Annotated in this window: 60 protein-coding genes (2 of these 60 running past the window's edge); 12 read left to right on the top strand and 48 right to left on the bottom strand. The window is 64.6% G+C overall.

Going from position 1 to position 56,792, the window contains the following annotated elements; genetic code table 11:
- Positions 1-185, bottom strand: partial view of a hypothetical protein gene (locus OHB26_RS16640; protein ID WP_330185065.1) — the start only. The gene continues 217 nt to the left of window position 1, outside the view; 185 of the gene's 402 nt are visible here — the first part of the coding sequence; the start codon lies at positions 183-185; its stop codon lies off the left edge, out of view.
- A 73-nt stretch (positions 186-258) separates the two neighbouring features.
- Here OHB26_RS16640 and OHB26_RS16635 point away from each other — a divergent pair, with 73 nt between their 5' ends.
- Positions 259-828, top strand: coding sequence for an ArsR/SmtB family transcription factor (locus tag OHB26_RS16635; RefSeq protein ID WP_330185064.1), 570 nt, complete (start codon positions 259-261; stop codon positions 826-828).
- Between the two features lie 24 nt (positions 829-852).
- Here the strand turns inward: OHB26_RS16635 and OHB26_RS16630 are convergent, their stop codons facing one another.
- The 4 genes from OHB26_RS16630 to OHB26_RS16615 form a co-directional block, all read right to left on the bottom strand.
- Positions 853-1,977, bottom strand: coding sequence for a BTAD domain-containing putative transcriptional regulator (locus OHB26_RS16630; protein ID WP_330185063.1), 1,125 nt, complete (start codon positions 1,975-1,977; stop codon positions 853-855).
- A gap of 77 nt (positions 1,978-2,054) precedes the next feature.
- Positions 2,055-2,405, bottom strand: a complete 351-nt coding sequence (locus tag OHB26_RS16625) for a hypothetical protein (RefSeq protein ID WP_330185062.1) — start codon at positions 2,403-2,405, stop codon at positions 2,055-2,057.
- Positions 2,402-3,013: a hypothetical protein gene (locus tag OHB26_RS16620; RefSeq protein WP_330185061.1), complete on the bottom strand. Its 612-nt coding sequence runs from the start codon at positions 3,011-3,013 to the stop codon at positions 2,402-2,404. Before OHB26_RS16620 ends, OHB26_RS16625 begins: the two co-directional genes overlap by 4 nt.
- A 173-nt stretch (positions 3,014-3,186) precedes the next feature.
- Positions 3,187-3,897, bottom strand: a complete 711-nt coding sequence (locus OHB26_RS16615; RefSeq protein WP_330185060.1) for a hypothetical protein — start codon at positions 3,895-3,897, stop codon at positions 3,187-3,189.
- Positions 3,898-3,915: 18 nt separating this feature from the next.
- Between OHB26_RS16615 and OHB26_RS16610 the strand changes: the two genes are divergently transcribed.
- On the top strand, positions 3,916-4,215 hold the full coding sequence (locus tag OHB26_RS16610) for a hypothetical protein (RefSeq protein WP_330185059.1): 300 nt from the start codon (positions 3,916-3,918) through the stop codon (positions 4,213-4,215).
- Between the two features lie 109 nt (positions 4,216-4,324).
- On the top strand, positions 4,325-4,774 hold the full coding sequence (locus OHB26_RS16605; protein WP_330185058.1) for an SgcJ/EcaC family oxidoreductase: 450 nt from the start codon (positions 4,325-4,327) through the stop codon (positions 4,772-4,774).
- Positions 4,775-4,835: 61 nt separating this feature from the next.
- Here OHB26_RS16605 and OHB26_RS16600 read toward each other — a convergent pair whose 3' ends face one another.
- The 4 genes from OHB26_RS16600 to OHB26_RS16585 form a co-directional block, all read right to left on the bottom strand.
- The gene (locus OHB26_RS16600; protein ID WP_330185057.1) at positions 4,836-7,604 is read right to left on the bottom strand and encodes an ATP-dependent RNA helicase; all 2,769 of its coding nucleotides are present in this window, start codon (positions 7,602-7,604) and stop codon (positions 4,836-4,838) included.
- Positions 7,605-7,649: 45 nt separating this feature from the next.
- Positions 7,650-8,273: a hypothetical protein gene (locus OHB26_RS16595; protein ID WP_330185056.1), complete on the bottom strand. Its 624-nt coding sequence runs from the start codon at positions 8,271-8,273 to the stop codon at positions 7,650-7,652.
- Positions 8,274-8,362: 89 nt separating this feature from the next.
- Positions 8,363-9,184 (bottom strand): helix-turn-helix domain-containing protein, encoded by an 822-nt coding sequence (locus OHB26_RS16590; protein WP_330185055.1) that lies wholly within the window; start codon positions 9,182-9,184, stop codon positions 8,363-8,365.
- Positions 9,185-9,215: 31 nt separating this feature from the next.
- The gene (locus tag OHB26_RS16585; RefSeq protein WP_330185054.1) at positions 9,216-9,839 is read right to left on the bottom strand and encodes a hypothetical protein; all 624 of its coding nucleotides are present in this window, start codon (positions 9,837-9,839) and stop codon (positions 9,216-9,218) included.
- A 435-nt stretch (positions 9,840-10,274) separates the two neighbouring features.
- Here OHB26_RS16585 and OHB26_RS16580 point away from each other — a divergent pair, with 435 nt between their 5' ends.
- Both OHB26_RS16580 and OHB26_RS16575 read left to right on the top strand, forming a co-directional pair.
- Positions 10,275-11,762: an MDR family MFS transporter gene (locus OHB26_RS16580; RefSeq protein WP_330185053.1), complete on the top strand. Its 1,488-nt coding sequence runs from the start codon at positions 10,275-10,277 to the stop codon at positions 11,760-11,762.
- 126 nt (positions 11,763-11,888) lie between these two features.
- Positions 11,889-13,502, top strand: a complete 1,614-nt coding sequence (locus OHB26_RS16575) for a DUF6301 family protein (protein ID WP_330185052.1) — start codon at positions 11,889-11,891, stop codon at positions 13,500-13,502.
- 348 nt (positions 13,503-13,850) lie between these two features.
- Here the strand turns inward: OHB26_RS16575 and OHB26_RS16570 are convergent, their stop codons facing one another.
- The 3 genes from OHB26_RS16570 to OHB26_RS16560 form a co-directional block, all read right to left on the bottom strand.
- On the bottom strand, positions 13,851-15,344 hold the full coding sequence (locus tag OHB26_RS16570; protein WP_330185051.1) for an HNH endonuclease signature motif containing protein: 1,494 nt from the start codon (positions 15,342-15,344) through the stop codon (positions 13,851-13,853).
- Positions 15,345-15,550: 206 nt separating this feature from the next.
- On the bottom strand, positions 15,551-16,366 hold the full coding sequence (locus OHB26_RS16565) for a tryptophan 2,3-dioxygenase (protein WP_330185050.1): 816 nt from the start codon (positions 16,364-16,366) through the stop codon (positions 15,551-15,553).
- Positions 16,367-16,413: 47 nt separating this feature from the next.
- Positions 16,414-16,635, bottom strand: a complete 222-nt coding sequence (locus OHB26_RS16560; RefSeq protein ID WP_330185049.1) for a hypothetical protein — start codon at positions 16,633-16,635, stop codon at positions 16,414-16,416.
- A gap of 59 nt (positions 16,636-16,694) precedes the next feature.
- Between OHB26_RS16560 and OHB26_RS16555 the strand changes: the two genes are divergently transcribed.
- Positions 16,695-17,087, top strand: coding sequence for a hypothetical protein (locus OHB26_RS16555; protein WP_330185048.1), 393 nt, complete (start codon positions 16,695-16,697; stop codon positions 17,085-17,087).
- Between the two features lie 7 nt (positions 17,088-17,094).
- On the opposite strand, the gene OHB26_RS16550 is transcribed toward OHB26_RS16555, so the two are convergent.
- The 4 genes from OHB26_RS16550 to OHB26_RS16535 are packed head-to-tail and all read right to left on the bottom strand — an operon-like array spanning position 17,095 to position 21,871.
- Positions 17,095-18,336, bottom strand: a complete 1,242-nt coding sequence (locus OHB26_RS16550) for a glycosyltransferase (RefSeq protein WP_330185047.1) — start codon at positions 18,334-18,336, stop codon at positions 17,095-17,097.
- 2 nt (positions 18,337-18,338) lie between these two features.
- A complete protein-coding gene (locus OHB26_RS16545; RefSeq protein ID WP_330185046.1) occupies positions 18,339-19,607 on the bottom strand; it encodes a condensation domain-containing protein in 1,269 nt (422 codons plus the stop codon).
- A 12-nt stretch (positions 19,608-19,619) separates the two neighbouring features.
- Positions 19,620-20,828, bottom strand: coding sequence for a GNAT family N-acetyltransferase (locus OHB26_RS16540; RefSeq protein ID WP_330185045.1), 1,209 nt, complete (start codon positions 20,826-20,828; stop codon positions 19,620-19,622).
- A 38-nt stretch (positions 20,829-20,866) separates the two neighbouring features.
- A complete protein-coding gene (locus OHB26_RS16535) occupies positions 20,867-21,871 on the bottom strand; it encodes an LLM class flavin-dependent oxidoreductase (protein ID WP_330185671.1) in 1,005 nt (334 codons plus the stop codon).
- A gap of 255 nt (positions 21,872-22,126) precedes the next feature.
- On the opposite strand from OHB26_RS16535, the gene OHB26_RS16530 reads away from it, so the two are divergent.
- The 4 genes from OHB26_RS16530 to OHB26_RS16515 all read left to right on the top strand — a co-directional run bounded on the left by OHB26_RS16530 (position 22,127) and on the right by OHB26_RS16515 (position 25,768).
- A complete protein-coding gene (locus OHB26_RS16530; protein ID WP_330185044.1) occupies positions 22,127-22,612 on the top strand; it encodes an FKBP-type peptidyl-prolyl cis-trans isomerase in 486 nt (161 codons plus the stop codon).
- Positions 22,613-22,841: 229 nt separating this feature from the next.
- Positions 22,842-24,308, top strand: a complete 1,467-nt coding sequence (gene mftF / locus OHB26_RS16525; RefSeq protein WP_330185043.1) for a mycofactocin biosynthesis glycosyltransferase MftF — start codon at positions 22,842-22,844, stop codon at positions 24,306-24,308.
- Positions 24,308-24,466, top strand: a complete 159-nt coding sequence (locus OHB26_RS16520; protein ID WP_442942960.1) for an SDR family oxidoreductase — start codon at positions 24,308-24,310, stop codon at positions 24,464-24,466. The genes mftF and OHB26_RS16520 overlap by 1 nt, the downstream gene beginning before the upstream one ends.
- Positions 24,467-24,547: 81 nt before the next feature.
- Entirely contained in the window at positions 24,548-25,768 is a 1,221-nt protein-coding gene (locus OHB26_RS16515; protein ID WP_330185042.1) for an acyl-CoA dehydrogenase family protein, read from the top strand.
- A 14-nt stretch (positions 25,769-25,782) separates the two neighbouring features.
- Here OHB26_RS16515 and OHB26_RS16510 read toward each other — a convergent pair whose 3' ends face one another.
- The 4 genes from OHB26_RS16510 to OHB26_RS16495 all read right to left on the bottom strand — a co-directional run bounded on the left by OHB26_RS16510 (position 25,783) and on the right by OHB26_RS16495 (position 28,938).
- Positions 25,783-26,526 (bottom strand): helix-turn-helix domain-containing protein, encoded by a 744-nt coding sequence (locus OHB26_RS16510; protein ID WP_330185041.1) that lies wholly within the window; start codon positions 26,524-26,526, stop codon positions 25,783-25,785.
- 204 nt (positions 26,527-26,730) lie between these two features.
- Positions 26,731-27,411 (bottom strand): hypothetical protein, encoded by a 681-nt coding sequence (locus OHB26_RS16505; RefSeq protein ID WP_330185040.1) that lies wholly within the window; start codon positions 27,409-27,411, stop codon positions 26,731-26,733.
- 8 nt (positions 27,412-27,419) lie between these two features.
- Positions 27,420-28,241: an SGNH/GDSL hydrolase family protein gene (locus tag OHB26_RS16500; protein WP_330185039.1), complete on the bottom strand. Its 822-nt coding sequence runs from the start codon at positions 28,239-28,241 to the stop codon at positions 27,420-27,422.
- Positions 28,242-28,257: 16 nt separating this feature from the next.
- Positions 28,258-28,938, bottom strand: coding sequence for a hypothetical protein (locus OHB26_RS16495; RefSeq protein WP_330185038.1), 681 nt, complete (start codon positions 28,936-28,938; stop codon positions 28,258-28,260).
- Positions 28,939-29,005: 67 nt separating this feature from the next.
- Between OHB26_RS16495 and OHB26_RS16490 the strand changes: the two genes are divergently transcribed.
- Positions 29,006-29,530, top strand: coding sequence for a MarR family winged helix-turn-helix transcriptional regulator (locus OHB26_RS16490; protein ID WP_330185037.1), 525 nt, complete (start codon positions 29,006-29,008; stop codon positions 29,528-29,530).
- Between the two features lie 18 nt (positions 29,531-29,548).
- On the opposite strand, the gene OHB26_RS16485 is transcribed toward OHB26_RS16490, so the two are convergent.
- The gene (locus tag OHB26_RS16485; RefSeq protein WP_330185036.1) at positions 29,549-30,073 is read right to left on the bottom strand and encodes a hypothetical protein; all 525 of its coding nucleotides are present in this window, start codon (positions 30,071-30,073) and stop codon (positions 29,549-29,551) included.
- A gap of 96 nt (positions 30,074-30,169) precedes the next feature.
- A complete protein-coding gene (locus tag OHB26_RS16480) occupies positions 30,170-31,219 on the bottom strand; it encodes a sigma-70 family RNA polymerase sigma factor (RefSeq protein WP_330185035.1) in 1,050 nt (349 codons plus the stop codon).
- Between the two features lie 183 nt (positions 31,220-31,402).
- On the opposite strand from OHB26_RS16480, the gene OHB26_RS16475 reads away from it, so the two are divergent.
- On the top strand, positions 31,403-32,890 hold the full coding sequence (locus OHB26_RS16475) for an MFS transporter (RefSeq protein ID WP_330185034.1): 1,488 nt from the start codon (positions 31,403-31,405) through the stop codon (positions 32,888-32,890).
- Between the two features lie 72 nt (positions 32,891-32,962).
- On the opposite strand, the gene OHB26_RS16470 is transcribed toward OHB26_RS16475, so the two are convergent.
- The 26 genes from OHB26_RS16470 to OHB26_RS16345 all read right to left on the bottom strand — a co-directional run.
- Positions 32,963-33,340, bottom strand: a complete 378-nt coding sequence (locus tag OHB26_RS16470) for a hypothetical protein (RefSeq protein ID WP_330185033.1) — start codon at positions 33,338-33,340, stop codon at positions 32,963-32,965.
- 30 nt (positions 33,341-33,370) lie between these two features.
- Positions 33,371-34,381 carry a hypothetical protein gene (locus tag OHB26_RS16465; protein ID WP_330185032.1) on the bottom strand — a complete coding sequence of 337 codons (1,011 nt, stop codon included), beginning with the start codon at positions 34,379-34,381 and terminating at the stop codon, positions 33,371-33,373.
- A 118-nt stretch (positions 34,382-34,499) separates the two neighbouring features.
- A complete protein-coding gene (locus tag OHB26_RS16460) occupies positions 34,500-34,856 on the bottom strand; it encodes a phage tail fiber protein (protein WP_330185031.1) in 357 nt (118 codons plus the stop codon).
- Positions 34,857-34,901: 45 nt separating this feature from the next.
- On the bottom strand, positions 34,902-35,237 hold the full coding sequence (locus OHB26_RS16455) for an LtfC-like domain-containing protein (RefSeq protein WP_330185030.1): 336 nt from the start codon (positions 35,235-35,237) through the stop codon (positions 34,902-34,904).
- Positions 35,234-35,638 (bottom strand): hypothetical protein, encoded by a 405-nt coding sequence (locus OHB26_RS16450; RefSeq protein WP_330185029.1) that lies wholly within the window; start codon positions 35,636-35,638, stop codon positions 35,234-35,236. The genes OHB26_RS16455 and OHB26_RS16450 overlap by 4 nt, the downstream gene beginning before the upstream one ends.
- Positions 35,638-35,934 (bottom strand): hypothetical protein, encoded by a 297-nt coding sequence (locus OHB26_RS16445; RefSeq protein ID WP_330185028.1) that lies wholly within the window; start codon positions 35,932-35,934, stop codon positions 35,638-35,640. Before OHB26_RS16445 ends, OHB26_RS16450 begins: the two co-directional genes overlap by 1 nt.
- Positions 35,935-36,121: 187 nt before the next feature.
- Positions 36,122-36,982 carry a glycoside hydrolase family 25 protein gene (locus OHB26_RS16440; protein WP_330185027.1) on the bottom strand — a complete coding sequence of 287 codons (861 nt, stop codon included), beginning with the start codon at positions 36,980-36,982 and terminating at the stop codon, positions 36,122-36,124.
- Positions 36,983-37,119: 137 nt separating this feature from the next.
- Complete coding sequence (locus OHB26_RS16435) at positions 37,120-37,872, bottom strand: hypothetical protein (protein ID WP_330185026.1); 753 nt, start codon at positions 37,870-37,872, stop codon at positions 37,120-37,122.
- 163 nt (positions 37,873-38,035) lie between these two features.
- Positions 38,036-38,440 carry a DUF6301 family protein gene (locus OHB26_RS16430; RefSeq protein ID WP_330185025.1) on the bottom strand — a complete coding sequence of 135 codons (405 nt, stop codon included), beginning with the start codon at positions 38,438-38,440 and terminating at the stop codon, positions 38,036-38,038.
- Positions 38,441-38,457: 17 nt separating this feature from the next.
- On the bottom strand, positions 38,458-38,931 hold the full coding sequence (locus OHB26_RS16425) for a TY-Chap domain-containing protein (RefSeq protein WP_330185024.1): 474 nt from the start codon (positions 38,929-38,931) through the stop codon (positions 38,458-38,460).
- Positions 38,928-39,419 (bottom strand): DUF6301 family protein, encoded by a 492-nt coding sequence (locus tag OHB26_RS16420; RefSeq protein ID WP_330185023.1) that lies wholly within the window; start codon positions 39,417-39,419, stop codon positions 38,928-38,930. The genes OHB26_RS16425 and OHB26_RS16420 overlap by 4 nt, the downstream gene beginning before the upstream one ends.
- 15 nt (positions 39,420-39,434) lie before the next feature.
- Positions 39,435-39,902, bottom strand: coding sequence for a DUF6301 family protein (locus OHB26_RS16415; protein ID WP_330185022.1), 468 nt, complete (start codon positions 39,900-39,902; stop codon positions 39,435-39,437).
- Positions 39,903-39,968: 66 nt separating this feature from the next.
- The gene (locus OHB26_RS16410; protein ID WP_330185021.1) at positions 39,969-40,715 is read right to left on the bottom strand and encodes a hypothetical protein; all 747 of its coding nucleotides are present in this window, start codon (positions 40,713-40,715) and stop codon (positions 39,969-39,971) included.
- 66 nt (positions 40,716-40,781) lie between these two features.
- Positions 40,782-41,516 carry a hypothetical protein gene (locus tag OHB26_RS16405; RefSeq protein WP_330185020.1) on the bottom strand — a complete coding sequence of 245 codons (735 nt, stop codon included), beginning with the start codon at positions 41,514-41,516 and terminating at the stop codon, positions 40,782-40,784.
- Positions 41,517-41,549: 33 nt separating this feature from the next.
- Entirely contained in the window at positions 41,550-44,192 is a 2,643-nt protein-coding gene (locus OHB26_RS16400) for a hypothetical protein (RefSeq protein ID WP_330185019.1), read from the bottom strand.
- A gap of 92 nt (positions 44,193-44,284) precedes the next feature.
- A complete protein-coding gene (locus OHB26_RS16395; protein ID WP_330185018.1) occupies positions 44,285-45,640 on the bottom strand; it encodes a DUF7257 domain-containing protein in 1,356 nt (451 codons plus the stop codon).
- A 15-nt stretch (positions 45,641-45,655) separates the two neighbouring features.
- Entirely contained in the window at positions 45,656-47,029 is a 1,374-nt protein-coding gene (locus OHB26_RS16390; RefSeq protein WP_330185017.1) for a hypothetical protein, read from the bottom strand.
- Positions 47,030-47,045: 16 nt separating this feature from the next.
- Entirely contained in the window at positions 47,046-48,404 is a 1,359-nt protein-coding gene (locus tag OHB26_RS16385) for a DUF7257 domain-containing protein (protein ID WP_330185016.1), read from the bottom strand.
- Positions 48,388-48,834 (bottom strand): phage gene 29 protein family protein, encoded by a 447-nt coding sequence (locus tag OHB26_RS16380; protein ID WP_330185015.1) that lies wholly within the window; start codon positions 48,832-48,834, stop codon positions 48,388-48,390. Before OHB26_RS16380 ends, OHB26_RS16385 begins: the two co-directional genes overlap by 17 nt.
- Before the next feature lie 35 nt (positions 48,835-48,869).
- Entirely contained in the window at positions 48,870-49,253 is a 384-nt protein-coding gene (locus tag OHB26_RS16375; RefSeq protein ID WP_330185014.1) for a phage gene 29 protein family protein, read from the bottom strand.
- 207 nt (positions 49,254-49,460) lie between these two features.
- On the bottom strand, positions 49,461-49,982 hold the full coding sequence (locus OHB26_RS16370) for a hypothetical protein (protein WP_330185013.1): 522 nt from the start codon (positions 49,980-49,982) through the stop codon (positions 49,461-49,463).
- A 9-nt stretch (positions 49,983-49,991) separates the two neighbouring features.
- Positions 49,992-50,762 (bottom strand): hypothetical protein, encoded by a 771-nt coding sequence (locus OHB26_RS16365; protein ID WP_330185012.1) that lies wholly within the window; start codon positions 50,760-50,762, stop codon positions 49,992-49,994.
- 107 nt (positions 50,763-50,869) lie between these two features.
- Complete coding sequence (locus OHB26_RS16360) at positions 50,870-53,311, bottom strand: hypothetical protein (protein ID WP_330185011.1); 2,442 nt, start codon at positions 53,309-53,311, stop codon at positions 50,870-50,872.
- 123 nt (positions 53,312-53,434) lie between these two features.
- Positions 53,435-54,577, bottom strand: coding sequence for a hypothetical protein (locus OHB26_RS16355; RefSeq protein WP_330185010.1), 1,143 nt, complete (start codon positions 54,575-54,577; stop codon positions 53,435-53,437).
- Between the two features lie 102 nt (positions 54,578-54,679).
- Positions 54,680-55,168: a DUF6301 family protein gene (locus OHB26_RS16350; RefSeq protein ID WP_330185009.1), complete on the bottom strand. Its 489-nt coding sequence runs from the start codon at positions 55,166-55,168 to the stop codon at positions 54,680-54,682.
- 78 nt (positions 55,169-55,246) lie between these two features.
- Positions 55,247-56,792, bottom strand: partial view of a Gp37-like protein gene (locus tag OHB26_RS16345; protein ID WP_330185008.1) — the 3' portion only. It continues 164 nt past the right edge of the window; 1,546 of the gene's 1,710 nt are visible here — the last part of the coding sequence; its start codon lies beyond the right edge, outside the window — the gene reads right to left on this strand; its stop codon occupies positions 55,247-55,249.

The raw sequence follows: 56,792 nt of genomic DNA, 5'->3' as shown, positions 1-56,792 counted from the left end.
CCGGTCAACAGCAGGTCGAGTCCGATCCAGGCCAGTGCCCAGTTCTGCACGTGGGTTTCATTCGGCAGGGTTGCCGCCAGGAGCACGGTCCACGGCACGAGGACTACCGCAGCCCCGCCGAGGATCCACGTAACCCACTGCCGCAGTGAGGTATTCGGCGCACGTTCCAGGAGATTCGTTCGCATGTCGCCACAGTACGATTGCAAAGAGATTTCTGCAAACACTTCTTTGCAAAGAGATCTCTGCTAAATTCGGGCCATGACCGAACGGGCCGCCGACAATATGACCAGCGGTGAGCGCACCGCCCTCTACCGAACGCTGGCCCACCCGCTGCGCTCCCGCATCCTGCAGCAGCTCGGCGTGCACGGCGAGGTGAACTCGACGACCCTGGCCGAGCTGCTCGGCGAGAGCACCGGCACCACCAGCTATCACCTGCGCAAACTCGCCGATCTGAAACTGATCGAGGAGATCCCGGAGAAGTCCCGCGGCCGGGAACGCTGGTGGCGCGCACTACCTTTCAGCCACACCACGCCGGATCCGGCGACCATGGAACCCGCCGAGCGCGCCGCGGCCGAACACCTTGCCCAGCTGAAGGTCGGACGCGATATCGACCTTTACATCAGCGCCAACAAACAATGGCGCGGCCCGCAGGGCTGGGCACAGGTGCAGCGGCACGGCTGCTATATGACCGCCGATCAGGTGCGGACGTTCATGACGGAGTACATGAAACTGGTCGCCGAGCACAGCTACGCGCGCGGCGCGGATGCCCCCGCTGATGCGCGCCACATGGCCGTGCGCTTCTTCGCCATACCGGAGGAGAACGAATAGGCGCTGTGCACAGCGTGTTTCGCGCTACCGGCCGTGCACCAGCACGAAGGTGAACTCGGTATCGCCGATTCGCACTCGGACACCGTCGGCGAGGATCGCGCTGTCCACCACGCGGACGCCGTCGACGAAGACGCCATTGGACGAGTGCAGATCCTTGAGCACATAGGCCATGCCGTTGTCGACTATGAGCGCGTGATGGCGGCTCACCCGGCCGTCCGCCAGCGCGATGTCATTGTCGGAGAGCCTGCCGATGCGGGTGACGGTGCCGCCGATGGGGTACGCATTGCCGTCCCGATCACGCAGAATCGCCTGCGGCTCATGCCAACTGCGGTCCACGATGGTGGTGGCACGGGTGGCGGAGGCGGCCGCGACCACACCGACCGTCAGTGGATCCTGACGCAGAATGCGCGCCTCCAGATCGCGAATCCGATATCCGGGATCGATACCGAGCTCCTCGGCGAGCGTGCCGCGCAGTCGCCGCGCGGCATCGAGGGCGTCGGATTGGCGTCCGGCCGGATAGAGCGCGGTGATCAGCTGTTCCCAGAGGGATTCGCGCAGCGGATGGTCGCGCACCAGCAGCGCGAGTTCGGCGGTGACGGATTCGGCGCGGCCCTGTGCGATATCGGCCTCGGCGCGGGCCTCGATCACACCGAGACGTTCATCGTCGAGGGCGACGGCGTAGGCGTCGGCGAATCCGAGTCCGCGCAGGTCGGACAGGACCGGACCACGCCACTGGGCGAGCGCCTCGGAGAGCGCCGCGGTCGCCGCGGCGAAGCGACCGGCGGCCACGGCGCGCAGGCCGACCTCGCGGCGGGTGCGGAAGCGGAACACATCGCAGGCGGCGTCATCGACCACGATCCGGTAGCCGGTGCCCATGTGCTGAAGCATGGTGCGCGCGTCGATTCCACCGTCGCGCAGCGGTTTTCGCAGGTTGGAGACGATGGCGTGCAGGCTGACCCGCACATCCGGCGGGGCGTTCTCCTCCCAGACCGCCGCGGCCAGCGCGTCCACCGAGACCGGTCTGTTCGCGTTGATCGCGAGATAAGCCAGCACCGCGCGCTGTTTCGGGCCGCCGAGCTGCTGCGGAACACCGTCGATGGTGAGCCGCACCGGGCCCAGCAGACCCAGCTGTGCGCGCACCTCGGCCATCGCCGAACTCCTCACGACCGCACCCCCGTGGCTTCCGACCGCAACTCTAAGCTTTTTCGCGGCACGGGGGGTCGCTGTCAGCCGTCGAGGTGGTAGATCTCCATATTGCCCAGCAAGGTCATCGGATAGTTGACTCGGACCCAGGCGGTGATCTGCGCGGAGGTCGACTGCGCCGAGTCATCTCGGCCGCCCTGACCCGGGCCGTTCTGGTTGTTCGCGCCCTTACCGTTCCCGTCGTTCTGCGCGGGATCGTTCTGCACCGGACCATCCCGGCCGTTGCGGTTCCGGCGCTGACGCACCAGGTCGTGGCCGACCTGATGAACGGCGACATAGGTCTGGAACCGCTCCAGGGTCGGAGACTCATCCCGGCCGCTGAAGCCGCCGATGGCCAGTAGTGGTGCGCCGGTGCGCAATTCGATCGCGCTCACATCGGAGGCACCACCGCGGCTGCGGCCCAACGGGTGTCGGCCGAGGTGATGAGGTCGTCGATCGTCGAATCATCGGTGGTGCCACCGCGATTCCGACCACCGTGTGAAGGGCGGGCCGGACCTGCGATCGGGCTGCCACCCGAATGCGGCTGCACGGCAGTCTCCATCGCGTACACGGTGGGTCCGACCAGCGCGGAAACCAATGCGACAGCACCGATTACGAGGCTGTAGCGGCGTAGGCGCGGCATTCCCAGCACCAGTACGGCGGAGACTATCGAGAGGGCGAGAATGCTCCAGCGCAGCCATTGCAGCCAGTTGGAGGTGCGGTCGAGCAGCGCGAACGTCCATGCCCCGGTGACCGGGATCATGACCGAAAGTGTTGCGCGGGCAGCCATCTGATCGCGCCGCTGCCACAGTTGGGTCGCGCCGATGCCGATGAGCGCGGCGATCGGCGGGGCCAGCATGACCGAGTAGTACGAGTGGAAGGATCGGCTCATATAGCTGAGCACCGCCGCGGTGACGAGCAGCCAACCGCCCCACAGCACCAGCCCCGCGCGCACCCGATCGGTGCGGGCGACTCGGCGGGTGAGCCAGACACCGGCGATCAACCGCCGTCATGCCGGACACCCTCCCGTAAAAACCGCTCTTCACCTGCTCGGACTCGCGGAGCCTAAGCGGCCCCGATGTGCCCGCGCTTCAGCTCGCCTGGGAGTTGGCTGTGAACGCGCTGCGCCCCAACCGCATCGGTGCGGCTGGGGCGCGGGCAGGTCCGGCGCGGTAGTCAGCGGGTGGTGAGGGTGAACGGCGCGGTGCGCACGGTGTCGCCGTGCTTGAAATCGAGGAAGAGCCGGTAGGTGCCGGGACCGGGGACAACGGTGTGGAAGGTGATCTCGGGACCGGCGGCGGTGACGCCATCGCCGGGCTCGCCATTGGGGTGCACGTGGACGTAGGCCAGATCACCGGCGCGCAGGATCACCAGGTGCCCGTAGGCGGCGAGGTAGGGCTGCAGATCCGCGACCGGGTTGCCGTCCTTGCGCACGGTGAGGGTGAGCAGGCGGCCTTCGCCGGAGACCAGATCGCCGTCGAGGGTGACCTCGTAACCGTCGACCGCGGCGGTGCGCGCGGGTTCCGGGGTGGGCTGCGGCGCGTAATCGCCCGCGATGGCGAAGTCGGCTCCGAGGGTGATGGTCTTGCCCAGCGCGGTCGGCGCGATATCGGTGAAGGCCCGATATGCCCCCGCCGCAGGAAGATTCAGGCGCACGGCCCAGGTGCCGTCCGCGGCCAGCTCGGGGTGTACATGCCAGAACCCGGTCAGCTCCCGCTGCACCACGATGAGGTGCAGGTCGCGGTCGTGCAGTGACGTGTACTCGGTGACCGGTTCGCCCTCGGGGCCGAGAATCCGGAAGCGGAACTCGAATTCGCCTGCGGTCAGGATGGTTTCGGCCAGCTCGAGGGTGTAACCGTCCTGGCTGATCTGCAGGCCGCCCGGCAATCCGCCACCGTGTCCGGCGTGAGCGTCATGACCGGCGTGAGCGTCGTGGCCCGCATGCGTGCCGCGCCCGGCGGCATGGCCCGCGTGAGCGTCATGCCCCGCGTGCGGATCCTGGGTCGCGACCGCACCATGAGCTGTGTGGTCAGCGTGCGCGGCATGGTCGCCATGCGCGGCATGATCCGCATGCTCCGGTTGCGCGTGGTGTCCGGCGTGGGGGTCGTGCGCCGCGTGTGCGGTGTGATCTGCTGTGTGTGCGTGGGTGGTCATTTTCCCGGCCCCTCTCAACCGTTTTCGATCTTTCGTACGGATCAGAGTTAATACCCCCTAGGGGTATATCGGCAACCCCTCGATGGGTGAGGTGGATCACTCCCACCCTCCAGCCACTCGACTTGACCTGAACATTGGTTGAGGTTCCAAAATGTGGACCATGAGCACCGCAGCCACGACAGCACCCGTCATCGAGGACACCGGCGTCGATCACACCGCGGATACAGCCGCCATCACCCAGGTGATCGCCAATGCGCAGCAGGCGTTCAACACCGACGATCCGAACCTGATGGCCGCGGATTTCGCCGCGAACGCCAGCGTGGGCAACGCGGTCGGAACGGTGCTGTACGGCGCGGAGGCGGTTCGCGTGGCCTCAGCGGCCGGACTCGCGGGATTCCTGAAGGACCAGTTCGTCCGCTACGACATCGCGGATATCAGCTTCCCGCGACCCGATATGGCGTTGGTGCACAAGGTGGCTCGCGCGACCACCGCCACCGACGAACTCGTGGACCAGGATCCGGCCATGGTGGCGCTCTACGTCCTGCTGAAGGAGAACGGCCGCTGGTGGACGATCGCCCGGCACAACACCCCGGTCCCTCGCGCCGACTGACGGCGCGAGTCGCACCCCGCCGAGTTCGTACACCCACTCCTCGGCGGGGTGCGCTCTTCGTTCAGTCGCGGGGAATGCGGCGGGAGGTGCCGCGATGCGCCGGGACGGTGGTGGGGTCTTCCGGCCAGGCGTGTTTGGGGTAGCGGCCGCGGAGTTCGGCGCGGACCTGGGGCCAGCCGGTGCGCCAGAAGGAGGCCAGGTCCGTGGTGACGGCGATGGGGCGCTGGGCGGGTGAAAGTAGGTGCAGGAGAATGGATGTGCGGCCATCCGCCAGGCGTGGGAGGTCGGCCCAACCGAAGATCTCCTGGACCTTCACGGCCAGTACGGGGAAATCGCCGGAGTAGTCGATGCGGACGCGACTGCCGGAGGGCACCTCCAGGCGTTCGGGGGCGAGTTCGTCGAAGCGGACAGCCTCGGGCCAGGGCAGCAGGCGGCGCAGGACTTGACCGGCATCGACGCGTTCGAGATCGGCGCGGCGGTTGGCGGTGGCGAGTTCGGGGCCGAGCCAACTATCCGTATCTGCCAGTAGCGCTTGATCATTCATCTCGGGCCAGGGTGCGCCGAGAGTGCGGTGCAGGAAGTCCAGGCGCTGACGCAGCGCGAGCGCATCGGTATTCCAACGCAGCAGATCGGGTCCGACCGAGGCCAGACCGCGCCGCAGCGCCCGCTCCACCAGTACCCGGTCCGGATTCCGTAAAGGCTTCTCCGACAGGATGATCGCGCCCAACCGCTCGACCCGCCGGGCCACCACATCGCCGTCGACCCAGTCGACCTCATCGGCGGTGACCACCAGATCCGGTGCGGCCTGCCGTGCGAGTTGCTCATCGGCTATGGCCGCCAACCGAATCCGCCCTTCGGAGCAGCCGGGATCACGCGAAGCCCCGGCGACCGCGAGCCACTCCGCCTCCCCCACACCGGAACCCGGTGGCAACGACACGGCGGTACCACCGGCCATCAGATAGCTCGGCGACCCTGGCCCGCGCCGCCGTGCCAATCGCTCCGGATAGGCAAGCGCGGCAACAAGAGCCAGGTCATCGGTGGCACGCGCCGACAATGCGGCATCGGCGGCGCGTGGCGAGGAGGCAGCGGTCGCCCCGCCACGCCCTCGTCCATCGGCCTTCGGCTTATTGGTCGAACCAGTTCCAGCGCCCTCGATCACGCGGCTACTGCCCTGCGGCGTGCGGGCTGGTTCAGCTTCCGCACTCTCGACCGGCCTGCTACTGGTCTTCGGCGTGCGGGTTGATTCGGCTTCGACCCCCTCGACCAGGCGGGTCAGGCGGTCGACTTCGCGTTTCCAGCGCTGGGGTGGATCGGCGCGGAGGGTGCGGATTCCGGCGACGAGGTCGACGGTGGAGATGATGGTGTCGTCATCCAGTAGGGCCACCACCTCGGCGGCCGATCGGGCTCCGACGGCGGCCGCGCCGTCGAGCAGGGCGCGGGCGAGGCGGGGGTGCAGGCCGAGCGCGGCCATGCGGCGACCTCGCGCGGTGACGGTCCCGTCGGATTCCTCGGCCCCCAAGGCGCGCAGCACTTCTCGTCCTGCGGCGAGGGCTCCCGGGGGTGGTGGATCCCACCAGCCGAGGCCCTGTCCATCGGCGGTGCCCCAGCAGGCCAGTTCCAGGGCGAGGCGGGTGAGATCGGCGGTGCGGATCTCCGGCTCCGGATAGGCGGGCAGGGTGGCGTGCTCGTACTCGGGCCAGCAGCGCCACGCCCAGCCGGGCGCCTCGCGTCCGGCGCGACCCGCGCGCTGTTCGGCCACGGCGGCCGAAACCCGCACGGTCGCAAGGCCGGAGAGCCCGCGCCGATGATCGACACGGGGTACCCGGGCCAGCCCCGAGTCGACCACCACACGCACGCCCGGCACGGTGAGGCTGGATTCCGCTACGGCGGTGGACAATACGACGCGGCGGCGCGAGCCCTGACGCAACGCGGCATCCTGTGCGGCACCGGACAGCCTGCCGTGCAAGGGCATAACGTCGATATCGGTCAGCCCGGAGAGCTGCGCCGCGACCCGCCGGATCTCGGCCGCACCGGGCAGGAAAACCAGCACATCCCCGTCGGATCCGGCCAGCGCCGACCGCGTAACCCGCGCGACATGCGCCTCCACCCGCTCCTTCGGCAGCGCCGAAATGTACTCCATCTCAACGGGATAAGCCCGGCCGTGCACCTCCAAGATGGGCGCGCGCCCCGCACCACCGACCAACTCGAGGGCAGCGCCCCCACTACCGACCACCTCGGCTGCCTGGTCCGCACCACCGATCGCCCCGGGCGCGGAGCTCACTCCACCCAGCAACTCCACTGCCGGACCCGCACCACCCAGTAGTGCGGCCAGCCGATCGGCCGCGACGGTGGCCGAGGTGGCCAGGACCCGCAGATCCGGGCGCAGCCCGGCGCGCGCGTCCAGGAGTAGAGCCAGCAGCAGGTCAGCGTCCAGATGCCGTTCGTGGCATTCATCGAGCACCACCACGTCCACCCCGGCCAGTTCCGGGTCATTCTGTAGGCGGCGCACCAGGAGCCCTGAGGTGACAACCTCAACACGGGTCCCCGGCCCGACTCGTCGATCTCCGCGCACCGAGTACCCGACGGTCCCCCCGACGGACTCGCCCAGCAGCGCCGCCATCCGCCCGGCCGCCGCGCGTGCCGCCAGCCGCCGCGGCTCGGCGACCACCACTCGCCCGCTTGTCCCGGCGGCCAGGGCCAGTGGAACGAGCGTCGTCTTACCGGTCCCGGGCGGTGCGACCAAGACCGCGGTCCCATGCTCGGCGAGGGTCTCCACAACCTCGTCGAGCACCGCGCGCACAGGGAGATCAGGCAGTTCAGGCAGTTTCATTGCCGACCAGTCTGCCTGCCCGGCCCGGGCGCGCGACCGCCTGCCTCAGAACAGCTGTTGCTGATCGGCGGCGATGAGGAAGCCGTGGCCGCCGGAGTCACAGCGGACGCCGGCTTGGGTGGAGGTGCAGGCGACGCCGCGCACGATGATGGTTTGGCCGTACTCGAGGACCTTGCCGCCGCCCTTGTTATTGCCGGGCTTGACGGGACCGGTGGGCGAGCCGACGAATACGCCTTGGTTGAGACAGATGAACTTGGCTTTCGAACCGGTGATGTTCGCGGCGACGGCGCGATCCGCGCGGGTGCCGCAGTCGGGTAGTTCGGCGGGCACCACCGAGACGTGTTCGAGTTGGCAGCCGGTGCCGAAGGCGCCCTCATTGATGAAGCCGCACATGATGTTTCCGGTCGGGGACTGGAAGTAGTATTTGTCGCCCTGCTGGAAGTCGCGTGCGTCCACATTCGCGTCATCGCGGCTGGGGTTGGAGGTGACCGGGGAGGCCACGGTGCTCGGCGAGCCGTTAGTGCCGCCCGGCGCGGGGTTACCGCCCGAGGGGGTGGTCGCGGGTGCGCTCGCGCCGGGCGTTCCGCCGGTGACGACGGTGTCGTCATTGCATCCGGCGACCGCGCCGATCGCCGCGACGGCCGCGAACGCCAGAACCCATGCCCTCATGTGTTTTCTCCCGATTCGATGTCACCCCGAGCCATGAGGATGATCGAGCGGGAGCGCAGAGTCGTTAACCATGCGCACGATCGCCGACCTCACCAGGCGAAGATACCGGGCACCGTCTCGTGCAACGGTGGAGCTCCATCGGTGTTTCGCGGTGTCAGACTGAATATTTCGATATCGCGCCAGGGGTGCGCCCAGCGTAGGGAATCCATCTGGAAGACGATCTCCTCTCCGCATTCGGGTTCGCGCACGATGACGGTGTCGTCGTAGTACGCGTGCGTGGGCATGGCCGTCTCCCACATCCGATCGAAGTGCGGATTGGCTTGGCAGGCTTGACGGATCGCGGCGATCTCGGCTTCGGGGACGATGCCGAGGGAGTTCTCTTTGAGGATGTAGATCAGCCGGTGCACGATGGACTCCCAGTTGACCAGCACCTCGCGCGCCCGCGGGTCTGTCATCATCTGGACGATCACGTTCACCGGCCGATCCGGTGTGGCCAGCGCCGGGTCCAGCCACGGAAACATCTGCACCGCAAGGTGATTCGCACCGAGCACGTAGTACTCCGGAACCCGATGCAGGAACGCGGGTCCCGGCATGTGATTCATCAGATTGAGTTCGGCGGCGGTCACCCTCTCCAGCTGCCCGGCCGCGACGGTGAGGTCCTCCCCCATCACCATGGACCACACCTTGCGCCGCTTGTAGCGCGGCAATTCCAGTGCGGTACACCAGGATCGGATAGCGGCGACGGTGGGCACCCGCTGCCCGTTCTCATACTTCTCGAAACCGGAGCTGGACATGAACAGCAGTGCCGCGACCTGCGCCTGCGTCAGTCCGAGTTCGAGCCGCTGGCGCTGCATATAGCTGCCCAGCATCTTGTGTTCGCTGCCGTGGTTCTCGGCCGGAACGGCGCGCATTGTGCTCCCTGCTCTTTCGATCCAAGTCTGTTCAAATACTTTGGCGTGCACTGATACACGCGTCGGCGTCGAGGTCGGCGGCCAATTGCATAACCAGGTCGGCGGTGGCGGCCAGGCGCAGCGCATCGGTGTCGGGGGTCGGTACGCGCAGCGCCTCGCGGACCGCCGAGCGGATGAGCAGGGCGGCCTCGACCAGGGTGTCGGCATGGGTGGCCAGGCGCAGTCGGGAGATCTCCCGGGACCCTTCGACCGTATTGTGCTGGCGCGGAACGACTCGCACGATGCGTTCGGCCAGCGTCTCGGCGCGAATGAGCAGATCGGTCAGATCACCCCAGACCCGCCGCCGGCGTTCGGGCGCGGTCGGTTCGGCCGGGCAGATCTGATCGGATTCGCGCACGATCCGCCGGGCCAGGGCCAGGAAGTCCTCTATCTCGCGCATGCGCTCGGTACCGGGCAACTCATCGGCCAGCGTCGGATCCATCTCCCACACACCGGTGACCGTGCGACTGTGCCGCAGTAATCCACCGAGTAGGTCGATCACCCGAAATAACTCTCCCGCAACGGGTCCCACCGTGAGCCGGATCGCCATGCGCCGCTCGACGGCGATACACAACGCCTCACAGTCCTGCTGTGTGCCGGATGCGCCCGCCCTCATGGGCGAAAGCGTGGCAGATGGGGATTCACAGCGGCTAAAGAACGACACTGTCGAAAGCGCGACATTCCTTAAGAGCACGCCAAGTGGACCCGCGGGCAATCACCGGTCGATTCGATTGTGCAGTACTCCGGTCCGCCGCACACCTGCGCAAACCCACCCAGGTTGGGTGGGTTTGCGCGTGACCAGGGTCACCATGAAATCTCGAGGCTCTGAAAAGTCGCTGGTGAGCCGGTGAATTCGCTCACGCATAACTGATCCGGCGGGCGAAAACCAGGGGATTTGTGTCGGTGTCGACCGGAATACTGACGCCCGACCGATGAGTTGAGCGTCTCGTTCCCGTCTGTTCTCGTGTGGCGCCGGGAAGCGGGAGTCGATGACTCTGCGTCGGACCACCAATCGTCAATCGTTTCACGCTCACGTCCCCGGAGGTACCCGATGCACGCCGATATATCCGCACCCTCGGGAGCTCAGGCTTCCACGGGAGGGCGGACACCGACGGTCATCCGGCTGCTGGTGCTCGCGACCTTCGTGGTGATTCTGAACGAAACCATCATGATCAACGCCATCCCGCGCCTGATGACGGATCTGAAGGTCGGTGAGCGCTCGGCACAGTGGGTCTCCACCGCCTTCATGCTCACCATGGCCGCGGTCATTCCGGCCACCGGCTGGTTCCTGCAGCGGGTCACCACCCGCCGCGCCTACGCCATCGCCATGGGTGTCTTCCTCTTCGGCACCGCGCTCTCCTCGGTCGCGCCGACCTTCGCGATTCTGCTGGTCGGTCGTGTCATTCAGGCCGGTGGCACCGCGATCATGATGCCGCTGCTGATGACGACCCTCATGACGGTGGTGCCGGAGCAGGATCGCGGCCGCGTCATGGGCAATGTGACGCTGGCGATCTCGGTCGCGCCCGCCATGGGTCCGGTCATCTCCGGGCTGGTGCTGCAGATCGCGTCATGGCGCTGGCTCTTCCTGCTGGTGCTGCCGATCGCGGGTCTGGTCACCTGGCTGGGTCTGCGCAAACTGGAGAACATCGGTGAACCGCAGGCCGGTGCCATCGACGTGTCCAGCATGGCCTTCGCCGCGCTCGGTTTCGGCAGTCTGGTGTACGGCCTGAGCAAGTTCGGCAATGGCAATGTGGCGACCCCCGCGCTGATCATCGCCGCCGGTATCGCGTTGATCGCGATCTTCGCCTGGCGTCAGATTCGCCTGCAGCGCACCGGTGCTCCGCTGCTGGATCTGCGTATCCTGCTGGCCCCCACCTACACCAAGTCGCTGGTCCTGATGGCGGTCGCCTTCCTGGCCATGATGGGCTCGATGATCCTGCTGCCGCTGTACCTGCAGAACCTGCGTGGGCTGAGCCCGCTGCAGACCGGTCTGCTGGTCATGCCCGGTGGTCTGGCCATGGGTCTGCTCGGCCCGACGGTCGGCAAGATCTTCGACCGCTTCGGTGGACGCGTACTGGTCATCCCGGCCGCGATCGGAATCACCGCCGCCCTGGCCGGTTTCACCCAGATCTCGCTGACCATGCCGTACTGGCAGCTGCTGGGTCTGCACATCCTGCTGATGGCCTCGCTCGCCGCGGCGTTCACCCCGGTCTTCACCCTCGGCCTGGGCGCACTCCCCATGCACCTGTACTCGCATGGCAGCTCGATGCTCGGCACCCTGCAGCAGGTGGCCGCCGCCTTCGGCACCGCCCTGGTGGTGACGGTCATGTCCTCGCGCGCCACCTCCCTGCTCGACTCCGGCACCCCGGCGCTCGATGCTCACCTGGGCGGTATGCGCCTGGCCTTCGCGGTCTCCGCGGCGCTGTCCCTCCTGGTCATCGTGATGGCGGTACTGCTACCGAACCGCGCCCCGGCCATGGACCACACGGTCGCGGTGGACGAATTCGAGGACGCCACACCGCAACTCGTCAAGGACTGACTTCCCGATAGTCGAACCAATCAGTGCGGGCGCATCCGAATGGGTGCGCCCGCACTGCCATCTGTACGACCGCATGGACCGGGTTAGGGTGACGCGGTGAGTGCGCGGGTGGATGTAACAGGGGCGATGCGAATCGCATTGGTGGCGAAGACATTCGATTGGACCTGGTCGGTCGGGGATATCGCGCGATTCGCCGCGGCACTCGGATGGAGTGCGCCCATACCGGACGATGACGATCCGTCGGTGATCTATGTGGCAACCGATTTGGAGCACGAGGATCCCGTTGCGATGTTCGGCATCGACGAGGACGGCGAAATCATCTTGGGGGCGATCTTTCTCGCGAACCTGCCGCTGCGCCGACCGGCGGCCGCTCTGGCCGATACGGTCTCGGCCCTACTCCCCCATTGGGGCCCGTCGACGGCTCCGGCACACGGTGACGGCACCGGTGCGGCGTGGGTGCTGCCGCGGGTCGTACTCAAAGTATCCGGCGGCGAGACGGTCGAGTTGGTTCTGCAGAATCCCGCGCGCTGGCAAGCCCCGGAGCGGGAACGGTTGCGGGAGATCACCGTTGAGCACGAACGCGCGGGCGAGGAGTTCCTCGAACAGCTGAGCACGGTGATCGGTTCGAACCTGGGTGAGCGGCTGGGCGCGGAGAACGGGCGGTCGAAACTCCGCGGCACATTGAGCGCTTTCAGTCGGCGTGCCGGGCGCGGCACCTGGTCCCGGCGCGATATCGACGACCTCTACGAGGCTTTCCGCGCCCGCCCGGAGGATATGCGAGACGGCAGTCTGATGGCCACCCACGACAGTGGGTTGGGCTTGATTGCCGCCAAAACCTACGACTATCAAGAGCGGTACGGCTACGGCGAGTACTGCGAGCTCCGGCTGGTGGCGTTCGTGCCGCCCGAGACCTCGGACAGTTTCTATCGCCGGGCATTGGAGATCTGCGTCGAGCGGCTCGGTGATCCGCATCTGGTCGGTGGGCCGAACGCCTTCGCGCTCTGGCGATTCGAACATGACACCATCAAGCTGACACGCACGCTGGATTCCGATGCCCGACTACATGTTTCGCTGAAACCGACGGAGCCCTCCACCTGGGAGCAGAACAAGAATCCGCAGTGGGATCCCGAATTCGAGCCCGAGGATCTGTGGCGTGGTGTCGCCGATATCCAAGAGTCCGGCCCCGCCCTTGCGGGTATGTTGTTCTCCCCGGGTGATGACGCCGAGGATTGGAGCGAGCTGTACAAGACGCTCCGCGCCGTATTCGCTTCGCTCGCAGCCGATGTCCCTGTCCTACATCGGTATACGTCGGATATCGCCTGGAGCATCGCCGAAGCGGGCGAGGCCGGGTTCCTGGCGCGCGGGCGGTTCGCACCCGATGGCTGCACGGTGGAAACGACCATCCATGGACAGCCGCGACTGCATCGTTTGCCGCCGGGCAGTGCGAATGGCATCGAAGTGGCTGAACTGACCATGGACGCCGTCGAGGCGGCGAACCTGACCTCGCCCGAAGAACTGCGCTATACCGTCCGCGCGACACAGCCACCGCATCAGATCATGGACGCCCATTTCGGGCTGGAGGAAGCCGACGATGACGCCGACCTCAGCCCTTCCCAATGGCGGGGCAGACCACAGGTCGAGCATGCCTACGTCAAATCCGAGACGACGTTCGAGTTGGTCGACGGGGAATTGCACGAGATCTCGCATACGGACTTCGATCCGCCCAGGCGCGCCAGATAGGCCACTGCGAGCCATTCGGATTGTTCTGTCGCGAGTTGAACAGAGGATCTCGTGCGGGGTGGGGTTTGCGGCGCGGGTGCTTTCGTTGCCGGGATCGGTTGAGGAAGTGCGTGCGGAAAAGAAGTGGTGTGGGAACCTCGCCTGCCGTACCCGGCTGTCGCTCCCCCATCAGGTGCAGGAGTGGCAGTACCTGACGGGGTGACCGGCTGTGGTCCCGTTTCGGGACAAAACCCAAAAGACTAAACCCCAACGAACAAGCAGCGAAAAGACAAGGGCCGCAACGACAAACACCCGTGGCACCGGCAGGATGGAAACCTGCGGTGTCACGGGCGACTGGGCGGGGCTGCGTTATTCGGTGGTGGGTGTGGGGGTGGTGTGGCGGCGGTTCAACCACTCCTTCAAGCGTTGTCGCTCAGCGGCATTACGTGCCTGGATTCGTGACATGGTGGCGGCCATCAACTCACCGGGGTGGTGACGGTGATTCACCTGCGGTATCCCTGACGGGTTGAGGTGGGGTGGGGCGATCCACCCGGTACGACCCGGAAACCGGCTGTCCGCACCGAGTTTCACCGTCTTCCACCCACCCGGGCCGTCATGGACCAGGGCATGACAGCTGTCGCACGCCAGGGTGAGGTTCTCGATGTCGGTGCGTCCACCCTGGGACCATTCGGTGACGTGATGCACCGCCGAGAGGGTGGCGGGGGCGGTGCAGTTGGGGCGGGTGCAGCCCTTCTCGGCCGCGATCAGGGCCAAACGCTGTGCCTTGCCGGCCAATCGGTTGTTGCCACGACCCAGGTGCAGCGGCATACCCGCCTCGTCGAACACCGCCAGGTACCGGGTGGAGTTCGCAGCCAACCGCACGGCCTCGCCGATCGACAGGGTGCCCCCGGAGGCGGTCGTGGCGACTCCGGAGCGGTTCTCCAGGTCGGTCAGGCTCATGGTGAGAATGGTCCCGACCGGCAGGCCACGGTGGGTACCCGGAACCGCCGGGTCCATCTCGAAGCGCAGGAACGCCAGCAGCGCATCGTGATTGCGCTGGGCGGCGGTGCGGGTGTCACGCCCGGCGGCGGCCTCGAGGCGTTCGCGGTCGGTGGATTCGGCGCTGGTGCGCGGGCTTTCGGGATCTTCGGGATTGCACATGCCCGGGCGCGCGAGCTTGGCCAGGACCGGCTCGAACACCGCCCGCAGCTCCGGAGTGAGTTCCCCGATCAACGGCGACATACCATCCACGCGCTGGGTGCCGACGGTGATGCCGCGCATGCGCTGCCGGTCGGAGTCACGGCAGAGTGTGCCGTCGGGATCGACCCGCCGCAGGATGTCCTCACCCAGTTTGCGCACGTCGTCGGGCCAGCCGGTGCTCGCGTACTCGGCCAGACACACCTCGGCCGCCTCCCGCCGGTCGATATCGAGACTGCCGGGCAGACGGTCCATCACCCGCAGAATCCGAGTGATGTGATCGGCGGAGATATCACCCGCGCGCTGCGCCTGGGCGACCACGGCCAGTTCCGGTTCCAACACTTGACCGGGCAGGCGACGCACCGCGAGCTTGTCCGCGACCCGAACCCTGCGGCACGCGTCCGCCCGCGACAGCCGCAGCGACTGCTCCAGGTACAGCGCCGCAGAGCTCACATTCGCCTTACCGGGCAGATCGCGGCGGCGGGTTTCGTCCACGAATCCGGTTTTGACCGCATCCAATTGCCGTGTGACCTTTTCGGTCTCCCGCATGAGCGCGGCGAACTCGTCATCGGACAAAGGAATCGGCGACGCCGCGACCAGGGCATCCACCGCGGCACGCAGCGCCGCAACGGCGACCACGATAGCGGTTTCTCCCCCGGATTCCATAGCTTATTCTACCGTGATAAACACGGCGCCACCAGGCGAGTTCCCTTGTGATACAAAGCTATTCAGACTTTCGTTCTTTTCATCCTTTGTTCTGGCTTGTCTTCTTTTCTTCTCGTCCGGGCGTCTTTATCTTTTCGTTCTTTTTGTACTCCCGATCCGGGATGCCGCCCGATCGAAAGCGTGGCACCCGCTGTCGTCGACGGTGATCACAGTCGGCTCCGGACGGCCCACAGATCGCCGAACAGCGGCTGAAAGAGAGTGCCGCGCAGGTATTCCGCGCCCGAGGATCCGCCGGTCCCCGGCTTGTCGCCGATGGTGCGGCGCACCATCATCACGTGCCGGTACCGCCACTCCTGCAACCCTTCGTCCAGATCGACCAGCCGCTCGGCCACCTGCGCCGGACCCCCGTCATCGGTGTAGACGCTCAGCAGTACCTGCTGGATCTGCGGCACCGACGCAGCGGCGACCCGCACATCCCGCTCCAACTGCTCGACGGGAATCGGATAACCCCGCTCGGCCAGGTACCGCAGGAACGAGTCGTACAGCGCGGGCCGCGACATCGCGGCAAGAATCCCCTCCCGAGCCGCACTCCCTTCGGGATAGTGCGCGAACGCCCCCTCGTCCCGGCGTCCGAGCACCGCCTCCAACTCGCGGAACTGCGCGGACTGGAAGCCACTCGACTCCTCCAGCCGAACCCGGAAACTGGTGAACTGCCGCGGAGTCATGGTCTCCAGCACATCGATCTGCGCAACGATCACCTCGAGTATCTTCAGTACTCGGCGCAGCGTATGCAGCGCATGCGCGGTACTCCCGGCAGCCAATTGCCTTTGCAGCTCCGCCAATTCATGCAGCAACTGCTTGAACCACAGCTCGTACACCTGATGGATGACGATGAACAACATCTCATCGTGCTCGTCCGAGCGCGGGCGCTGCGCGCCGAGCACCTCCTCGAGCGCCAGATACGAACCGTAGGTCTGATCGGGAGATCGATCATCAACGCCATTTCGAGAGTGAGCAACCATCTCTCCGATTGTGCAGGCGGTGCGGCTGGGATGGCATCGGTTGGCGTTCACATATGGCTGATCGGATCGCCGAAGTTGAACAGCGAGCTCCATAGGTCGCCGACGAGATCGCCGAGTCCGGAGCCGGAGTCGACCCCGTGCCCGGCCCCGGGGGTGAGCAGGTTGGAGCTGCCGGAATCGAGGCTGCTACCGGTCCCGGCGGTCGCTGCGGCCATGGGCGCGAACAGCAACGCGGCAGTGGCAATAACTGAAATACTAACGATTCTCATAACTGTGCAGGGTACGTCACCCACTTGGCGAAGCAGGACCCTTCTCGACTGATGCATGCGTGTTGGGGCCACTCGCGCCCGAGTGCGGCGGGCTGCGCGAGAACTGTCAGAGACATTGTGCCGCCGGGCGTTTCGTCATGCTGTGCCGCGGCGTATGGGCGCGGGAGTTCACGCGCGATCCAACAGTCGATATCGTGCACCAACTTGTAACGAGCGCAGTCGATTTCGAAGCATCCGACCGGATCCGCCCCATACCGGGCCTCATGAGGACCGGCCAGTCCGTGACGATCTTCCAACTCGCATTGATCCCCGGCCTGTTGCAGCACCCCAACTATCGCAGGGCCACGATCCGGATCGCATTCCCGGATTTGTCGGCAGCGCGGCCCGACATCTCCCTTCAGGTCGTGCCGCTGGGGGACAGCTTTCTCGCCAGCGGGATCTGGAACGACTGACGCGGGTTTATCGCGCGGCCAGGTGCGCCTCGATCAGTTTGACGGCCTGGCCCGCGCCGTCCTCCGCACCGATGTGGGCGGCGACCTCGGTGGCGTTGGCGCGGAGGGTGGGATCGGTTGTGGCGGTGCGGATTGCGGCGGCGAGGTTGACGGCGGTGAGTTTGTCGTGCGGGATGGTGGCGGCGCAGACGCCGAGGTCGGTGAGGCGCTGGGCCCAGAAGGGCTGGTCGGAGTAGCTGGGGACGCCGATCGCGGGGACGCCCGCACGTAGGCCCGCGGCGGTGGTGCCCGCACCGCAGGAGTGCACGACGGCGGCCATTTGCGGGAAGAGCCAGTCGTGGGGGACGTCGTCGATGGTGATCACATCGTCGGCGGTGACGGCCAATTGGAGCCAGCCCGCTTGGACTATGCCGCGCACCCCTGCCTGGCGTAGTCCCTCGCCGACGATCTCGGACATGCGGGCGCTGTGTTCGGTGGTGTTGACCACGCTGCCGAAGCCTACGAAGACGGGCGGCGGTCCGGCGGCGAGGAAGTCCACCAGTTCGGCGGACGGCTCCCACTCCAGCGGGCGGGGCGACCACCAGTAGCCGGTGACGTCCAGGCCCGATCGCCAATCGGCGGGGCGGGGCAGTACGTGGGGTGAATAGCCGTGCAGGATGGGCCATTCGGCGACCGTGCGGCGGCGGCGCAGTTCGCGGACGGAGGTCTCGGGCAGGTCCAGAACGCGGCGGAAGTCGGCGACCACGCCACGGTAGACGGTATCGCCGAGCCAGGCTCCGATATCGGCGGCCAACCGGTTGCCGCGCGGACCGAAGGAGCGCACGCCCATCGAGGCGGGTGGGTAGGCGGAGGTCGCGCACATGGGCTGGAAGCGCAGGCCGATAGCCGGAATGCCCTTGGCTTCCGCGAGCGGGAAGCCCGCGCCTTCGGTGAGTTGAGCCAGCAGCAGGGCGTCGGCGGGTTCGTCGCGCAGCGCGTCGATCATGCCCATACCGGTGCCGCGCACCCCGGCGGGTGCTGCGAATGCCCATGCGGCCTTGAGCTTGTCGACATTCGGGTCGGTCATATCGATGTCGACATTGGTCTCCATCTGCCGGAATTCGAGTCCGCAGCCGGTGATCAGTTCCTCGAATACCGAGTGCGCGGCCAGCACCACCTCGTGACCGGCCTCGCGCAGCCGTACCCCGAGGCCGGTCAGTGGCGCGATATCGCCGCGACTGCCGATGCTGGTCATGATGAATCTGCTCATATTCACACCTCCACGGTTTCCAGGATCGAAATCCAGCGCGTCACAATCTCTTTCACGCGATCCAGCCCGATGCCGCCGGTCGGCGAATGCACCGAGTAGTGCACCGCGCGCACCCCGTCGTTCTCGCTCGCACCCAGGAACATGCTCAGGTCGAAGACGGTCAGGCGCGCCTGCTCCCGCGAGTGCGCACCCGGAATCCATACCCCGACATCACCGAGGAAGTTGAAGTAGAACTTCGGAACATTGAATTCGACCATCCGCGACCAACTGTCGGGGTGATGCCAGAACAGCAGCGTGAAGTCCTCCGGATTCGCCGGATAGTTGGCGATGGCGTCGCGCATTCGCTCGCCGTGACTGCCGGCTACCGGCCTGACCAGCCACGGGTAGTCGTCCGACAGCCAGGCGACGGTGCGGCTCAGATCGGTGCCGGGACGCAGGCGGCTGTACCGGCCGTGCTTCTGCACCTGAATCGGACGGGCCACGCCGGTGACGTCCTCGATGGCCAAACCCAGTGCCACCAGCAGTATTCGGGTGTACGAGGCTCCGAGCGCCGCGGGTAGTTCGTCGAGCAGGCGAACAGCCAGCGCGCCGTCGATCACCTCGTCTAGGTAGGCGGATTCCGGTGTGGCGGGCCGTGTTTCGATATGCGGTTCGATATCCGAGGCGGCCATCCAGTAGTCGAGATCGCCGGTGCGAGTGAGCGAGTACTCGTCCAAGAAGGCGGCCCACTCCGATCCGGTGATCGGCTCGCGCGGCAGCGAAATCTCTTCTCCCGCTTCCCATTGCCGGGCATAGGTGGCGACGTCCTCCCACATCACCCACATGGCCACGCCGTCGATGGCGATGTGATGGACGGTGAGCAGCAGGATATTGACATCCGTCGACCGGGTGAGCAGAGCCGCCGTGACGATCTTGCCGGTGGTCGGATCGAGTCGCAGATTGCTCTTGGCGGTCTCGACCTCCATGATCTGCGGAATCGCGTCGCCCGCCACCTGCTCGATATCGACCTCGCGCACGTCAACTCTGGCCGTGTCGATTTCACCGCGAGACTCGGGTTCGATGAACACCGTCGCGTCCAGCCCGTAGCTGTACCGACTGCGCAGCGATTCATGGGTGTCGATGAGCGCGTTGATCAGTCCGCGCGCGTCGTCCAAGCCCATGGACACCGGCACGGGGCAGGGAATGGTGATGCCGAAGACTGCCGGATTCGGATCCCACATGAGGAACTTCTTGGCGGCGGCGGTGAGCCGCCCGGGGCGCAGGGTCGTCATGGTGTCCTCAGGTCAGAAGGGGGTGATGTTGAAGGGCCGCCGCGACGGGGCGAGCGCCCGGTCGAGGGCGGCGATCGTGCCGTCGGTGAGTTCTTCGATTCGACCCGCCCGCCGCAATTCCAACGGGGTGTACGCACCGAAGTAGGCGCTGGCGAGTTCGGCCGGGCCGATACGCACGTCCGCGACAGCGTCCTCGGGAGCGGGTTTCCAATTGCCGCGACCGTCGGTGACATCGAGAGCGAAGTTCCCGGGACTCATTCCGTACGGGTCGTCGACCTGGATGACGCCGTGGAAGTCGGCGCGGTATTCACGCAATTCGAATGCCTTGGGCGAGTTGAGAATCCACATCCATACACCGGTATCGACACCGGTCACCGCGGCGACGCGCGGGTCCTGGAGCAGCAGCGGGGTCGGATCGTCCACGCCGGTATCGAGGTACACCTCGGTGTATTCGCCGTGCCCGAGCAGGCAGCGCAGCAGTTCACGGTGGGCGGCGACGGTGAGCGCGCAGAAGTCGTGCACCCGCACCGACTTGCCGACCAGGTCGTAGATGACATAGCCGTCCGGATGCGTGATCACGCAGGAGCCATCGTCATAGGTTGCGGGCCAATAGAATTCGCTCCGATTCAAAGCACCGGGCGTCTGCCGCTGCCAGCGGTCGTAGATTTCCCGCATAAGTGAGCGAGCGGCACTGGGCCGCATTTCCCGGGCCGGGCTCGGATCATCCTGCGCGGCACGCAGTTTCGCGCGTAGCCGGTCTATGCGCAGATGCCTGGTGTGACTGGCCACGCCGACCGCACCGTAGTTACCTCCCGGCCCGGGCATGGCCGCGAAGACATCCGCACCGGTCTCCAGCGCGATGTACATCATCTCGGCCTGGATCTTGGAGTACAGCCCGCGCTGCTGATGCGTGGTGGCGACCATGCCCTGCGCGCACGCGGCGACCGCGAGTTGCCCGCCGCCTGGGACCGTGACACTCATGCGGATCACCGAGCCGGTGCCCGCGACGAATGGCGCATCGGGGTTCGAGACATCTTCGGCCACAATGACATCGCTCAGCCGGAACTGTTGCTTCCAGCTCTCGAAGTCCTTGGCGTGCACGCCGCCGAAGGCGCGGGCGTAGCAGTCGCGCAGGGCATCCCAATCGTCCGCGCGGGCCCGGCGAATGCGCAGGCCGTCGACTGCCAGGCCCTCTCGATAGGCCATGAGATCGGAGATCATCGGCGAATACCTTTCGTAGGTGGGAATTTCGGGAACGGCTACCCGGCGGACGGGATGGTGGGCACGCCGATCTCCGGCAGCACCACCTCGCCCAGCAGTCGCAGGCTCGCCCATCCGGCCTCCACCGGCAGCCCGCCGATCAATGGATTCATCACGATTTCGGTACGGCCACCGGCGATTTGGTCGATCAGTTCGTCCGGACTCACTATCTCCGCGTACCCCCGCGCCCGGACGTCGTCGACGGTCGCCATCACGTCCTCATTGGGTCGCGGCACTCCGGCCCGCCGCCACGATCCGTATTCGCGGGCCTCATTGAGGATGTACGGCCCGTAGTCCCGCCAGCCCGTCTCCGGATTCTCATGCAGCAGTGTGATTTTGCTGTCCGGCTCGGGTCGATGGACGAAACCGAACCGGCCGAGCCGCTCCAGCTCGCCGAGGTAGAGCTGTTCCAGCTCGGGCATGGGCATGGGCGGGGAGAACGGCAACCCGAATCGCGCCGCGCGCCGGGCCGCCGCCGCGCTCATCCCGCCGACGAGCAGCAGCGGATGCGGGCGGGTACAGGGTTTGGGGGTGACGTCGATCAGGGCGCCATTGTGTTCGAACGGCACATCCCGCCAGGCGGCGAGCATGATCTCGAGCGCGGTGTCCATGAGCTCGCCGCGCCGCGCCCAGTCCCGGCCCATGGCGGCGTATTCCTCAGGGCGATAACCCATTCCGGCGACGATCGCCAAACGCCCGCCCGAAATATTGTCCAGCACCGCGATATCCGTGGCCAGTCGCACCGGATCATAGAGCGGTACCAGCAATGCGCTGATACTCACACTCACCCGCTCGGTCCGCGCCGCCACCGCCCCTGCAAGCACCAATGGTGAAGGCAGCCAACCGGTTCCGGAGAGATGGTGCTCCTCGCAGCTGACCGCCGCGAAACCGCGCAGATCGGCGTACTCGGCCATGGCCACCGCCGCTCGATAGCGGCGGGCGTGTCGCGCGCCGGCATCATCCACATTGGTCATGTTCAACCGGAGCGCTGCCACCACGTCGATCGAGTTCACCAGCCCAATATCGAACCCGGATCGGCCCCCGGCAACCGCTCACCTACCCCAGTCACAACCTCCCGTACCACCCACAACCACTGCGCGGATACCCCGCCCGGAGCGGTACCACCGGCAGTACCAGCCCCGGCCGCGACCTCCTCGCGGGGTACTCCATTCGGCATCGCGGTGTGCGGGGCACCGTGAGTGGGTACCAGTCGGGATACATTTGCTCGTTCCGTATTCCTCTGCGAAAGGGTCAACACCATGTCGATTGCCGCTGACAAGGTTGTCTCCATCGAGTACACCTTGACCGACGACGACGGTGACGTGCTCGACACCTCCGTCGGCGATGAGCCGCTGGTCTACCTGCACGGGGCGGAGAACATCGTGCCCGGACTGGAACAGGCCCTGGATGGTAAGGGGACCGGCGACGAGCTCGATGTCGTCGTCGAGCCGAATGACGGATACGGCGCATACCTGGCCGAGCTGGTCAGCACCGTGCCCCGGGATATGTTCGAGGGCGTGGACGAGCTCGAGCCCGGTATGGAGTTCCATGCCGAGGCTCCGGACGGCGATTCGCAGATCGTGACCGTGCGCGCGGTGGACGGCGATGACGTCACCATCGATGCCAACCATCCGCTGGCGGGCCAGCGGCTGCACTTCAAGGTCAAGGTCGTGGATATCCGCGATGCCACCGCGGAGGAGTTGCTGCACGGCCACCCGCACGGCGACGACGACCACGAGCACTGATGCCCCCGGCCTCCGCTCGGGAACAAGCGCTTCGGGCACTCCGGAGTCAGCTGCGAGCGGGGGCGGGTGGCGGTGTCGCGAAGCCATCTCCGAGCGCTCGAATGGCGAGATCCAGGTAGTCGGTGAGATCGCTGTCCACGCTGGTCTTCCCGGCCTCTCCCGTCGCAGGTGGCATTACCGGTGCGCTGATTCCCGTCGACGGCGGGCTGGCGCTGTGAATACTGACGCTGTGAATATCGGACTGCCGCAGGGATTCAGCATCGAGTTCGACACCGACACCGTGCAGGTCGACGACGGTACGCTGCGGGGCGGATCGCCCGCCCGGGTGCTGCGACTGTCGCCGAAGGGCCGCGCGGCGCTGGATGAATTGCGCACCGGACCGGTACGGTCCCCCGCCGGCGCGGCATTGGCCAGGCGGCTGACCGACGGCGGATTGGCTCATCCACGCCCGCCCGCGCCGATCGACGACCTCTCGGTCACCGTGGTCATTCCGGTGCAGGACCGGCCGGAGGAGCTGCGGCGGTGCCTGGCGGCGCTCGGCGACGCTCATCCGGTCGTCGTGGTGGATGACGGCTCCGATGATCGAGAAGCCCTGGTGGACATTGTCAAAGCCCACTCGGCCGAGCTGGTGCGCCGCCCGAGCCGCGGTGGCCCCGCCGCCGCGCGCAATACCGGTCTGGCCGCGGTCGATACCGACCTCGTCGCCTTCATCGACAGCGACTGCGTTCCCACACCGGATTGGATCGAGGCGCTCATCCCGCATTTCGCCGACCCGCTGGTGGCAGCCGTCGCCCCGCGCATCGTCAGCCTGGAGGCGACGACCTCGGCCGGAAGCTACGGCGAGGTCGCGGGCAGCCTGGACATGGGAGTGGCCGAAGGCCGGGTGACCCCGGGAACGCGTATCTCCTATGTGCCCAGCGCCGCGCTCATCGTGCGCCGAAATGCCCTGCGGGACATCGGCGTCTTCGATGAGAGACTGCGCTACGGCGAGGATGTCGACCTGATCTGGCGACTACACGAGGCGGGTCGGCGCATCCGCTACGAACCCGCCGTACAGGTGTTTCACCGCGAGCCGGAGCGCTGGATCGACCTGCTGGCCAGGCGATTCCACTACGGCACCGCGGCCGCGCCACTGGCGCGACGGCATCCGACCGCCGCACCGCCACTGGTCGTGCATCCGTGGCATGCCGCCACCATTCTCGCCGCGCTCACCGGACGCATCGCGCCGACCGGGCTGGCCTTCGGAGCATCGGTGCTGGCGACGCGCAGAACACTGCGACAGCTCGACCTGCCCACCGACGAAGCCCCCCGAACCGCCGTGATCGGCCTGCGTCAGACCTGGCTCGGACTGGGACGCTTCATGATTCAGTTCACCGGCCCGGGCCTGGCCGCCCTGCTCGTGGTGCGGGACCCGAGACCCGCCCGACGTCGATTCCGGCGCGTGGCCGCCGCATCGCTGCTGCTGGGCACCCCGGTGACCGCCTACTTCACCACCCGCCCAAGGCTGGACCCGATTCGGTTCGTGCTCGGCCAACTCGCCGATCACACCGTCTACGGCGCGGGCGTCTGGGCGGGCTGCCTGCGGCATCGCACCCTGGTGCCGATCACCCCGATCCTCGCCCGGCCGCCGCGCCGAATCGGCGGGGCCACAACACCTTCGACCGCGCCGCGGTCGACATCGGAAGGGCTTTCTTGATGGCCATCCTCGGGTTCGAGACCGATACCGAGGTTCAGTGGTATCCGATGGCCGAGCCGGAGGAGATCTCGCGGGCCGTGGTCTGGCTGGCGGGCGACGGCTCCGGCGTCATCACCGGCGCTCGGATTCCGGTCGACAAGGGTTACCTGGCTCGCTGAGCCGAACGGGAGCGCGGGCATCAATTAGAACGTGTTCTATATTCGAGGGACCGTTCCGGCGATCCCTCGGGAGTTCACGACATGTACCAGTGGTCCGACGAAGACCTGATGTTCCGCGATGCTGTGCGCGGGTTCATCGAGAAGGAGCTGAAGCCCCACGTCGACCAGCTGGAGAGTGGCGCGCTGCCGCCGTTCGACATCATCCGCAAGATGTACACGACCTTCGGGCTCGACGAGATGGCGAAGGAGGGTCTGGAGAAGGCCCTCGCCCGCGAGGAGGCCGGGACCACCGGTAAGCCCGGCGGCGGATTCAGCGGCGCCGGGAGCATGGGGGTCATCCTCAACAGCGAATTGGCCGGGGTGAGCCTGGGACTGGTGGCCTCCATGGGCGTGAGCCTCGGACTCACCGTCGGCACCATTCGCAGCCGCGGCACGCTCGCGCAGAAGAAGCGCTGGCTGCCCGAGTTGGTCACCATGGAGAAGGTCGGCGCGTGGGCGATCACCGAACCCGATTCTGGCTCGGATGCCTTCGGCGGGATGAAGTCCTATGTGCGGCGGGACGGCGCGGACTACATCCTGAACGGGCGCAAGACCTTCATCACCAATGGCCCGTACGCGGATGTCACCGTCGTCTACGCCAAGCTGGACGAGGAGGACGGCGTCGACCGCCGCGACCGCAAGGTGCTCACCTTCGTCCTGGACAAGGGTATGCCCGGCTTCGTGCAGAGCCCCGCGTTCAAGAAGATGGGCATGAACTCCTCCCCCACCGGTGAGCTGTTCTTCGACAATGTCCGCATCACCCCCGACCGGCTGCTCGGCGAGACCGAGAATCCGGCCAAGGGCGATGGAAAGGACAGTGCCAAGGAGTCTTTCGCCGCCGAGCGCATCGGCATCGCCTCGCTGGCACTGGGCATCATCAACGAATGCCACCGGCTCTGTGTGGATTACGCCAAGTCGCGCAAGCTCTGGGGTAAGGAGATCGCACAGTTCCAGCTCATCCAGCTCAAGCTGGCCGAGATGGAGATCGCCCGAATCAATGTGCAGAACATGGTGTTCAACGCCATCGAGCGCACCGCGGCGGGGCAGAAGGTGTCGCTCGCCGAGGCTTCGGCCATGAAGCTGTACTCCTCCCGCGCCGCCACCGAGGTCGCCATGGAGGCGGTCCAATTGTTCGGCGGCAACGGCTATATGGCCGAGTACAAGGTGGAACAGCTTGCGCGCGATGCCAAGTCGCTGATGATCTACGCGGGCAGCAATGAAATCCAGGTCACCCATATCGCCAAGGGCCTGCTCAGCCGGTAGCGGCTGGCGTACTCCTACCTCGGGTCGCCCTCCGCATCGCGAACCGGGACCAAGCGGTAGGTGAGCCACGGGCTGTGCGGCAGATGGGGTTTGTCGATCTTGATGCAGAGGTTTCGAGTATCGGCGGAGCCCGGGGCGGCGACTCGGATCACGGGGTTCAGTGCCTCATGGACGGGTGGGTCGGTGGAGTACATGCGGTCGAAGTCCGGATGTACTCCACAGCGGGTGACGATCTCCTCGATCACGGTCTCCGACAGCACGATCGGGCCCATCATGCGCAGGCCGTAGGTGAAGCCGTGCGCCAGTCGCGCCCAATCCAGGAGCACCTCCTGTGCGGACGGCTCGGTGAACAGGTATGTGAACAGGTTCGGCTTGGCGGCGGATTCGGGAAACGCCTCGCGCCACGCGGTATTGAAACCGAGAATGTCGCCCTCTGGCAGCATGAGGTACGCCGCCGGATAGGGCAGGTACTCGAGATCGGCGCGGGCATCGGCATCGGGTGCCGCGGTGGTGCGGCCCAGAATGCGATCCAGGGCGCCCGGATAGAGCGCGGCGATGATCCGCTCCCGATAGAGGTAGGGAATCGCCAGGGCGTCGAAGAGCGCACCCGCGAATTCCAGGCTCGGCACCAGTGACCCCGCCTCGACCTTCTCGATCGCCGACTTCGACCATCCGGTCGTCTTGGCCAACTGCGCCTGCGTCACGCCCAGAGCGTCGCGTCGCGAACGCACGAATACGGCCAGTTGCCCTTTGGACATGCACCTCAACCTTGCTTTGTCATACGAGTCACAGTGGAAAAAGCCCTGGTGTCGCACCTCTGGTGCGACATGAGCGCATTGACTTTCCCACAACCCGACAAGAGGCTTGACCGGGTCCTGGAACCTGATCGCCCGGCTGCCCTCCGGTGCACGTCAGGTGGCTGGTGCGTTGGCGGGGAACGCACCAGCCGCCAGCCTTCGCCGCTACGGCATGGGTGCGGTGATGGTGGTGAAGTACTGCGCCGCCGCCAGGACGGCGATCGGTGCGGTGACGAACAGCTGCCCCGCGATGGTCCCCAGCGTGCCGATGGCCGCCACCCCGCTGAGACAGCCGATGGCCGCGGCGGGCAGGAAGGAACCGAAGAGCCCGACGATGGTCGCGGCGGCGACCGTCGCCGCCGCCGCCCCGCCGAGCACGCATCCGACCGCGGCGCCACCGAGTCCGCCGATGAGGGTGCCCAGGATCGCGCCCATTGCGATGGTGCTGCTCAAGCGATTCCACGCGGCCTGTTCGCGCTGATACGGGGTTTGGAAACCGGCCGAATCCTCGAAGGGCAGGGCGACCGGGGTGTAGACGGCATGATCGAGATCCAGGCGCGGGGTGAGGGTGGCGGCGCCGGCGGTGATGTCCGCATCGATCGGGAAGGTGAAATCGTCTACCCGGAAGGACATTTCGGCTCCGGCGAGCACGGTGTGATCGGGCGCTTCGAAGGTGAGGACACCGTCGCGCAGGGCGATCGTACCGTTCTCGATGGTGAGGACGGCGGTATCGCCGATCTGGGTGGCGGTCACACCTGTCTCGACGGGATCCGCCGCGGCCACCGGCTGTGCGGTGAGAATTCCGGCGGTGAGTACGACCGCCGGGGCGAACATTTCGAATCGCATTGTCTACCTCAGGAAATCGCGGTGAGTGCCGACACGACAGCCCGCGTGACCGCGACCTGACCCGCCGGAGTGAGATGTACGCCGTCGGGCTCGAAGAGGCGATGGGCCGAGTTGGGGCGGGTGACCGCGAGCGTATCGATCACGGGCTCCGGACGATCCCGCAGTACCCGGGCGGTCTCTTCGGCATCCTTTGCGCGCCAGCCGATTCCGGCCTGACGGAAGGGTGGGAAGGTGGCGGTCAGGGCCTCGTCCAGATCCGTGGGGGTGAGCCAGATCCAGCGCGCACCGCTCAGGCGGACACCCTCGTCGTGCAGCAGACCGAGATTGCGTGCGGTCTCCTCGGCGCTGACCACGCGCGGACCGTCATCGCCCAGGCGCTGGGCGTCATTGGCCCCCAGTTGACACAAGACCCAGTCGGGGCGTTGAAAGCCTAGTGCGGCAATACTTTTCAACGCCTGGGTGGTGGTGGATCCGGCGACCGCGAGGTTGGTGAGGGTGATCGCATCGCCCGGTCGGCGTAGTTCGAGCAGATGACGCAGAATCTCGAACCAGGAGAGTCGGTCCGCGGTACTGCTCTCCCCGACCGCCAGCACCCGGGCACCGGGCGCGAACGGCAACCGATCGACCTGGCTGGCGACCTCCGGCTCGGTCAGCAGATCCGCCGCGGTCGCGCGCGCCTCGGTGGCGAAATCGGCACGCATCGAATGATATTCATCGCCCCGCAAGCCGAACAGCGCGGCGATGGTGGCATCTTCGATGCCATTGAGATAGGGCAGCGACAGTTCCGGTCGCTGGAATCGGACCAGTTTGGCGGCCAATTCGGTGGTCATGATCATTCCTCCTGGATTACGGACGGGAGAGCAGAAAGCCGACGGTGATCAGCCACGCCATTCCGGTGAAGCGGGCGATGGGCAGCAGGAAGGCCGCGGCGGTGAAGGCGAGTGCCGAGGTGCTGCACAGCGCGATCAAGGCGATCACCAGTCCGACGGCGAAAAGCCAAGGGGCGAGCCGTCTTTGCGACTGCGCACCGAGAGCGATACCCGCGATGAGCAGGCCGGTCGACACCACATTGGCGGGCCCGCCGACCAGGAAGGCGAGTGTGTGCATGGCGCGGACCAACGCCGGATCGCCGGTTACCGCGGGCAGGGTGAGCACCCAGCTGACCGCTCCCGAGCAGAACAGGAAGGCGGCGGCGAGGGTGCCCCCGATCGCGGCGAGCGTGGGCGCGAATCCGTCGGCGCTCCGGCGCAGCCGAGCCGCGACCGCGGCCGTGTAGAGGGTCAGCGGAATGGCGCTCGCGAATTGCAGTAGCGCGCCGGTGCGCACGGCCGCCGGGTGGTCGCGGAAGTAGTCCAGCGCCTCGCCCGCATTGCCGAAGGGCGAAGGAAATGGGCTTCCACCGGCGCGGATGGTGCTGATCACGAGTCCGGCGACGAATACCCCGGCGAAGGCCGCGCCGAGGACTCCGAGCGGCGGTTCGGCGGTGGCCGGGGGGCGATCGATGCGGGATGTGGCTGGAATGGCCATGTCAATCCGTTCTCAGATATGAATCATTCTCTTCAGTGAACGATTATCTGATGTGTACGATAACGCCGTGTTCGAACCGGAGCAAGAGGATGTGAAAAAGACGCAGCTGGTCCGCCCGATGCGCGCGGTGGCATTCCAGCTCGCCCAGCTCGGCGCGCACGCCACCCAGCGCTTCTCCGAGCGCATAGCCGAAATCGGGCTCACCCCACCGGAAGTCGGCATTCTGCGGATGATCGCCGCCGAACCCGGCCGCAGTCAGCGCGCCCTCGCCGCCGAATTGGGCGTGGTACCCAGCCGCGTGGTGGCCCTGATCGATCCACTCGATGCCAAGGGCCTCATCGAACGCCGGCGCAGCGCCACCGACCGGCGCAACCACGAACTACATCTCACCCCCGCGGCCGGAGAACTCCTGGCTCGCATCGCCAGTGTGGCCCTGGCGCATGAAAAAGAAATAACCGCAACACTTTCCGATGCCGAGTACACCCGGCTGGCCGACCTGCTCAACCGACTGGTGGACGCCCGCGACCTGACCCCCGGCGTCCACCCCGGCTACCGCACCACCCCGAATCCGGCGGCTACCGATCCCCCGTGAACATCGATATCGATCGGCCTACGGCACGAAGACTTCGGTCGAGGCCGGAATATTCGGCCGATCGGTACGCACGGTCAACTGGACGCGACCCGAACCGGTATCCGCGAGCACGATCGCCGGGGTCGAGCGCTGACCGGCCGGAATGAAGCGGGTCACGCTGCCGGTCTGACCGCTGTCGAGGTTATGCCAATCCACGACCGCGTTCACATCGCAGGCCAGCAATTGCGGTCCCCACTCACCCACCGGTGAAAACCCCTGCGTAATACGCAATACGACCGCATGCGCGGCTCCGGGCGCTTCGGAGTATCGGTAGAGCGGACCGTCGAAGGCGGTGCCACCGGCGGACAGCATGCCCGCGCACACACCATTGCCGAGCGTGAAGATCGGGCTGAGATTGAAGTCGGTCTTGGCGCAGGTCCGCGGACCCACATTCGACCAACCGAGCTGGCATTCGTCACCGGCATCGGCCGTCGCGGGACCGGCTACCGCAAGACCCGAACCGATCAGCGCGGCTGCGGCCACACCCAGGAATATGCGTTTCATCGTCGTACTCCCTCAATTTCGGACGCTTACAACAGCAATCCTTTCCGATGGTAACGACCGCGATGGACCGCACCGCCCTATGGCGCGCCGGGTTCGTCAGCTCACCGAAATCGGCAGGTCGAAGGCGGCTAAGTGTTCGGGGCCGATGAACGAGGTGATGTCGGCGATCTTCGAATCGCGCAGGGTGAACACATTGACCGACCAGCCGAGGTACGCGCCCGCGTCCTCGCTCCAGAGATAACCCGCCACTGCGGCCTGGCCATTGGCGGTGATCGGAATATGTTGCCACGCACCACATCCGGACAGCGGTACCTGAACGGCGAAGTCGGTCACGGCCGCGCGGCCCCGATACCAGTGCGACAGCGGCGGCATCGACCAGGTGACATCCTCGGTGAGCAGCGCGACCAGGGTGTCGGCATCGCCGTTTTCGAGTGCGGCGCAGTAGGCGGCGACGATCTCGCGCAACTGCTGATCACCGAGCTGTCGCAGGGTCTGCTGCTGAGTGGATGCGGGCACCTTCTCCGCGACGATTCGGCGGGCTCGCGCCAGCGCGGAGTTCACCGAAGTGGTGCTGGTATCCATGGTGGCGGCGATCTCCGCGACCGAGAACCCGAGCACATCGAAGAGCAGTAGCGCCGCGCGTTGATTGCCCGGAAGATGCTGCAGGGCGGCGATGAATGCGAGTTCGACGGCTTCGCGCTGCTCGTATCGTGCTTGCGGACCGGCCGGGCCGTCGCGCAGCCCCGCATCGGGATATGGGCCCAGCCATGCGATATCGCGCACCGGGGCGCTGTCGAGCACCGCGCGATCACTGGACGGGCCCAAGTCGACCGGCAGCGCCCGCTTACCGCGTGCGCCGACGAGGTCCAGACAGGTTCGAGTGGCCACGGTGTAGAGCCACGAGCGCAATGAGCTGCGGCCCTCGAAGCGCGCGAATCCGCGCCAGGCGCGGAGCAGGGCGTCCTGTAGCGCGTCGTCGGCGTCATGGGTGGAGCCGAGCATTCGGTAGCAGTGCGCATGCAATTCCCGGCGCAACGGCCCGACGAGGCGCGTGAACGCGGCATCGTCCCCGGCGCGCGCCAGATCGGTATCCCGAGCACTCTCCGCGGCGGGGTCCGAGAGCCCGGCGGAAGAAACTTCGCTCACGAGAGACGATTCTGCCCCAAAACCACAGTCCTACCCTCGCCGGACACTCTTCCCCCGGCGCAGGAGGACTCTGATGACATCGACCGGACAGCGCGGCGCACCACCGTGCCTCGACAGCGCCGACCCCAACTGCCTTCACGCGCAGCACTTCTGCCGGATGGTTCGCCCTCGGGCGGTGATCGCATGACCGCGGACAGCACCACCTCGACCGCCGAGAATGCCGATCGTCTGCCCGCGGATCCCCGGCGCTGGCTGGCGCTGGGCGTGCTGTGCGGGCTGCAATTCATGATTCTGCTCGACATCACCGTGGTGAATGTGGCGCTGCCGCGAATCCAGGAGTCGCTGGGCTTCTCCCAGGCCGGGCTGGCGTGGGTGGTGAACGGCTACGTACTGATGTCCGGCGGTTTGCTGCTGCTCGGCGGGCGGCTGGGTGACGTGTTCGGCCGGCGGCGATTGCTGTTGACCGGCGTCGTACTGTTCGCGGTCTCCTCGACCGTCTGCGGTGCGGCGGTCACGCAGGCAATGATGGTCGCGGGCCGGTTCGGCCAGGGCATCGCCGAGGCGCTCGCCGCTCCCGCTTCGCTCGGCATGATCGCGTTGTTGTTCACCGACCCGAAGGAGCGAACGAAGGCCCTGGGCATCTGGGGCGGGCTGGTGGCGCTCGGCGGCACCCTCGGCTACGTCGTCTCCGGTGTGCTGACCGACTTCGCGTCCTGGCGCTGGATCTTCTACATCAATGTGCCGGTGGCCGTACTGGTTCTGATACTGCTGCCCCGACTCGTCGCCGAAAGCCGGATGGTGCGCGAGCAGGGCTCCGGGCTCGATATCGCCGGTGCGGTCACCTCGACGAGCGGACTGTTCGCCATCGTCTACGGGCTGCTGGCGGCGGCCGAACATCCCTGGGGTTCGGCGCGGGTGGTGGTTCCGCTGATCGCCGGGGTCTGCCTGCTGATCGCGATGGTCGGCATCGAGTGTCGCGTGCGAAATCCGCTGATCCCATTGTCGTTCTTCGCCAATCGAACGCGTTCGGTCGTCAATATCACGTCCCTGTTCTTCATGTCGGCGTTCATCTCCTACACCTTCATGCTGACCCTGTTCGAACAGCATGTGCTGGGATACTCACCTCTGGTGAGCGGATTGTCCTGGCTGCCACTGGGTTTCGCCATCGGGATCGGAATCGGCCTGGGCACCGCGGCGACACCCCGGTTCGGTGTCAAAGCCGTGGCCACGGTCGGATTCATCGGGGCGGGCGCGGGACTGCTGCTCCTGAGCGGGATCGACATCGAAACGTCCTACCCCACAGGGATATTGCCGGGCATGATCGTGTTCGGAGTCTTCGCGGGCGCCACCATGCCCGCCGCGACCAACGCCGCCCTGCACGGAGTCACCATCCAGGACTCGGGTCTCGCCTCCGGCGTACAGAACACCATGCAGCAGATCGGCAGTGCCCTTGGCCTCGCCGTTCTGGTAACGCTCGCACTCCGCTACGCCGACAGTCGAATTCAGCAGGGCATCTCGGTCGACGTCGCGACAACCGGCGGCTACGCACTCGCCTTCCGCATCGGGGCGGCGTTGATGGCGCTGGGCGGAGTGCTGATCCTGGCGCTCTTCGAACGCGTCGATCCGACACTCCGCGATCCGACAGCCGAGGCGGTCGCCGAAACACGTTGAACCGCACAACGGCAACGACATGTATCGTCCGCCCGGAGAAGCTCCACGCGGACGATACATGCGCGAATCCGGTCAGCTGACGAAGATCGAGACCATCAGCCCGGCGGTGATCGTCTGGCCGGCGCCGTTCTGGTGCATCAGCACGTCAAGTAAGTCGCCGGGTTGCAGTATCGGTTGTGCACCAACGGGAATCGATAGCGCGCACTCGGAGGAGAGCGTCTCGCCCGCACCGAGGGTGAGGGTTCCCAGATTGGCGATGGGTACACCGCCCTGGATTTGCCGGACCGTGAAGGTGACGTTGTTGGTTGCCGCGCCATTGACCGTCGGATACCCTGCGGGCGCGACGATTTGTAGGTCGGTGACGGTATCGCCGCTGTAGAAGGCCTGCGAGTACACGCCCGCCACAGCCACCTCGTCCGCCCCCGCCGCGGCCTGGGCGGGCAGCGTCACTGTGTAGATCATGGAGTCCTCGCTCGGGAATCAGGTGATTTGCAAGTAGCTGGAAGCGCCACCGTTGATGGTCGACTTCCAGTTCGGGGGGTAGCCCGAGTCGTCCTGAACCTCGACGGTGAATTTGTCGCCGGGCGAGACGGTCACCACGGCGCTGACGTGCGCCGGGCTGGTCGTGGTGGGTGCCGCAGTGGCGATCGGCGTGCCGTTCTGCTTGATCCGGATGCCCAGGGTGTTGTTGATGAAACCCGTGGACGGTGCCCACGAGATACTGGTCGCGACGGTGGCGCCTGCCTTGGTGCCCTGGCCTGCAAGGGCATCCGTGGACACTGATGAGCCTGGAAAGTTCGCGGTATCGGCGGTCCAGCCGGTGACCTGGGTCCAGTTGCCATTGCTGGGTCCGGACTGACTGCCGTTCTTGTTCATCCCTGACGGCGCGAACAGGGTAGCCGCGGCCGCGCCGGTACCACTGAAGTTCGCCAAGACGCCGGTCGTGGCCGACAACGAACCCATGGTGCTGCCCGCCGCATTGACAGTGGGCGGCGGGCCCAACTGTGTGGTCAGCAGACCCGCGCCGCCGAAGGTGGCAAGCAGGGGAGAACTCGCGCTATTCACCGTCACAGCGAGTGCCGCCCTACATCCGAAGGCCGCGTCGGTGGCGGTCGAGGTAGCGTTGGCCCCGAACTGCGCGGGCAGGACTCGAGTGGTGCCCGGGCCGAACGCGAGAGCGTAGCCCAGCGTGCCGGTCGCACCGAACCCGACCGACATCGGCTGTCTGACGGTGACGTCGGCAGCCAGCACACCGGTCGCGCCGGCCTGCGCGGGGAATGTGCTCGAACTCGTGTATGTGGCCGCACCCGTGCCCGCCCCGGCGAAACTCGCGCGAATGAACGGGGGAATGACCAGTACTTTGGTCCCGTCTATGGCGACAAGAGGCGTCATGGGGACGGGCCGGGAGATCGTCGGCGGGCTCGGCGCCGCGACGATGGTGGTGGGCGGCGCGGGCAGCGGTGCCACGATCGCCGCGGATGCAGAGCTCAACTGTGCCTCCGAATGTGGTTCATGCGAGATCGGTTCGGGCGGAGTCGAATACGGCGCGGCGCCGATCACCTCGGGCAATGTGAGATGACCGGCGCCGCGGTCGCGCCACCTGTCGCGATCAGCTGATGGTGAAGCTCGGGGTGACCAGCAGCGCGCTCGGGCTGGACACCTGGGTGGAGGCGATCTGCACGCGGTCGACCATGGTGCCGCCGGTAGCCGCGGTCCACAGACCGGCGTAGGTCCAGGTGCCCGCGGGCACGTTCATGGTGACCTGGTTGCCGGTGGCGGTACCGGTCGTGACGGGGTTCCAGGTGACAGGCTGGCGAGCGTAGCTACCGCCGGTAGCCTCGGTGGCCGGCGTGCCGGTCGGGCCCGGATCGGCGTTGTGGATGGAGAGGAAAAGGCCGGTGCTGCCGTTGAGCTGGGTGTACGCCTTGGCCAGCTGAGTCTGGGTGCTGAGGACGACGAGGGACATGGAACGCTCCTTTGTGGATGTGGGTGAACTGGTTTCGGCGAAGTGCTAGGTGCGGATGACCGCGCCCTCGTACCAGGCGTAGGTGACCGGCTGCGGGGTCGGATAGGTGACGAGCATGGTGTAGCGCGAATTCGCCGGGATGGCGTCGCAAGTGGTGCTGGCGACATTCCAGCTGGCCTGGGTCAGCGTCATCGTCGCGGGCCAACTGCCCAGCGCCGCGCCACCCGGTGCCGTGAGAACGATGGAAACCGTTGTGCCGGTGGGGAAATTCACCCCGCCGGACGGCTGAAGGGTTTGCACGAAGCTGGCACCGGTGGTCAGCTTCAGCGGTTCGATGGTCGGCTGATACCCGAGAAATCCCGGGTCGATGGGTGCTGTCATGAGATTCCTTCGGTCATTGCGTTGTGCTCTACTTCGTCCATCAATTCGCGAGACATGTGCAGATCAGGAATGCGACCAGCGCGCGCGGCTTCTATCACGCCACGCAGCACCCCCAGCGCCTCCCGGAAAAGTCCTGTGACGCGGTTCAATTCGCGAATGGACGCCTCCTGCGCCGCCTCCACCGCATCGAGCCGGAGGGTGACATCGCGCAACTCGCCCGATACGCGTGACAGCGTTGTCAGCGCCATATCGTTGACGTCCTTGGCCGCGGCCACCTCGTAGCGCATCTTCTCGGTGGGCTGGAACTTGCGCGTCCGCATCCAGGCGAACAGTGCGGAAAGGCCGGTGCCACCGAGGAATAGGGCGGCGGTGAGCACCAGATGTAGGTCGGTGAACTCCATCAGGCCGCTCCCGCACCCCACGCACCCGCGAGCTCGGCGGCCTCCGCTTCGAGTACGGGTTCGTTCCGGATGATCCAGACATTCGCGGTGCGGAGGGCCTCCAGGACCGCGACGATGACCGCGCCCACACCCGCCACATCGGCCGGGGCGAACTGGATCAGCGCCGCCGAGACAGCGAGGATATTGATTACGCCGCCGAGTAGCGACACCACAGCCTTCGCATTTCGAGCAACGAATATGCTTGTGGAACTTCGTTTCTCATTGACCGCGCTGTCCTGCGCATCGGTCGGCGCCATGAAACCTCCTCGAAGATAACGTCATACGGCGGACATGGCGCCATGACTTGGATGTATAGCCGCAATTCGCGATCGGTGGCGGGCCTAAAGCGCTCTGCGACAACCGATTTCTCGACTACGCCAATCGTAGCAACGGCTACGCGACCGGCCGGATGAAGTGACCAACAGGCCCTAGCGTAATGAGTTGCTACGCAGCTGTTTTCGGCTGAGCAGGTGCGACGTGCGAAGCCGCGGCGATAGCGGCGATCTCATCGCGCACCATGGCGCACGCGTCGACGAGCGTCACGTTCTGCCCCTGGGCGTTCTTACCCAGCTGCGGCCAGCCGTCGCCGTCCGGGCCACGCAACTGCTCCCAAATCTCCCGCACCTTCTGGTACAGGTCCAACTGTTGCGCATCGGTCAGCGCCATGAGAACTCCCTGATCGGTGGATAGTGTCAGGCCCAGCAGGGCCCGCAACTGGTCGAATGTGCCCGCGAAGGCGTTCGCGTCGACGAGATGCCCTGCGACATAGGCCTTATCGGTGAACTGCAACAGGTCGACGTCCTTGCCGCCGAACCCATTCCAAAATCCGGTGTCATCCCCCGGGTACAGCATCGAGGCAAGCCCCGAGCCGGCAACGTAACTGGACTGGATCAGCCCCGGCACCTTCGACAGGTCCGGACACCCGATCCGCTGCCAGTACCACCGCGGGATATACGAGAGATTGATGGTGCGCCCCAGCGCGTTCACCGCATCGACGAACGCCCAAAACGTATCGATCCCACCGGAATTCTCCTCGAAGTCCACCATCGCCGCCGCATCCCCGAGCCGCGAAACGAACAACTCCGCCTGCGCCTCGATATCGGCATCGGCCCGCAGATAGTGATACCCAGCGACCAGCAGCCCATTGGCGTGCGCCGCCTCGCGATAAGCGGGCCAGGTGTAATCGACAAACCCGTCCCCTTCCGACACCTTGGCGAACACAAACCGGAAGCCCTCCCGAGCCACCGCGGCCAAATCGATATCCGGCCCATTGTTATTCGATATGTCGATACCGAAGATAGTCACGCCGCCTCCGCACGGATCGCACCCGGGTAGAATTCACCGCAAACACGAAATATTCAGTGCGGCACGCGAATTCGCTGACACACCCGAGCGTAGCGACGAATTCACCCCGTCCCGCCGAAGTGACCAACAGTGTCTGTTCAGTCAACCAACCGCGCGCCGGCGTAGTCCGGGAAACGGTCGATCAACGCGGCGTCGAACGCAGCGACCCGGTCGGGGGAATCCCATGCGTCGAACTGATCGCGGCCCCGATACCAGCGCATCAGTGACACGGCTTCCTCGGTACGCCCCCGCAGCAAGGCCACGATCACGACATCCCGCAGTCGCACCGAATCCGGATTCGACTGGTCGAGAGAGCCCGGGGCCGGCGTCGGCGCCAGTGCGAGCAGATCCGTCAAAGTCGCCCGTTGGCTGAACCACTGCCGCACCGGGCCGAGAACACTGTCCATGAACCGGCCGACGCAGTAGTCGACGTCCGATTCGAGCGTGATCCAGATCGTTGCCAGTCCCACGTTCTGCGGATGGTGAAAATGCCCGAACGGCACGCTCTCCAGGCTCGAGGGCACGAGGCTCTCCGCAGCATTCTCCAGCGCCTCGTTCGGCAGCTCGGCACGCACCCGCGCCACCGCATCCGACAGTATCCAAGCCCAGCCCGACAGCCCGACGCTCCCGCTACGACTCCGAAGCAGATGCGCCTGGATCGTCGGCGTCATCTGTGGATCTGCACCCGCACCGCCCGCGAACCAGGCGTTTCGCCAACGCGGATAACGCTTTCCGGGCTGGGACTCCAGCTTGTCTCCAGGTGGATCACATGGCAGAAACCTCTCGGCAGCCAGAGACTCGCTCAGCCGAGTAATGATCAGCTTCATCACCTGATCTGTTGAACTGGTCACGATGACGCTCCCCCTATGCACCCGAGCCATCGGAATTCGGCCATGACTTCACACGGGCGGCCGCATAGCTCGGGAATCGTTGTGCGAGTGCAGCATCGAATCATTCCTGGTAGTCGATGCCGAAGTAGCCATCTGGTCTGACCAGGCGCAAGTGAATCGCCTGCTAGGTCATGGACAGCTCGACCGTCATGTTCGGTATTTCCCATGAGATCGTTGCTGTACGGCCAGGCTCGTATCGGCTGGGATTCCCGAGGATGTTCACGAGGGCGCCGCGCAGCTGACCGATTGCCTCGGCCAGCCACTCTGTCAGACCGGACATTTCGGGGTCGCCCACATCGGTGACGTAGACCGAAATCAGGTTCGTCATGCGCGGGTTGCCGAACACGCTGGCCTTCGGCCGACCAACGCTCAGATTGGTTCGAAGCGACCCATCCCCCGAGGTCTCATGGTTGACGATCTCCCACCCCGCGGTCGCACAGAACTGTTGGAGGCCAATGTGGCTCCAGCTCCAGTCGGGTTCCGTTGCGATGTGCACGATTTCGACCGCGCCTTCGATATCGACTTGCACCGTAGGGATGGTACGACTCACGGGCCGTTGTGTGGCTCACTGGTCGTCGCGATGTTGATCCCGAGCGCCGTCAGGTCGGGAGCCTGGTCGGGCTCACCTGGCCAGCCGGTGAGTGTCAATTCGGCGGGTTCGCTGATGTGCAGCACATCGCGAAGCGCCGTGACGACATGGCCCGAGAGATCCCGGTAGGCAGCAGTTCGAGCGGGCCAGTCGAGGAATCGAGTCCAGTTGTGACCGTGTTGTGGTGTGCCCCAACCCATCAGGTGCAACAGCGTTTCGTCAGCCAAGCTCATGCGATGGTTTTGCTCGAGGTAGTCGTTGCAGACCACCTCACATGCCAACCCGGCATCGGCCATCAGGAACTGCACAAAACGGTTCCCACTGGCTTCGAGTGCGATGCTGGTCCAGGCGGGCAGCCGCGCCAACACCGACGCAAGACGTATCGAGAACGACTGCCATATCTCATCATTCGCGGTCGATCGCACGTTCATTGATGCTCTTCCGGGTTGGCGTCGATCCAGGGGATGACCACCTCATCGATGTAGTCCTCCTCCCGCTGATACTCAGGGCGAACCAAACGAACGAAGACTTCGCTCTCCAATGTGCTCAGGAAGACAACGACTTTCGGCAGATCCCACCGCATCTTCGGCCGCCCTCCCGGTTTACGCCACGTCGGCTGCCCCAAGGTGGCGACCATCCGACCGCCGAGATCGGCGAAGGAGTCCAATACGAGCTCACCGTCATCAGTCTCGACAACCGTGAACGACACATAGTTGATCCGGCCATCGCTGATCAGAAAGCGCGCACCTGGAGTGGCGGCGGACAGATCGGTTGTCAGACTTCCGCCCGACTCGAAACGAGTGGCTACGGTCCAGCCGGTCGCGGCACAAAAGCGGTCGAGGTCGTCGACCGACCACGTCCAGTCCAGACGCGCCGCGATACGGATAACGTCCTGGGCGTGGTCGAGATCAGCCTGCATCGAACCGGCTCCCACTCATTCCTGGTAGTCGATGCCGAAATAGCCATCCGGCCTGACCAGGCTCATATGAATCGCCTGCCAGGTTATGTGCAAGTCGATCGTCATGTTCGGTCGATCCCATGCAACCGTTGCTTTGCGTCCGGGCTCATATCGACACTGCTCGCCAAGGATGTCGGCGAGCGCCGCACGCAACTGGTCGAACGCGTCGGCCAGCCAGTCGCCCAACCCCGGCATATCCGGATCGGCCACATCGGTGACGTAGGTAGAGATGAGATTGGTCTTGCGCGGGTTGCCATACACGTCGGATTCAGGTCGGCCAACTCTCAGATTTGTTCGAAGGGCCGCGTTCCCCGAACCGGATCGGTCGGTGATCTCCCAGCCCGCGATCACACAGAACCTTCCGAGCGCGTCGACGCTCCAGTCCCAGTCGGGTTCTATTGCGATACGCGCGATTTCGACCGCGCCTTCGATACCAACCAGCATGGATGAACGCTGCCCTCGTTTGTGCAGTATCGAAACAGACAGTGCGCCAGCGTAATAGCAAGTTCGTCAGCCGAGCTGCGCGCGCATCCAAGCGGGAATCACATCCGCAGCACGTGGGTAGTCAGCGAGTTCCTGCCGAATATCCACCGCACCGGGCATCGCAAGCCACTCCGGAACGGTGTCCCACGAGAAGCTCGCCTTGTACTGATCCGGCTCCGCGAGACTGATCTGCCCACTCAACCACGCACCCGCACCCTCGCTGGACGTCACATACTTGTACTCACACAGCAAGCCCCACAACGTATCCGACAGTTCAACGTCGGCCAGAGAATCGTCGGCTCGGGGAACCTGTATTCCTCCCGAGCCCTCATGCCCAACCAGCGAAACCCATAACACGGCGAATTTCCACCCCTGCCCCAGAAGTCGAGCAGCCTCATCGACGATCGCTCGCTCGTACACCTCGGGCCCAATCTCCTCCTCCGCCAGAGACTCCCACCGAACGGAAATCCCCTCACGTAGGAGGTTCGCATTGGCTATGCCGATCATCTCGAACACCAACGATGTCGGCTCGGCGACGCTGAACAGCACAATCTCAACGCCTTTAGCCATCGCGATACCGGCATCCTTCGCCATGCGAGCCACATCACCCGACCGCACAGCACCGATGTAAGCGTTCAGCTTTCGTCGGAAATCCTCGTTCAACACCGTGTCCGGGCCACGGGCGTAGTCGCGGTCCTCCGTCATCGCCAAGAGCAGTCGACCGTCCGGAGCCGTCGCAAGGTGGTCGATGCGGTCGTGTTCACGCACTGTCATTCGTCACGCCTGTCCAATCGTTTGGATTAGTCGAGCAATCAGCAAGGACCACAGGAGGTTGGACCACTACTGGCCCGCCCCGCGAGCTTGGGCATACGCGGGATACTGTTGCGCGAGTTCAAGATCGAACGCGACTACTTGCGCCGTGGAGTCCCAGTGGTGGAACTGGTCGCGGGCGAGATACCAGGTCATCAGGGATGCGGCCAAATCCGGCTGGCCGTTCAGCACATTCAGCAGAACCGCACCTCGGAGACGAGGGGGGTCGGGGTTGACCCCGTCGAGTGCATCCAACATGTTGGGCTTGCGCGCGAGGTCGAACAATTTGGCGAGCGAATCACGGTCGCCCAGCCACTCCGCCGCCGGGCCTTGAACATATTGCATGAACTTGCCCACGACGTACTCGACATCCACCTCCGCACCGAGATACAGCTCTCGGAACGGGTCGAACCGATCATCGAAATAACCGAACGGGACCGAGTCGAACTCGGCCCCGGTCAAGGCGCGCGGCGGTAACCGTTCCGCCAGTTCACCCAACGCAGCCGATCCCACCCACGCTTGCCCTTGGATGCCGACGCGCCCCGGCTCACGTGTCAGGCGGGCGCCGATCGCTCCGGACATCCCCCTAATCCCGCTGTCCGGCAAGGTGAACCACAGTCTGCGCAACTGAGGATTGCGGGTTGCCGGCTCCTCCGCAGGTCGACCGTCCAAAGGCTCCGACTCCACGAAACCTGCTGCGACCATCGCTTCTGTCAGTCGCGTGGTTACCAGATTCATCAATTGCATTGTGTAGCTGACACCCACGGCGTCCACCTTTCTCCAGCACGAACTGCATGACTATAGACCGAATGCGTAGCCCCGCGCCCTGCGCGCGTCCGCTAATCCTGCGGATTCCGGGATCGAAATTTGCAAGTTCAACGGCTGACTGACACTCTTCTGTTCAGCCGCTGGTTGAGCCGACGGCTTCAATGCATCGGTGATCAGCGTCGAAATCCTCGCGATTTCATTGGATACGAATCCGATCGGATTCACATCCGAGGCACCAATCAGCTGACTGGCATTGTTCAGCGGAGGATTCACATTGACCGGCCGGTCGAGGACACCGAGTAGGGTATCCAGGGTTTGCTGACTCGGATTCATTGTACGCGCAGCGTCGAGCGCCGCCTGCCTTCCTTGAAAATAGGCCCAGCCATTCAAGTCTCCAGATGTCAGAGACCGAAGCGCCGCTTCGGCATTCAATTCCGAGTAGGCCGTCAGTGCCGAGTTTCGCCACTCCGGAGGGGTGTTGCGGATCATTTCCCCGAAACCAGGATCCTGAGCTGCCTGCCGGAGCAGATCTTTCGTTGGCGCCAGATCCTTGGTCCAACGATTAGTCTCGACACTCACGTCAAAATCTTTCAGATCCTCCGGCTTCATTCTCAACTTCGCCAGCGCGTCTACAAGATTTTGGTTCCCGCCGATATCGAGCGCCTTACCACCAGCCGCATATTCACTGTATCCCAAGAATTGACCCGGCTGATACTCGGCTCCACCGAACTTCGACTCAACCAATATGATTTGCCTGGTACCTGGATCCCACGCTATAAAGTCCGGCTTGAAGTAAAGTTGCGGATCCGTACCGGGTATCGGAATTTTGGCTCGCTCACCCTCGGCAAGAATTCGATATCCTTTCATTCTCAACCTGGCACGAGTAAGTGCATCACCAATGAAACCATTCACCCCGGAAGGGTTGTCATATTTAGCGCCAGATCCATGCCAGTCATTTATGCCATTCTTCTCCTCCATCCCCAGCGGAACCTTGGCACCCCCATCAGGCCTGGTTAGATCCTCCAGCATCTGCTGGTTGAGTTTGGAAGGCCGCGGCAGGCCAGATCCGTCTCCCCCAGTTTTTGCAGGATTTCGTTTTCCAGGGAGTTCTTCGGTGGGAACAGCACCCTTGACGGTTCCTGGCGTAGTGCCGTCATAGTACAGCCGCCCATCTTTCCCCAGATACATGCCATTCGGAACAAGCGTTTCAACTTCCGGGTTCTGCAAGTGCTCGAGAACAGCCTCGATCTGAGCGCTGGTGAGAGCCCGCTCCGCCGGCATTGCGGCAGATCGTTCCGCCATGATGATCCCGGGAATTTTCGCCGGAGGTATGCCTTGCTGGAGCAGTTCGTCGATGCGCATAATCTCGTCGGGCTTCTGCGATGCCCATGGGTCCGGGGAATTCGGATGGGTACCGCCTCGGCGAGGAAAATTGGCGCGCCCACGCGGGCGTGGCCAATAGCCACCGAACAACGAAGGTGGGTTAACCCCTCTCCCCCAGGGGAGGGAACCGTCGACATCGATGCTCCCCGTGTCATCCGGGCGGATCGGGGTATTCCCCCAACCCGGATTCGGACCCGTAGGGCGAGGAGTGCTTCCGCCACCTAGCCCGGAGGGATTGGCCTTCGACGGTGCGAGTCCCGTTGGCGGCGCCTCTGCGGTGGGATCGACTACATCGCCGGGCTTGATAACGACAGGCGGTTCGGCCAGCCCGTTGGGTTTGTACGACTGAAGAACGGTATCGCCGGCGGCGTCTCTGGTGACGATGGCCGTTTCTTCTACGCCGTCCTTGATAATCGTCGCCACAATCCGGCCGGCGATAATTTTCGTACCCTTGACAACCACGCCCGAAAAGGGCAAAGCATTCACAACGACATCGAATACGAGACCGGATTCATCGATAGCCCGGCCTTCGTCCGGTTCCTGAGACCACGGAATGCGGCTGTCACCATTGAAATAGCTGGTGCTGTTGTCCCAGTATTGAAGGGGCTTGCCATCCGGCGCGAAATCTACCTCGTAACGATGAGTCGGCTCCAGCTCATGTGCGTTGGAGCCGCCGATCTTCATCGGGGCCTGAATCGACTTTTGCAGCAGACCGTTCTGAAAATATACGTCTACGTCGTCGAGTATCTTTCCATCCGAATCCTTTAGAATCCACTGCTGAACAACCTGCCCGTTATAATTCGGAGTCGCGTAGATTGTCCAAGTACCGTATGGAGATTCGCGCGTAATTTTTTGTCCGGGCAGCAGACCCAAACTCTCCTGCGATGGCAGGATTCCTCTGAGAGGGTCGATCTTGTCCTCGGTTGCAGAGGTGAAGGAGTGGTCCAGGCCGGGAACGTTTATCGTCTTCTGGTCGCCGTTCAGCCCATTGGCCAGCTTGACCGGACCGTCATTGTGGATCGTTGTCCCGCTGGGTAGGGTTTGGGTCTTCCCTGGCGCGGGCGGTGGGTTGTTGACGATCGCCAAGGTGTCTTCGATGCCGCCGACCGGCGCCGGTTGCTGGGGCTGCGGGTTCGCGGCTTGCTGATACATCTGAAGCAGCGCTTGTTGCTGCTGATCGCTCGTCGGCTTGGATGGCTGTGCGGGAGAGTCGTTTTTGTGGTCGGGTTTGCCCTCGACCCAGTCAACCGCTGTATGGGTGGCATGTTTAACCTTGTCCCAGAGGCCCATTGGAGTTTGCTCGCATATCTTGAATATGGGTATGAGAAGCTAAGGCACCCAGAGGCACTGGGTGCCTTAGGCTTTGAAATATTGGCGGTGGGTCAGTAGCTGATGAAGGCGCCGTCGAAATAGGTGTTGGGGCCGGTGATGGTGGCGTTGACGTTGAGGGAATAGCCCGGGCACACCAGGGATCCGGCAGGGAGGTAGACGGTGAAGATTTCCGCGGCGGCGGTGTTGCCTACGCTGTTGGTCGCGTTGTGGCCATTGCGCAGGATTGCCCAGGGGCCCGCGCTGGTGGGGGCCCACCAGAGGTCGCAGGCAGGACCGTTGATCACCACGGCGGTCAGGTTGTAGGCGATCGAGATGGCGTACCAACCGGCCTTGGTCACTTGGATCTGGCCGCGGCCCTGATCGATGATCGTCACATTGCTCGCGGGGACGCGTTGGGTGTCGAATGTGTTTGCCGGGAACCTGAGTTCACCGCTCGGTGCACCGATCGAGGTGGACAGGCACATCAGGCTCCAGCCGGTGCCGGAGACCGTGGGGGCGGCCAGATCGGCGATGTTCAGGCCCGCGATATTGAAGGAGAAAGACCAACGGATGCCGGTCCAGTAGTACTGGCTGCCGAAGCCGAAGTGCCGGTTCGACGGGCCCACCGGGCTCGCCTTCGCGGGATCGGTCGCCGAGGCGACGGGGGCGCCGTTCACGAGCAACGCGTAGGTGCTGCCGACGCAGTCGAGGGTGACCGTGTCGCCGGTGTGCACCGGCGCCGAAACCGTTGTCCACGGGGTGAAGTGGAAGTTGCCGCCGGTATACGTCCCGTACCCGATCGAAGTCTGGGTGCGGCTGGACACCGACCAGACGAAGCTCGACAGGTCCGCGGCCGCGCGGGCGATCAGGATGGCACCGATGAGGTCGGAACTGCGATCGGAACCCATGACCGCCGATACCGCTTGATCGTCGGTTTTCGATGCGCGAGCGGTGTTTACGGCCAGGACGAAGCCGGTGCCCTCGTCGCCCTGCTGGGCCAGGCCCACCTCACCGTTGGTGATCACCAGGTCGGCGACCGGACCCACCTTGATCGTCAGGTAGTCCGGGCCCAGCGTGTCGCGATCGAAGATGTCACTGAATACGCTGCCGCCACCGTCCTGTGCGCGCTGTCCGGCCAGCAGGCCGCTGATCACGGTCGAGTTGGCGGTCGTGGAGCCCTGCGCGGCGTTCGCGGTCGAATTGGCGTTTCCCGCAGTCGATTGCGCGTTGGTGGCCGCATTCAAAGCGTGCTGCGTGGCGGCGTTCAAACTGCCACTTCCACCGGCCGCGCCGGCGAAGGCGGTCGAAATACTCGAGACCACCGACGCCTGCGCCGATTCGAAGGTGACGGCCTGCAGAGCGGAGATATTGCCGCCCGCGGTGCCGGTGTAAGCGCCTGCGGGAACGGACTTGTCGGGCGAAGTCATTCGAAATCCTCTGTGCTACAGCCAGTTCAGCAGCGCGCCATCGAAACAGGTGAACGGGCCGACCAGCGAATTGGATGTGTTGGTGGACAGGCCCGGTGCGACGAGTGCGCCCTTCGGCAGGTAGACGACGAATGAGCCACTGGTGCAGTAGGAATCGCCGGTGGGGTTGCCATCGCTATCGCTGCTACCGCCGTCACCGACGGCTCCGGCCCGCACCATGCCCCAACTTCCGCCCGGGCTCGGCGCGCTCCACAGTTCGGTGCGCATCGAATAATCGAGAGCCGAGAAGTTGTACGCGATGCTGATGAGATACCAGCCGGCGCGATTCACCTGGACCTGTCCGGCGCCCAGGCTGATGATCGACACATTGTTGGCCTGCCGGACGGTGTCGAACACGCCCGTCAGGCGGGTCATCGCCCCCGCGCCCCTGGCGGCACCGGTGGTGCTGCTCCGAACCAGGCTCCACCCGATGCCGGTGACGGGGGCCGGTTGCTGATCGGCGGCGGTGAAACCGGCGACGGAGAAGGAGAACTTCCCCGAAACGTATGAGCAGCCGAAGCCCACCGAGCGATGGCCGGAGCCGGTCGGAACGGTCCCCGCGCCATCGGAATAGCCGACGACGGGATAGTTGTTCACCAGGACCTGATAGGTGCTGCCGACCGCGGTGAAGGTCACCGTGTCACCGGTGTTGACGGACGTCGCGACCGAGGTCCAGTCGCTGTAGCTGTTGGTGCCATTGGCGCGCGTGCCCGAACCGATATAGATGACGGTCGAGTAGACCCAGGCGTACGCGAACGTGGCCAGTTGCGGGTCCGCGCGAAGGATGATCCCGGTCGCGGAATTGCCGGCATTGTTCGCCGCACCCATCACCACGGACACCGACTGACTGTCGGTCTGTAAAGCAGTGGTATTCAACGCGATAGCGGATCCGGTCCCGGAGTTGCTGCCGTTCGGATCCAGCCGTACCTGGTTGCTCGCGATGATCAGATCCGCGACCTGACCGGATTTGACAGTCGTGTAGTTCGGCCCGAGCGTCGCTCTGGCGAAGTTGTCGGTGAGCGTGGTCCCGGGCGTGGTCGGTGGCGGTGGGGGCGGCAGCAGCGTGGCGATGGACGCGGAGTTGGCCGCCGCGGTGTTCTGCGCGGCCGACCCGGTCGACTGCGCCGTGCCCGAATCGGATCCGGCCGCCTGCGCCGAAGCGGCGGAAACGGCGTTGTCGCCGTTCATATTCTGGCTCGCGGTGGTCACACCCTGATACGACGCGTAGAGATTGGCGACGGTCGACCGTTCGACTCCCGCCCAGGTCACCGTTTGCAGGTTCGCGACGTTGTTCGGCGCCGACGACCCGACATACGCGCCGGAGGGAACCTTTCTGTCGGGTGAGGTCATCGAATGTCCTTAGGGTTCAGTAGCTGAGCAGCGCGCCATCGAAATACGTTGCGGGACCGACGATGTTTGCCCCGCTGGGGAGGAAATAGCCGGGAGCGACCACCGAGCCCGCCTGGAGATAGAGCACGAAGGTCGCGCTCGTGTTCGTGGCGTAGGCCTGGGATGTGAGCGGGCCTTTACGCGCGGCCGTAAGCGCCACGCCCGCACCGGAAGCCATGCATACGTAGGTCCGGAAAGAGCTGATGCCGCGGTCCAGCTGGAACCGCACGGTGACGCCGTACCAACCCGCCTTCTGGATCTGAATGCGGCCCGAACCCTGATCGAGCACGGTGACATTGTTGGAGGTCACCAGGCCGCTGAAAGTGCCCGCGGGGAATACGGTCGGGACATTCACCGCCGGTGCGGCGACACTGCTTTGAGCCGCCATCTGCAACGACCATCCGGTGCCGACGGTCGGTGGCGCTTTCATATCGACGGCGGTCAAGCCCGCGGCGTTGAACGAGTAGTTTCTGCCGAACCATCCTGCGCTGTAGGAGATTCCGAATCCGAAGGAACGGTTGGCGGCGGCGACCGGCGTCAGCTGCTCGGCGTCGTTCCACTGCAGGATCTCCAGGCCGTTCACGAAGAGCGTGTAGGTGGGGCCAATCGCCTCCAGCAGTACGGTGTCGCCCGTATTCACCTGCGCCGCAGCCGATCTGGTTTCGACAATGGCGCTGGACATATCCTTGCGCGTGCCATAGCCCAGCGTGATGCGGCCCGCGGCGACCTTCGCGCAGGCGAAGGTGCGCAGATCCGCTGCCGCGCGGGCGATCAGGAAGGTCTCGGGGCTGCCCTGACCGCCACCACTGCCCATCACGACCGACACCGCCTGATCGTCGGTCTGCGTGACAGTGGCGGCCAGCGCGATCACATTGCCGGAGCCCTGATTTCCCGTACTCGACAGCCCGCATTGCTTGTTGGTGATCACCAGGTTCGCAACCTGGCCGGTGGTGAAGGTGCTGTAACCCGGTTGCAGCGACTGGCGGTCGAAGATATCGGTGAAAACTGTTCCGCCGTAGTTCAACCCCTCCTGCGAGGCGGTCATACTCGCCACCACCGAGGCGTTGGACGCCGTCGTGGTCTGGACATCCACGGCCGTCTGCTGTGCGTTGCCCGCGATCTCCGCGGCGGAGTTCGCCGCACCCAATGCGTTGTGCGCGTTACCCATCAGGCCCGCGTTCGCCATGTTCACATCGGAGAACGAGCCCATCACATTGGCCACGACCGCATCGCGGGCGCCCGCCCAGGTGACGGCCTGGAGGTTGGCGATATTATTGCCCGACGAGGAGGAACCCCCGTACGCGCCCGATGGGACGTGCTTATCGGGGGAGGTCATTCTCGTCCTCGATCACAGTGTCCGCGTTGCCCGCCGAGGCCGTGCTGGAAGGTAATTCGAGCAGATCGACCAAGTGCGCGAGGTCGCCGTTGGCGCGCAGCTGCTCGATCATGCGCGCGCGTTCGTGCGTGGTCAGTTCGGCGATATTCGGTGCGGTCGAATGCGCGGCCCGCGGGGTGCCCTTGGGCAGCCATTCACCGGAGCCGTTGAGCCACTGCCCATGTCCGCGGGCGGGCGGGTGATATTCGTGAACCTGCAAGTCCGGGTAGTGCCGGAATCCCAGCTCCCACAGGTGTTTCGACCACTTCCGCAGCACGTCCGGATGCACCATCAGCGGCGCCCGCCTTTGGCCAGGAAGGCCAACCAGCGCCCACAGGAACGCTTCCTCGGGCTTGTTCGGATCACAGGTCTCGTGCAGGGGAATAGCCATGGAACACTCCGTATTTCGAAGAGGATGAGGGTGGGTCAGTCAGCGTCGGGCCGGTCCACCAGATGCGCCAGATCACCGTGATCACGCAACTGCCGCACCACATGCGCCCGCTCCTCCGCCGTCATCGCGGTGACATCCGGCAGATCCGGCACAACCACCCGATCGGTCCCCTGCGGCAGCCACTGCCCGAGCCCATTGAGCCAATGGTGATGCCCCCGCGCCGGCGGATGATATTCCTTGGTCTGATCCTCCGGCGCATGCCGAAACCCCAAGTCCCACAAATGCTTGGACCACTCTCCCAGCGTCTCCGGATGCACCATCAGCGGCGAATTGCGCGGCCCCGGCAGCCCGATCAACGCCCAGACGAACGCCTCCTCCGGCGTGTCCTGATCACAATGCTCGTGCAGCGGAATAGACATGAAGGATCTCCAGAGGGTGAAGTGAGCAGCCACGAAAACCGGGGCATGACAACGGGATTCGCGCAATTCGCGCCGACATCCAACGTGGGTCGTTTCACGACCCAACCACAACGGAATCGTATCCCGGCAGATATGACAACCGGCCGCTCGCGCCCAACACAACACCCCAATAGCGCTGCGGCCCAGGAGAGTTCCTACAAGAGGGAGTTACAGCCCGGAGTGATCGGGCAACCTCCACCACCAATGACCGTCCGGCAATCCGTCCGGAATCCGCCCTTCGAGCAAGGGCTCTACGTCCGGTGCCCGCTCGCGAAGCCACTCGTCCATCTCCACGACGGATTCGGTGATATCGCGATCCGCGTCGAACAACTCCCCCGCGCCCGGATAGTTCTCGCGGAACAACTGCAACGCCGAGCGGCGCAAACACGGGTCGTACCAGCCGTCGTCGATGGACTTGATCGCTGCGTGCAGCGAGTCGAAGACATACGGGAAGAGTCCCCTGGTATTGGCTGCCACCAGCACAGCGACCTGCCGCCGAAATTCGGACAGCTCCCCACCCGGCCGCTCGAGACTCCCCTCGATCTCCACGAGGCACGCCATACCGCGAGCGAATGCCGCCTCACGCGGCCTGGCTTCTTCGGGACGAGTTTTGTTGAGCTCGAGTGACAGCTGGAAGTTCTCCACAGCCCTACCCATGCGCCGGAGCAACGGCCCGAATCCGGCAGTCATGGCTGAAGCCTACTTTCCGCGGTGGGCGCTGTATTCCGGGAAACGTTCGGACAGCGCCATATCGAATGCTGACGCACGCTCGAACGAGTCTCGCATTCGATAGGTCTTACGTTCCAGGTACCAGCTCATCAGCGCTGCGGCATCGGCGTAATGCCCGGTTACGACGGATAACAGCACCACGCCGCGCAAACGATCGGCACCGGGATTCTCCTGATCCCAGGGTGTCGAATCCAATGGGAGGCGCGCCAGCTCCAAAAGCTTCGCGACCGAGTCGCGGTCCCCGAACCACTCCGTCACCTGTGGGCCGCAGGCCAACTCGACGAACTCACCGACCGCGTGCCAGATATCCGTCGAACTGTCGGTCTTGACAACAAATCCCGGAAACGAGGAACTCGGCCGATCCCGTAACAGGCCGAACTCCGCGGTGTCGATATTTTGGAAGTACTCGTCGCCGGGCGTATCTCCCTCGAGATGAGCCGCCAGCGGCATCCCTCGCCTCATCTCGGCCACAATGTCCGCCGCGATCACCGCGAATCCGTTGATGGCCAGGTTCAGTGCCGGGCCCCTGACACGATGCTTGCCGACGTATGCGACCACCATTGGCCGCGCCGGCGTGATCCCACCTGCGGCAGGCAGGACAAACCACAAAGATCGGGTCCACGAGTCGTCCACCACCCAGGTCGCAGGCGGCTCGAACAACTCGCATCCCCGCGCGACCATCGCCTCGCTCAATACCGAAACGGTCTTGGCCCGCAACCGTTCCAGCTTGTCGGCGGTCAAGGAGTCCGCCTGCATCCGCACATCAGAATCTCACTTCCCACCCCGGATCCGGTTGACCGCAGTCGCTATCGACCTTGCCTCGAACGCCTGCGGTATCACTAATGTAGTTACAGCCGCGCGCTCAGAGCCATGACCTTGCCGGCTTCCCGCTTCTGGTGGCTGATGCCCACCGAGTCACGCACAGCGACATGCACGACGAGCGGTTGATCAGCTCGTTCGGCCCGGTCTCCCGCTCCGCGCAATGGCCCGATCGGGGCGATCGGGAATCTCGGCGTCGTGAACGCGCCCATGGTTTCGCGCAACATTGCCAGTTGAGTGGAGTTGTCCAGCGGCGCAACCTGTTCAGAAGCCCAGGGTGCAGCGGCCCAAACCATACCGCCACGCGCGAACCCACGATTCGGCGCATGCATGGCCTGCCCGGCCTCCAGCGGATCCGTTGACACGGGCGGGATACTCGGCTGCGACCGCGGAACCGTAACCCCGGGTTGCACGGGCCTCACGCTCGGCTGAGATACCCCCGGATTCCCCGTCCTACCGGGATCCGTCACGCCGGGCTGAACTGTACTCGGTTGCACGGGCGCACTATTCGGCTGCGACCGCGGGGTCGTGACGCCAGGCTGCTGTTGTGACTTCGGTGCGGTATCACCGAGGTTCGGTTGCGACGGATGCGTGGTGACACCCGGCTGCTGCTGCGACTTCGGCGGATGGATACCGGGCTGCTGTGGTGACGGCCGTGTTGTCACACCGGGCTGTTGCAGCGACGGATGCGTCGTCACACCGGGCTGCACCGATGAATGCGGCCAGGCATCCGGGGCCGGAGGCGACGTACGTCGATCCTGCGAGTCAAGGCCATGTGTCATATTCGATGCATGCCCACCCTGAGAGGAAAGCCCGTTGACCAAATCTGATTCGTCCTGGTCGAGCAGTCCGCGCAGTTTCGCGTCCGAGCCCCACCTGGGCGGATTCAGTTTGTAATATATCTCCGGATAGTTGACTTGCAACCAGCCCATAGGATCATTCTTACGCATCCAAGCGTCCGGGTCGGTTTCGTAAGGAGGCACCTGTCCGAAGTACTTCTCCCTCTCATAACTCTTGTGATCTTCCTCTTTGGAAGTCTTCCCCCCGTTTTCACGCTCTGCCTCGATAGCGTCGTACCATGCCAAGAGAATGGCTATAGAGTCGGTTAGCGACGCCTGCACATTACCTGGATGAAGTGCCCCGAAAGCCTTCGTAACTTCTTCTTCTGTCGGAAGCGGCTTGCCCTTCGCATCAGTCGACGCCTTAGGCTTGGGATAATCGTTTAAACCAGGCAGGCCGTTGTTGGAGCCGGGAACTGTCTCTGGCAAATTTTTGACCAGATCCTCGAACGCCTTTGTGAGATCGGGGTCGGGCTTGTACGGCGGATGTAATGGCGTAAGTTTGCTTTCATCGACCGGCACAGAGACGGTCGGCTGTGGTTTCTCCGCGACCGGCGGCTGGTTCTTAGGAGCGATCCCTCCTGTATGAGGTTCTTCAACAGGGTTGGGCTGGGGTTTCGATCCGGGTTTAGTGGGTTCCGCGGCAGGTTGTTGATCAACGACATTGGGCTTGTTCTTCGGAGCGGTTCCCTCGGGATGCGGCGCCTCGGCCGTTCCGGGCTGGGTCTGAAGGCCAGGCTTCGCGGGTTCAACACCTAGACCGGATTTCGGAACCTCCTCCGTACCAGGAGCACCCAAAGTGGGATTGTTTGCGTGGTCAGGATCAATCGGACTGACGCCGGCTCGATGCGCATCCGTGTCCACACCCAAACCTGGTTTCGAGGGTTCGGGAGAAGGCGACTTGATGTGCGGATCTTCCAGTAACCCGGTTTCGGGTGCTGATCCGCCGCGGTTCGAGTTCGGCGTCAGCGTCCGACCCCTGCCGTAATCGCTTGACGTGCCGGCAAGCCCGGCCCGCCAGGGCTCGTGACTCTCCGGTGGCCGGTACCGATCAGCGTTCTCCCACGGTCGAGGTTCGCCATCCGAGAGCAGGCCATCGTTTTCGACTGCGTCGCGATCTCCCCACGGCCGATACTGATCTGCGAACTGATGTGCTTCGGACACGGTCGCATTTGGGTGGTCGAGCAGATAAGTCAGCTCAGCCAGTTCATGCTCGAGCAGCTGGAGATCAAGCGGAATCTCACGCCCCTCGATCAATCTCAGCCATGACTCCGCGATGAGCGGATCCGCGTCGAAAGTACCTAGCAGCCCACCGCGTTGAGTGAACAGATGTTCCGTGCGCATCAGATGGTTCTTGATGCGCAACAGTTGCTCGTACGCGAATTGGATTGTCCCGGAACGATTCAGGTTGCCCCATATCCGCTGGACATCGGTGTTCAGATGGTCAGCCCGCCACTCCGCGTACATATCTTCGGCCCACGGCCGCCGGACCTCATCGCGCGTGGAAAGCGTGCCATAACGACCACCGAAGGCACCCTCAACTTTGAACACAAGCTCTTCGTCAGGCCTCCACGTCCTGATCAGTCCAGGTTCGGATGTGTATTTCTCAGCAAAGGGATTGAAATCACGCACGCGGTGCGAAATGAGCGGACTGTCAAGCGGGATCGGTCCTCGCGGATTCCACCCCTTCGGAAGTGTGCCATCCTGTGGCCAGTTCTCCGGCAGCAGCCAGTTGACACGTTGCGATTCGGCCTGCTAGAGAAAACCCCGCCCTTCGGAATCGACCTTGTATATACCGTGCTCAATCGTCGGAAGATCCATACGCCCGTCGAAGCGGCCGGTCGTGATATGGCTGTCGATAGCCGTGCCGAGATTCTCCACCTGACGCACCAGAGTCTTGAACATCTTGGCGCGCTGAGGATCGGACAGTTCATACTCGGCAGCTTTCGCATTCAGTATTCTCGGAAGGTTCTTGTCTCGAGCGGCCTCATCGAGAACATATGGCCCTGATGACTGCCTGGTGTACCAGACTCCCCGCCCACGCCCACCACCGTCCCGGATCCACTTACCACCCAAACTGAATTTATCGCCGCCCTTCGCCTCTAGCGTGACCAGAATCAGCTCACCGTTAATCTCGCGCACACCCCAAACATCGATATGGTCTGCGCCCGCCTTCGCGTCTGCGAACAAAACCTCCACATCGTGGCGTATCAGGAAGTCGCTCGCGCCACGGACACCGCTCTCCTCACTGAGATCATTGATCGCGCTCTTGGCTCTCGGAAGACCAAGGATGGTCTGCCTGAGATCGTCGATTGAATCTTGCCAATCGGGATTATCAGCTTCCAGCCCGGCAAGAGTATCTTCTGCTTTGCTCTCACTGTGTATAAGCGCGGACAAGATAACCTCGGTTGCCGATTTGGCGTTCCGCCAACCTTCTGGGTAGCGATCTCGAATCTCGCTGATCTCGGCTGGAGAGTAGGTCAAGCCATGGTCCGCGAAATCGACCAATTCCTGCTTGGCGAGCTCGAGCAGGATGAGCCCATTTTCGGCATCCGCAATAATCCCGTCACGCTTTCCCAGTGCGACTATCTTGATATCCCTGATCTCCTGCGTAATTTCAGGAAGAAGGCCGACATCTCGCTGTCCATCAACAGGAAAGGCATTGACGTTGAGATTAGAATCAACATTGTCGAGAACCGGGGCCCAATAGCCGCCGGGCCTTCTACGGTCGTAGACTACGCCAGCCAGGAACTTCTGACGACCACCAGGAAAGCGCACCGAAGCTGGCTTGCCACCCATATCCCGGCCATTCAAAATTGTACCCGGGAGAAAATACCATAGACTCTCGTCTTTTTTGTAGCGGACGTTGTCCACAAGCCCGGAGGCATCCTCGGACATGTCAATACCTCAGCCAAGTTAATTGGATAATAGGGAGAAATAGACACAAAAATACCCGGTAGCAAGTTGCGCTACCGGGTCGCTCAGTGGCACTACTGTGGGTTAGAACTCCCAGAAGCGCGGAGCGTGTTCGGGCACATCTTTCAATGCTTGGGTTTCACGGCTCACGATGTTGATACGTAACGCTTTCGGAGTCGAAGCCAGAAAGACGACGGCGCGCGGAAAATCCCAGCCGGACTTGGGTTCCCGATCATAAGAGGTTCGAGACGGTGGACCGAAATCTTCGACAAGCCGGGCTTCGATTTCAACAAATCCATCGACGAGGATCGATCCAGCACTCTCGTCGTCCGCCTCCGCGATATCCGAGACCCATACCGATATCTCCCGAATATCGCCGTCATTGAGATACACAAGCGCCTCAGGACGACTGATATCGAGACCCGTAGCCAAGGTGGCACCCTTCGGACGCCGCTCGGACACGTGCCATCCCATCGCCCGGCAGAAATCCGCCAGTTCGGGGACCGTCCATGTCCAGTCGAGCCTCGCAGCAGTTCGGACAATTTCTACCGCGGCATCGGTCTCGGCGTGCATGCCCGAATCGTACTTTCTGTAGTGGGTCGGGGATAGCCGAAGGCGCTCTGGAGCGCCTTCGGTCCGGGAGGGGCAGACCTACATCTGCACCGCGAGGGACATGAGTTCGTCGACGATGTCGGCGACTATGCGCATGGATTGGGCGAAGGGCATGTCGTGGTCTTTGTCGGTACCCAGCGTGATTTGCCATTGGGGGCTGGCGTTTCGGGACCAGGCGAGTTCTAGTTCGGTGACCTGGTCCACGTAGATTTTGCCGGCGGGCATGCCCTTGATGGTGGAACCGACTCGGTCGCCGAGGAAGAAGTGGCCTTGGCCCGCATCGCCGATGAGGTAGGGCTCGCCGTTGGCCACGGTGAGTTTGTGGGTGTGGTGGGTGCGGGTTTTCCACATGCCCTCGCCCAGGGACAGCAGCGCGCCGAGGGTGTAGGCACGGTCGGCGCTGGTTTCGAAGTGTTCGAAGTAGTGCGACCAGCCGGAGGCTTGGGCGCGGTCTACCGCATAGTGGCGCTGCCAGGCGAGCAGGGTGTCGGTGAACAGGGCCATCGCGATGACATTGACGACCTCGGTGGCGCCTTCGGCGAGGGCGGACAGGATCGGACCGGCGAAGGGGACCTCGCCGAGGATGCCGCCCATGAGGAAGCCGACGAACTGGATCGCCGACGAAATCGCCTCGTTCACACCGGGAGCCGAGTGACCACCGGTGACGACCTGGACCGCGCTGGAGGGCTGCACGATGAACTGCGAGGTCTGGATGCCGCAGTGATCGTTCTGCCGATAGACCACCCACGGGTTGGATGGCAGGGTGCCGAGGTAGCCCGGAGTCCGGTATGCCGCAGGGATATTCGGGTCCGGCAGTGGGTGTTCGATCTGGTCGTAGAAGACGCCATCGGCGTTCTTCTCGAAGGTGTCCCACATATGCTGCAGGCCGCCCCATACGTCACCGATGCGTGCGGTGTTGCTGGTGAAGCCCGACTTGTCGACGATATCGACCACCAGACAGCCGTGTCGCAGATTCGCGCCCGGCCAGGGCAGCGGATCGCCGTTCAACCAGCGGCGGGTCTGCACCATGAGCTCACCGGTTTGCAGTGTGCCGGAAGCACATTCGTGCCAGTTCTTGAAGCGCGAGCCGAAGATCGTCCACACCGAGTTGTCCGTGCCGTACGGAGTCGGCTTCACCGCGATCTGCCAGTTGGACATATTGAGATTGCCCCACTGCGCCGAATCCATCGGATCGGACGGCACCGCCCACGAGCTACCTTGCAGGCGAAGCAGATTCATCATCAGTGCGGTCTTGAGCACCCAGATACTCGGACCCGCGAGCATGAACTCGCGCGGGAACTGCACGGCTTCGGGCAGGAATGGGTTGGACCAGCAGATGATGTGCTTGAGCTCCTCATAGGAGTGCAGGAAGCTCAATTCGACCGTGGTGGTGCCCTGTTCGTCGGTCTTGAGGACCGCCTTCTCGAGTCGCCCGTCCCAGCGCGCGCCGTCCTTGTCGACGGTGATGTGAATGTTCTGGGTGGTGCGGCCGGAGCGCGGGTCGTCGTTGTAGATGTCCATGGCCCAGCGGGCCAGGTAGTAGTCGTAGGGCAGCACCAGAACGCCGACGCCGGTGTCGTTGAGC

The organism is Nocardia sp. NBC_01503 (assembly GCF_036327755.1).
Classification (GTDB): Bacteria; Actinomycetota; Actinomycetes; order Mycobacteriales; family Mycobacteriaceae; genus Nocardia.
The sequence above is the reverse complement of the archived record's forward strand: the minus strand, read 5'-3'. Positions and strand labels throughout refer to the sequence as shown.

Coding starts and splice junctions, on each gene's coding strand:
- OHB26_RS16635 (WP_330185064.1), top strand. CDS start 259: ATGACCGAACGGGCCGCCGACAATATGACCAGCGGTGAGCGCACCGCC.
- OHB26_RS16630 (WP_330185063.1), bottom strand. CDS start 1,977: ATGGCCGAGGTGCGCGCACAGCTGGGTCTGCTGGGCCCGGTGCGGCTC.
- OHB26_RS16605 (WP_330185058.1), top strand. CDS start 4,325: ATGAGCACCGCAGCCACGACAGCACCCGTCATCGAGGACACCGGCGTC.
- OHB26_RS16600 (WP_330185057.1), bottom strand. CDS start 7,604: ATGAAACTGCCTGAACTGCCTGATCTCCCTGTGCGCGCGGTGCTCGAC.
- OHB26_RS16595 (WP_330185056.1), bottom strand. CDS start 8,273: ATGAGGGCATGGGTTCTGGCGTTCGCGGCCGTCGCGGCGATCGGCGCG.
- OHB26_RS16590 (WP_330185055.1), bottom strand. CDS start 9,184: ATGCGCGCCGTTCCGGCCGAGAACCACGGCAGCGAACACAAGATGCTG.
- OHB26_RS16585 (WP_330185054.1), bottom strand. CDS start 9,839: ATGAGGGCGGGCGCATCCGGCACACAGCAGGACTGTGAGGCGTTGTGT.
- OHB26_RS16580 (WP_330185053.1), top strand. CDS start 10,275: ATGCACGCCGATATATCCGCACCCTCGGGAGCTCAGGCTTCCACGGGA.
- OHB26_RS16575 (WP_330185052.1), top strand. CDS start 11,889: ATGCGAATCGCATTGGTGGCGAAGACATTCGATTGGACCTGGTCGGTC.
- OHB26_RS16570 (WP_330185051.1), bottom strand. CDS start 15,344: ATGGAATCCGGGGGAGAAACCGCTATCGTGGTCGCCGTTGCGGCGCTG.
- OHB26_RS16565 (WP_330185050.1), bottom strand. CDS start 16,366: ATGGTTGCTCACTCTCGAAATGGCGTTGATGATCGATCTCCCGATCAG.
- OHB26_RS16560 (WP_330185049.1), bottom strand. CDS start 16,635: ATGAGAATCGTTAGTATTTCAGTTATTGCCACTGCCGCGTTGCTGTTC.
- OHB26_RS16550 (WP_330185047.1), bottom strand. CDS start 18,336: ATGAGCAGATTCATCATGACCAGCATCGGCAGTCGCGGCGATATCGCG.
- OHB26_RS16545 (WP_330185046.1), bottom strand. CDS start 19,607: ATGACGACCCTGCGCCCCGGGCGGCTCACCGCCGCCGCCAAGAAGTTC.
- OHB26_RS16540 (WP_330185045.1), bottom strand. CDS start 20,828: ATGATCTCCGATCTCATGGCCTATCGAGAGGGCCTGGCAGTCGACGGC.
- OHB26_RS16530 (WP_330185044.1), top strand. CDS start 22,127: ATGTCGATTGCCGCTGACAAGGTTGTCTCCATCGAGTACACCTTGACC.
- OHB26_RS16520 (WP_442942960.1), top strand. CDS start 24,308: ATGGCCATCCTCGGGTTCGAGACCGATACCGAGGTTCAGTGGTATCCG.
- OHB26_RS16515 (WP_330185042.1), top strand. CDS start 24,548: ATGTACCAGTGGTCCGACGAAGACCTGATGTTCCGCGATGCTGTGCGC.
- OHB26_RS16510 (WP_330185041.1), bottom strand. CDS start 26,526: ATGTCCAAAGGGCAACTGGCCGTATTCGTGCGTTCGCGACGCGACGCT.
- OHB26_RS16505 (WP_330185040.1), bottom strand. CDS start 27,411: ATGCGATTCGAAATGTTCGCCCCGGCGGTCGTACTCACCGCCGGAATT.
- OHB26_RS16500 (WP_330185039.1), bottom strand. CDS start 28,241: ATGACCACCGAATTGGCCGCCAAACTGGTCCGATTCCAGCGACCGGAA.
- OHB26_RS16495 (WP_330185038.1), bottom strand. CDS start 28,938: ATGGCCATTCCAGCCACATCCCGCATCGATCGCCCCCCGGCCACCGCC.
- OHB26_RS16485 (WP_330185036.1), bottom strand. CDS start 30,073: ATGAAACGCATATTCCTGGGTGTGGCCGCAGCCGCGCTGATCGGTTCG.
- OHB26_RS16475 (WP_330185034.1), top strand. CDS start 31,403: ATGACCGCGGACAGCACCACCTCGACCGCCGAGAATGCCGATCGTCTG.
- OHB26_RS16460 (WP_330185031.1), bottom strand. CDS start 34,856: ATGTCCCTCGTCGTCCTCAGCACCCAGACTCAGCTGGCCAAGGCGTAC.
- OHB26_RS16455 (WP_330185030.1), bottom strand. CDS start 35,237: ATGACAGCACCCATCGACCCGGGATTTCTCGGGTATCAGCCGACCATC.
- OHB26_RS16450 (WP_330185029.1), bottom strand. CDS start 35,638: ATGGAGTTCACCGACCTACATCTGGTGCTCACCGCCGCCCTATTCCTC.
- OHB26_RS16445 (WP_330185028.1), bottom strand. CDS start 35,934: ATGGCGCCGACCGATGCGCAGGACAGCGCGGTCAATGAGAAACGAAGT.
- OHB26_RS16425 (WP_330185024.1), bottom strand. CDS start 38,931: ATGAACGTGCGATCGACCGCGAATGATGAGATATGGCAGTCGTTCTCG.
- OHB26_RS16420 (WP_330185023.1), bottom strand. CDS start 39,419: ATGCAGGCTGATCTCGACCACGCCCAGGACGTTATCCGTATCGCGGCG.
- OHB26_RS16415 (WP_330185022.1), bottom strand. CDS start 39,902: ATGCTGGTTGGTATCGAAGGCGCGGTCGAAATCGCGCGTATCGCAATA.
- OHB26_RS16410 (WP_330185021.1), bottom strand. CDS start 40,715: ATGACAGTGCGTGAACACGACCGCATCGACCACCTTGCGACGGCTCCG.
- OHB26_RS16400 (WP_330185019.1), bottom strand. CDS start 44,192: ATGGGCCTCTGGGACAAGGTTAAACATGCCACCCATACAGCGGTTGAC.
- OHB26_RS16395 (WP_330185018.1), bottom strand. CDS start 45,640: ATGACTTCGCCCGACAAGTCCGTTCCCGCAGGCGCTTACACCGGCACC.
- OHB26_RS16390 (WP_330185017.1), bottom strand. CDS start 47,029: ATGACCTCACCCGACAGAAAGGTTCCCTCCGGCGCGTATGTCGGGTCG.
- OHB26_RS16385 (WP_330185016.1), bottom strand. CDS start 48,404: ATGACCTCCCCCGATAAGCACGTCCCATCGGGCGCGTACGGGGGTTCC.
- OHB26_RS16380 (WP_330185015.1), bottom strand. CDS start 48,834: ATGGCTATTCCCCTGCACGAGACCTGTGATCCGAACAAGCCCGAGGAA.
- OHB26_RS16375 (WP_330185014.1), bottom strand. CDS start 49,253: ATGTCTATTCCGCTGCACGAGCATTGTGATCAGGACACGCCGGAGGAG.
- OHB26_RS16370 (WP_330185013.1), bottom strand. CDS start 49,982: ATGACTGCCGGATTCGGGCCGTTGCTCCGGCGCATGGGTAGGGCTGTG.
- OHB26_RS16355 (WP_330185010.1), bottom strand. CDS start 54,577: ATGTCCGAGGATGCCTCCGGGCTTGTGGACAACGTCCGCTACAAAAAA.
- OHB26_RS16350 (WP_330185009.1), bottom strand. CDS start 55,168: ATGCACGCCGAGACCGATGCCGCGGTAGAAATTGTCCGAACTGCTGCG.